Source organism: Paenalicyclobacillus ferrooxydans (assembly GCF_001399675.1).
In the GTDB taxonomy this organism is placed as follows: domain Bacteria; phylum Bacillota; class Bacilli; order Alicyclobacillales; family Alicyclobacillaceae; genus Alicyclobacillus_B; species Alicyclobacillus_B ferrooxydans.
Genome location: NZ_LJCO01000033.1, coordinates 1 through 57,671 on the forward strand (window position 1 = coordinate 1; position 57,671 = coordinate 57,671).

Consider the following 57,671-nt stretch of genomic DNA (forward strand, 5'->3'; position numbering starts at 1 on the left):
ACGACCGTTAAGACCTCCAGCGCCGATAATACTTGGAGCGCGAGTTCCTGGGAAGGTAGGACGTTGCCAGGCAAGTGAGTAACACAGAGGGCTCAGCAGAGATGCTGGGCTCTTTTTGTGTTGTGTCTTGATTGATTCGCGCGCGAAGGGAAGCGTGGTCCACTGATTCGGTCGGATAATGCGAAAAGAGAGTTGCAAGGATGACAACCCCGGATAGCAACAGCGCGGTCCATTGGGAGGAGAGGAACAGAGTTTACACTACGTTCGAGCATAAAGACAGGGACTCCAGTTGGAGTCCCATATCGATATCGTCATGCCTTTTGGGTGTTAAGCCCGTAGTTTGTGTTCAAATCCCTGCGAGATGGCAGTGATATCGAGAATCAGGCCGACGTTCCCGTCGCCGAGGATTGTAGCTCCAGAAATGCCTTCAGGGGCTCCGACGCGGTCTGAGAGTGACTTCTTGACAATATCTTGATTGCCGTACAACACGTCAACAACCATTGCAACGCGTTTCTCTCCGGTTCCGACAACTACGACAGGTAATTGTTTTCTTTGGTCTCTGTTTGCCGGCAGACCAAAGTATTCTCGCAGGTACACGACCGGCGTCGCAAGTCCACGCAGCAGAAGTGTCGGCTTTCCATGAACACTTTGAATCGATGACGGATGAATTCTGACAATCTCAAACACATTACTTACAGGGACGACAAAGGTACGATCCGCGATGCCTATCAACAGCCCGGGAATAATTGCTAATGTGAGCGGCAGTTTGATTCGGAAAATTGTCCCCTGGTTAATTTGCGTTTCAATTTCAATCGTCCCACTGAGCCGCTCGATGTGGCTCCTGACAATATCCATCCCTACGCCGCGTCCGGAAATATCACTGACTTTTTCAGCAGTTGAAAAACCAGGCCGAAAAATGAGGTGCAGGCATTCGTTATCTTTTAGCTTTTCTGCTTCTTCAGCAGTGATGACACCCTTTGCAATGGCGGCCTGGCGGATTTGTTCGGCATCCATTCCTGCACCGTCGTCCTGGATCGTGATGACAACTTTATTGTCCTCGTGACTAGCAGCAAGAGTTACATGGCCTTTCTTGGGCTTGCCGGCCTGAATCCGTCTTTCTTCAGACTCAATTCCGTGGTCAACGGCGTTCCGGATGAGGTGAATCAGCGGATCGGCTATCTCCTCGATGACGGTTCTGTCCATGCGCGTCTCTTTGCCTTCCAGCGACAGTTGAACGTCTTTTCCAAGTGTGTGCGCCAAATCCCTGACAATTCGCGGGAACCGCTCAAAGAGCGATTCTATTGGAAGCATTCTGGCCATCATAATGTTTTCCTGAAGAGCGCTCACAATGCGCGATACATGTGCAGAAATGTCCCCCAGTGTTGTCACAGCGTCATCTGTTGCATATTTTTTGGTTAAATGTCGACTTACTTGTTCCATACGCGCTTGGTCAATAACCAGTTCCCCAACCAAGTTCATCAAGGTTTCCAGCTGTTCTACATCCACACGTACTGAGTGGGATTTCCTTACTGTAGTTGTGGATGGTATTTGCTTGTCGTTCCGTTCAACCGATTCCTCTGGTGTTAGAGCCTGTGCAAGTTCTGAACACAGAACCTCAGCGTATTCTTCGGACGTCACTGCGCGTTGTATTTGTTCGGATTGCAGGTGCGTCGCCAGTACTGCATGGAAACCGTCTATGGAGGTATCTTCCATGTGCTCAATGTCTTCGAGCGAGGGAGAGACCTGAATGACTTCCCCAGTTTCTTTTAATGCATCCACGCTGAGGTATGCTCGTACACCACGCATGACGCTATGAGCGTTAAATCTAAAGTAGACATCATAGACCAGAAGTCCGCGCTGTTGATTTTCCTTCAACTTGATTTGAGATTCTGGAGTAAGGACAACCGTGGTCGACATGATCTCGGCATGTGACGGACTATGTTTGGCAGGCCCATGCAGAAAGGCTTGCAGTGCACGTAACAGGTCGTCGATAGGTATTACGGCGGTTTCACCGGATACGATACTTTCCTTGAAATGCTGAAGTCCATCGAAGCATTGGAATAAGAGCTGGATCATTTCCTCGGACACGAACAACCGGTGATTTCGTACCTCGTCAAGCACTTGTTCAATACCGTGGGTTAGGTTTTTCATATCCTCAAAACCCATGGCGGCACATGAACCCTTTAAAGTATGGGCTACACGAAACAGTGCTTGAATCGTCTCATCATCGTCACCATGCTGTTCGAGTTCAACGATTTGCTGTTCCATTCGGACTAACTGTTCATCCAACTCTTCCAGGAAGGCGCTCATGAAGTCCGCAGAATCCAATTTAGACCCTCCTTAGTTATCAATCAGTTTGGCTAGATCAAGGATGCTGACAAGCGTATCCCCTTTACGTCCAATACCTTGTAAATAGGCAATTCGGCCCTCTTCCGGAGGGGGTTGAATGTCTTCAAAAGAGAGGACCTGATGGACACTGTCAACGATCATCCCAATGACACCGTCACGGTCATTTACTACAACAATTCTGGTGTGATCCGTTGGGTCCTCATCGCTGACTCCGAGACGCTCTCGTAAGCTGGTGACGGGAATAATCTGACCACGAAGATTGATGACGCCACGGACACCTGACCTGGTGTTTGGAATATGTGTGATCTCCTGCATCCGAATGATTTCGTGCATGTCTAGAATTCTTATGGCATAACTATCGCCGTTTGCACGCACTTCGACGTACTGCTCTGTAGTCATCCGAGTTTCATCCCTTCACGCCGCTTGGCGACTAGTCGAGTTTGATCTGAGACACGTATCCGTGAAGTTCTTCCGCTAGCTGTGCTAATGACTGTGTTGCTGATGCGGTCTCCTCGCTGCTTGCAGCGGCTTGCTGTGCCGCGGCAGCGATACTTTCTACAGCACTCATCACTTCAGAGGCCTGCGCCGCTTGCTGTTCACTTGCCGCGGCAATTTCAGCGACTTTATCTGAGGACGAGGTAACCATCGAGGAAATTTCTTCAAATGCCTGTCCGCTCTGTTGTGTTGATGAGACACCCTCGTTGACGGCAAGTACACTAGCCTGTGTGTTCGCTTGCATCGTCTTAATGATTGTTGTGATCTGCTTGGTCGCCTCACCACTGCGCTCAGCAAGCTTCCGGACTTCGTCAGCTACGACAGCAAATCCCCGTCCTTGATCCCCAGCACGTGCGGCTTCGATGGCGGCATTCAGGGCTAAAAGGTTGGTTTGCTCTGCAATGTCGTCAATTACGCTGACAATCTCACCAACTCGATTGGAGTCTTCGGCTAATTTTGCAATTTGATTGCTAACCTTGTTCATGCCCGTTACAGCTGTATTGACAACTGTTTGCCCTTGTCGGGTAACATCCGTTGTTTTCGACGATAACGCAGAGGCCTCCTCTGCGTTCTTGGCTACGGTATGAATTGCACTCGACAGTTCCTTGAATAAATCGTTCACCGTTTCTGCAGACTCTGCTTGGGACGTGCTTCCTGATGCGACTTGTTCGGTTGCTGCCGATATCTCTTCGGAAGCCGCCGATACACTGTCGGCAGCAGATTTGACGCCACTCATAATCCTTTTCAGACCACCAATCATGTCATTGACAGCCTGTCCCAAAAGTCCAATTTCATCTCGACTCTTTACGTCTGCACGTTTACGCAGATCCCCGATTGCCACCTGTTGCATCAACGAAACTAATCGCATTAACGGGCGCGAAATCTGTACAGATTGATAGAATCCCAAGATTAACGCTACTATCACCGCGAAGACAGTCGCAAGAATCATAAACAGTGAAGTGTGCGCACTTGCTGTGGTTTGTGCTTCAGATTTTTGCTCCAGGCTTGTACGGATGGCCTGATTTGCCGACTTCAGTTCACTGTCGATGGTGGTGGCAATCTGAAACAAGTTCTGTTGTTGCGCATTTTGAAGTGCCAACGCTTGGTCCGAAATCAGCGTCACGGTTTCTGTACCTGCGTAAAATTTACTTTGTTCGTTGAGCACGGTCTGGAAGCTGGCTTTGATCTTTTGATCTGTGATCAGCGGGGAAGTACTGGCGACCAAATTTTTAATGTCCGTGTTATATTGCTGGATTTCTGTCATATCGTTCTGACCATCCACCAGCAAGTAATCGCGGAGCAGGCTCACTTCTTGGGATGCATCGTATTGAATCGTCTTGGAATTAGACAGAACCGTGTCTTCTTCTTGCAACATGGAGGAGTATTTATGATCAATACTCCTCGAGGATACGATGCTGTAGGTACTGGTTACTATCATGATGATGACAATCAAGATGTTCATGAACAATATTTTACCTTTTACGGTAAAGCGGATTCCAAAACCTTTCGACGAAGTCTCACTTGCCATATTACCCTACCCCCTGTCTTTGGTAAGCTTTAGTATGGAATATAGTGAAATACGAAAGTGTGGATAATGTCACGCACGTAAAATGTCACGCATTTAATAAGCGTGTGATTTCGTTCAAGATCTTTGTACTGTCGAACGGTTTTACGATAAATCCCTTCGCACCAGCCTTGACTGCATCCATCACCATATTCTGCTGTCCCATCGCTGAGCACATGAGAATTTTTGCATTGGGGTCCTTAGCCCTGATGGCTCGCACTGCTTGAATTCCGTCCATTACAGGCATCGTGATGTCCATGGTTACGATATCGGGAGCGTGCGTGCCGTACTGCTCAACTGCTTGCTCGCCGTTCTCTGCTTCTGCAACAATTTCGTGTCCTCCGGATGTGAGGATATTTTTAAGCATCATTCGCATAAACGCCGCATCATCTGTAACAAGAATTCGTGCCATGTCAGTTCACCTCAGTTGAATTGTCACTTGCTTAAGGATTCATAGATATCCCTATTTTCTCTCATCTGTCATCCAAACTACATTCATCTCGCCGCTGTTGCTCAATTCCAGTGGAAGGTGAACCCCTCTCTGAAAGCCGGCGATTTTCGTTTCTCCAACCAACACTGTCGGAGGGGAAATGTTCACTGTGATCCCAAGGTTTGATAGTGTTGATACGGCATTCCCGGCCACCATGTTGCCAATCTCTCCAACAAAGCTTTCCAGCATCTCGGCTTCCAGTGTCACGCCATACATCGCTTCGGCAACGTCAGAAAAGGTTGCTGCAGATGCGTCCAATACAAGACGGCCCTGCAGTTCGCCAATAACCGCTATGAGTACTCCCATGCTGGCTTGGACGTATGACCCATGAACAAGCAACGGTTTGTGATGCGGTCGCATTGATAATGGGATGACTGTAGCAACAGCACTGAGCGCACTGTCAAGGACATCGTTCTCAGAGATCGTTGTGCTCAAGTTGCTGTCCTCCTTAAATAGCTTCGTGTGCCCGTATGGGTGTGTAATCGCTTTTTGCGAGGTGTGACGCATACTAGGTGCTTAAGTATAATCTGTAAAATTGATGATGTGTCACCACCTTGTCCTATAAACATCAAATGTTTTCCAAGGCTATCATGCTCAACAATAGGAAAGTGACAATATTTATATCGAAGACATCACACACACTCAGGGAATATATGAAACGTATTTTTTGTGGTAAAATCTGGTATATAGACTGCTCTGGAAATCGAGGAGCCCTCGACGCATCTAAATAGAGCGCGAGGGCCTTTGGCGGATGATTTCTGGAATTTCACTTCAGTGTGTTGCCTTATTTTTGATGCTCAGTATCGCCGTGTAGGCTTTCGTTGCGGCTGTTGCTATGAACGGTTCCGTGATGCTCGTGCTCACGAAGTTGAATTGGAACTGTTGCCCACCGTACCGCCGGTCGAGTTTGAATTCCCGGTGCTGTTTCCTGTAGGATTCGTGCTTCCTGTACTGTTGCCGGTTGAGTTTTGTGTGCCTGATCCGCTTCCCGTCTGTGACCCGGTGGAACCACTCGAACCGCCACCGGATCCACTCGACCCACCACTCGAGCCGCTCGTTCCGTTTGACCCACTGGAGCCGCTGGAACCGGTCGAATTTGAGGATCCTGTTGTGTTCGTGGTTCCGGTTTGATTCTGAGTACCGGTTGTATTCTGGCTGCTGCCAGCGCCTAGGTTGTTCCCAGTGGACGAACCTGAACCACTCAGTCCGCCGGGGACTGTGAACGTGATGGTTTGCGGGCTTCCAAGGGGCGTTCCGTTTGAACTCAAGGCCTGCACAGAATATTGATATGTACCGCCAGGTGTCACGCTTTGATCAAGATACGCGGGCTTGCTGGTGGTTGCAATCTCTACGGCCGATCCCGATGAGGAACTCGAACCGACTCCGCCAGTCATCGCCCGGGTGACAGCATAACTTGATGCACCGGGAATCTTTGCTGACCATGTCAGATTGACTCCTTTTGCTTGTGCGTTCCAACTCGCGTGCAGACCTGAAACAGGGGTCTGCAATGCATAGGCCGCGTTGGCCGTGCCTAGGGACGCCGGGAAGGGGCCAGCTGAGAACTGTTCCGGTGAGCGTCCGGCTTCTGCAAGCCGCGTAATATCCCCAAAGATCCTGGCTGCGTTGGCGGACGGATCGAGCGGTGCCATGGTCAGGTGGTGTTGGGGAGAAGAATTGTCGTACCCGAGGTAGATGGACCCGACCATGTTGGGCGTATAACCGTCAAACCACGCATTTCTAACCCAGTTGTAATAACCTGTCAACCCAGAACTGTACTGTACCGTTCCTGTTTTACCAGCCACGGCCCAGCCGGGAACCTGCGCGGATGTCCCCGTGCCGTAAGCGACGACGTCTTGCATTAACCGCGTCAAGGTGGTGGCGGTGGAAGGAGACATAATGGTTTTCGTCGTTAATTTGGGTCGGTACACCGTCTGCCCATCTTGATTCGTGATTTGCGTAATGAGGTGTACCTGCACTTGAACACCCTGGTTGTCAAATGGCTCGTAGGCTTGCGCCATCTCGACTGCATTTACCCCGTACTGCATACCGCCGATGGCAACGCCAAGGTGTTCACGGTCCGTTGCGGTCAACTGAATACCGTCGTTCATCGCGAACGCGGTCCCCGTTTGCAGACCAATCTGCTGAAGTAACCAAACGGATGCAATGTTCTGTGACTCCTCGAGTGCATATTGCAGAGTGACCTTTTTCGGGCCGTTTGGACCTTCCCAGTTCGCCGGTGTGTATCCGCCGCCGAAGTTCTGCGGCTGGTTGTTCAAGATGGAAGTTGGTGTCCAGTTCCCGCTTTGGATGGCTGGTGCGTACTCCATAATCGGTTTGATGGAGGAGCCAGGCGAGCTGTTGCTGAAAATGCGGTCGATGCCGAGCCGTGTGTAGCCTTGTTTGCGCGATCCCGCTGCACCGAGAATCCCGCCCGTTTGCGGGTTCACAAACACGGCGGCACCTTCTACGACCGTTCCCTGCGTAGGTCCGGGGAAATCCCCGTTGTAGTTGGTGCTCCAAAATACAGTGTGAACCGCCTTCTGGACTTGCGGATCGATGGTGGTGTAGATCTTCAACCCGCCTTGCAACAGCTGTTGAGGCGTGATACCGGCTTTGGCTGCGTAATCAAACAAGACGTTCGTGAAGAGCGGATGTGTGTTCCAACCGTCTTGTGAGATGGAATGGTATTTTACGCCAAGCGGGGTCTTCTCGGCTGCAGCAGCCTGTGCCTGTGTGATGTACCCGTAGGTAGCCATATTTTGCAAGACTTGGTTGCGTCGTTGTAGGGCTGCGTGCGGGTGTAAAAGCGGATCGTATCCGGTTGGAGCTTGTGGCAGTCCTGCAATTAAGGCTGCCTCGGGGAGTGTCAGTGCGTTTGGATTCCGTTCAATGTCAACACCAAAATAGCGTAAGGCAGCCTCACGCACGCCGACTGCATTTTCACCTAAAAATACCTTATCCAGGTACATAGACAAGATCTGCTGCTTGGTAAAGTATCTGCTCAGTTGCACGCCCATGGCGATTTCCTGCAATTTGTAGGACAGGGTCTTATTATCGTTCAGATAGACAATCTTTGCGAGTTGTTCCTGAATGGTGCTCGCACCTTGGCTGGCTTGCCGATTTCTAAGGTCAACGTACAGGGCCCGAAAAATCGACCTGATATCGATGCTCGATCCGGTCCAATACGTGTGGTCCTCTGTGGCCACGACAGCGTTTATCAAGTCCGTCGGGATCTGACTGTACGTCATATTGGACGGTGGTGTACCAATCTTCATGTAGACATGCCTCGCTTGATCGTAGACCACGGTTTGTTCAGGCGGGCTCGTAAGCTTGGTGAGATCAATCGGCGTTCTTTTCAAGTACGTGACCAGGGCAAATGCACACGAAACCGTCACCAACGGTACGGTCACCGCACTAAAGATAGCTGCCTTCATCCAGAACTTCATATAAACCTCCCGAAACACACTCGGAGCTCCGAGCTGGTTTTCAAGTCCTTTGTTTCCTTTGTAACGATATGCCACACGTCTGAAACAATATATCATGCCTCTGTATACCATGAATTCACTCTCTGTATACGGTGAATCCTCTCTGCCATAGTATACGGGAAATGTGAAGAATCTTTGGAGGGACCTTGTGATTTGTTTGGTTGTTGTGGAGGGAAGATAATAATTCGGAGGTTCATACCAATGTCTAACTATCCAACTCATCGTCGTCAGCTGCTACTCGTTGGAATGCGGGCTGTCGAATGCAACGGGTTAACCGAGCAGTATTGGGCGCAGTACCTCTTTGGCGAACGCAATAAACGTATGCACAATCGGTGAATCATTGTCTTCGCGCCACGCAAGCGCGGTTTCAAACGCAGGCAGGGCATCTTCTAGAGGTTGATAGACCACGCCTTGAACCTTAAATTGGCTCAGAGACTCAGGGACAAGTGAGATGCCCATACCAATGGAGACGAAGCCTACGATAGATTCAAGATGGTCAACCTCGAGTTCAACCCTCGGAATAAATCCGCCTCTGCGGCAACAGGACATCATGGCATCGTAATAGCTCATGCCTGCGTTTCGCGGTGTCAGAATAAACGTTTCGTGGGCAAGCGACGCAACTTTAATCGGGGTCACACCATCTGCGAGGGGATGGTGTTCCGGAAGCGCAACCATGATCCGTTCCTTTCGAATTGGAAGAAACCGGAGTTCATCACTTTGGACGGGTGGGATAAGATGACCAATACTCACGGATCGATTCATCAGTGCGGGCACCTGATCGGAGGTTACGAGCCTGCGCAAAACGACTTCCACGTGGGGGTAAGCGGCGCTGAACTTACGGATGATAGCCTGAAGGTCATAAATGGTAGCGCCAGTAAATGCAATTACGAGTTCACCGGTTTCACCCCGCGCGGCGTGTTGTGCGCGGGTTAAAGCATGCTCGGCCATATTCAGGATCTGCTTTGCATACTCGTAAAACTCACGGCCAGCCTTTGTGAGCTCTACGTGTCGCTTGGTACGGTGAAACAGGCTCACTCCAACCTCTGTTTCCAGGTCCGCAATCTGCTTACTCAGTGGAGGCTGTGAAACGTTGAGTGACTTCGCAGCCTGTCCGAAGTGAAGTGTCTCAGCGACGGCGACGAAATACCGCAAGTGCCGCAGTTCCATGCATAGCCCCCCAACCGCTGATATCTTTTAGATATGAATCTGTACTGATTGTATATTAGACAAATATTAAAAATCTATATAAAATTTTCGCAAAAGTGTAGATTCAATTATCTTCCGAAAACCAACCGAATTTACCTTGCTTATTTTAATAGAAAAGTTACAATAGTTAAACAAATCAACTCGTAGCCAAGTCCTGAACAATCAACAAGGAATTCTTGAAAGATCCGAAAGGAATTCTGCCTCCTGAGTTTCTCAATCTATTTGTGTGGTGAACTCCATCTATTCCATGGTGAACTTCTTTATCTACTTGAGCAGTGAACTTTGAGAGGGGGAGAGAGGGAGCACTCGCAGCGGCCCAAACGACGATTTGTCGAATTTGGCAGGTAATTCAAACAACTATATTAGATAGGAAGGTGTTAAGGTGCCTCTCTTTATCATTCGGCGTGTACTGCAGGCGATTCCCGTCATCTTTGGTATCTCACTTTTGCTCTTCTTCATGATGCACGCCATTCCGGGCGGACCTTTGGCGATGTATGAACATCAGCCAGGTATGACGAAGGAGTTGTTGGCCCAGCTGAAAGCCAACTTTGGCCTCAACGAACCACTCTGGGTTCAATACTGGAAGTGGCTTGGTGGAGCAGTGACAGGGAACTTTGGTTACTCCTACACCTATGGGGTGCCGGCACTGCACATGGTTTTACAGCGTTTGCCTGCAACACTTGAGTTGATGGTGTCTTCGTATATCATCGCTGTCATCATCTCCTTCGTGATTGGTGTCGTCAGTGCGACGAAGCAATACTCCTTCACAGACTACACACTGACCATCTTCAGTTACTTCGGCATTGCAATGCCAACCTTTTGGGTCGGTCTCATGGTCTTGGTTATCTTCGCTGCAGACCTGCACTGGTTCCCGGCGGGCGGCATGTCATCCTCGGGCATCGGGTTTTCATTGACAGACCGTATCTGGCACGCTGTGCTTCCAGTCTCGATTCTCGCTATCTACCAAATTGCGCACGAGAGTCGGTACGTTCGGTCATCCATGGTTGACTCGCTCGGTGAAGATTACGTACGTACGGCTCGAGCCAAAGGCTTGAAGAATGGCAAGGTCGTATGGAAGCACGCGCTTCGAAATGCACTCTTGCCCGTTACAACGGTCATGATTATGGACGGTGCGTATTTGTTTGGCGGAGCACTGATTACGGAGTCGATCTTTTCTTGGCCCGGCATGGGCAGACTTTTTGCCCAGGCCATTTCGACCGATGACTATCCCGTGATTATGTGTGAAATCTCCTTGCTCTCCGTGATTATCATTTTGGCAAACATCTTGTCTGACGTTCTGTATGCCTACATGGATCCGCGAGTGCGCTACGACTGATGAAACCAACCAGAGAGAGGAGCGGATGATAGCATGGCACTCGCAACCGAACCAAAGGTCACGTCTCAAACCACTTCCACAGGGAGACCTAAGCAACCCGGTGTGTTTCGGAGGATCTTCCGGAAAAAAATCACGATTGTTGCTGTCGCGTTCTTAGTCATTGTTGCTCTGGCGGCCATTTTTGCACCGTTTATTGCTCCGTACAAACTCAATTCACCGGACTTGATGGCGATGCTCGCTCCACCAAGTGCTACCCACTTAATGGGGACGGATGACGTTGGGATTGACCTGTTTACGGAGGTTTTGTACGGCGGCCGTGTATCGTTGACTGTCGGCCTGTTGTCTGCGCTCGTTGCTGTGTTGATTGGCGGTACCATCGGATCGCTGGCAGGATTTTTCGGAGGTTGGGTTGACGAAATTCTGATGCGACTGACAGACGTCGGACTATCTGTCCCTTCGTTGTTTATTATTCTCGGTCTCACAGCGGTGCTTGGTCCGTCACCCGTTACCATTGTCGAGGTTATCAGTTTGACCTCCTGGATGTACCCGGCGCGACTGATTCGCAGCCGTATTCTCAATCTGCGGACCGCAGAGTACGTCATGGCCGCAAGAATGACAGGGTGCAGTTCAGCCCGAATCATCTTTGTGCACATTGTACCGAACGCCATTTCACCTTTGATAGTCAATGCGACACTGCTTGTAGGTCAGGCCATCGTGCTTGAATCCGTGATGAGCTTTCTCGGAGCAGGCATTCAACCTCCGCATATCTCTTGGGGATTCTTGCTCAACCAGGCCCAGTCCTATGTCACGAATGCGCCCTGGCTGGCCATCTTCCCTGGTCTCATGATTTTCTTGGTGGTTCTCTGCTTTAACGTCTTTGGTGACGCCATCCGCGACGCACTCGATGCCCGCAGTGCCTGATGTCTCGCAGGCGAGGGGATATCTTAGGAGGTTCCCGGCAGGACGCGGACAGATGGGATTGCAGCTAACTTGAAAGGGGGGATTCGGGGCATACCGGATCGACTTCAAAATATTAGATTGATTTACCAGACATTTCAAACAATAGGGGGCATTGTACAAGTGAGAAAACGCCAATTTGATGCAGTCTCACCGGACGAAAAAAATGGATCTCGTAACCGTCATGGATGGAAGTTTGTCGCTGGATTGTCGGCTGTGCTTGCGGTCGCAGTGGTTGGCTGTGGAACGACAACTGGTGGAGGGGCTTCGAACAGTGCCACCGGCAGCAATACGGCCTCCACATCGAACACGGCTGTTGCAACCTCTTCGAATGGCAATGGAACAATTGTCGACGGGCTGTTTGAAGAACCAGGCAACCTGAACCCGATTCTCGGTCCTGATATGACGTTCTCGGATATCGTAGACACGGCGCTCTACCGGAACCTTTTCATGGTCAATCCGCAGAACCAGTTGGTCCCGCAGATGGCCACACAGATTCCGACACAGGCAAACGGTGGCATCTCGGCAGATGGGTTGACCTATACGTTCCATCTCGATCCAAACGCTAAGTGGTCGAATGGCGATCCGTTCACTGCAAAAGACGTGGAGATCACATGGAAGCTCATCACCAGTCCCCAGGTCAATGCCGTATCGAAACTCGGCTGGGAAGATATCAAGACCTTTACGATTGTCAACAATAACGAGTTTAAGGTCACCCTGAGCAAGCAAGATCCGGCGTTCATCCAAAATGCATTTGCGAGTTCACTGCCAGGTATCCTGCCGTACAGCGTGTTTGGCAGCATGAACCCGAAGGACGTCAACACGGCAGCATTCAACCATGATCCAACCGTGACCGACGGCCCCTACAAGTTTGTCTCGTGGCAGCCAGGTGCGGCTATCAATGTGACTGCAAACCCGTATTGGAGCGGCCCTAAACCGAAGACGCAGAACATCCAGTTCAAGATCATTCCGGATCAGAATACGCTGTTGACCAACGTCAAGGCACAGGCCATCAACGTTTGGTACTTCGATCCGATTACTGACCTGTCGCAGATCCAGGCCATCCAAGGCGCGGACGTCCACTTGACCCCGATGCCGGCCTATGAGATGGCAGTCGTGAACATGCGCAACCCGGTACTTCAGGACGTGCGTGTGAGACAGGCGCTGGAAATGGCAATTGACCGCCAGGCGATTGTGCAACAAGTTTACCAAGGGAAGGCGACCTTGCTCGCAGCTGACCAATCGAAGATGTCTTGGTCAAGCAACCCGAACTTGCAGCCGTACCCGTACGACCTGGCGCAGGCCAAGAAGCTGATGGCACAAGCAGGTTACACGATGGGCTCTGACGGATACCTGCAAAAGAACGGGCAGGACCTGACGCTCACCTATGCAACAACAGCAGGCAACTCTGTCCGTGAGGCGACAGAGCGCCTGATTCAGTATTGGTTCAAACAACTCGGCGTAAAGCTCAAAATCCAAAACTACCCTGCGAACGAGTACTTCGGTACGGTGTTGCCATCCGGAAAGGGTTGGGATTTGGCTGAGTTTGAATTCCTCGACGGCACAAACCCTGTATCTGCGACTCAGGAGATGTTTACCTCAAGCGGGTCACAGAACTTTGGCAACTTCCACAACGCACAAGTGGATTCCCTGATTGCCAAGGTTGACCAGACGCAAAGTCTGTCTCAACGGGAGCAGATGATGCAGCAAGTTGAAAGCATCTTGCACACCCAGTTGCCAGCTCTCTGGTACTACGCCCCAGATGAAGTGGATACGACCGTCAACCTGAACGGCTATCAACCAAACCCGTGGAGCGTCGATACCTGGAACGTTTACGATTGGCAGCTGAAGTAATCTCTGATTGCAGTTGTTGTGTCTGAACGGCAGTTGTGGTGTCCGAAACAAAAAATGTATTGACGGGGTGAGAATCGTTACGGGGTCTCACCCCCCTTCTGTTCATTTTGCTAAACCTTTGTGTTTATTTCACCGAAGTTGAGAGGGGATTGTTACATGTCGATTGAGCTGAATGACATTCACGCACTTGTCGAGCAAGTCACCGATGAGGTTGTGGGATGGCGCCGCTATCTGCACCAGAATCCGGAGTTGTCATTTGAAGAGGACAATACGTCGCAGTTTGTCTATGACACCTTATCAAAGTTTGGGGGACTCGAGTTGTCACGCCCCACCCGCACCAGCGTCATGGCACGGCTGAAAGGCCATCAGCCAGGAGCAGTGCTGGCGATTCGAGCTGATATGGATGCGCTGCCGATTACAGAGGAGAACACGTTTGAGTTCGTCTCAAGCGTCCCTGGCAAGATGCACGCCTGCGGGCACGATGGACATACAGCGATGCTCCTGGGCACAGCGAAGATCCTGTCGCAAATGCCGGAAAAAATCCACGGTGAAGTGCGCTTTATCTTCCAGCATGCGGAGGAGTTGAATCCTGGCGGCGCACAGCAAATGGTCGACGCGGGTGTGATGGAAGGCGTCGATGAAGTGATTGGCATTCATCTCATTTCTCTCATCCCGGTCGGTAAGGTGGTGGTCAAGTCGGGTCCATTCATGGCGGCACCGGATACCTTCCACATCACCATCAAAGGCAAAGGCGGCCATGCTGCGTCGCCGCACGAGTGTGTCGATCCGCTCCTGATTGGCGCACAGCTTGTGGTCAACCTGCAACATATCGTCTCTCGCAATACCGATCCGCTCGACCCGTTGGTGGTCTCCGTCACGGAGTTTCACGCGGGTACGGCCACCAACATTATTCCGGACACGGTCAATCTCGCAGGGACGGTCCGCTCGTTCAATGCCGAGCTGCGAAAAGACGTGCCGGAGTGGATGGAGCGCATTGTCAAGGGAATTACGGAAGCTCACGGGGCCAAGTACGATTTCCGTTACGAGAACGGGTACCGCCCGGTTATCAACGACGAGTCTGTCACGGAGAAGGTCCGCAAGGCCCTGGTTGAATTGTTCGGCGAAGAGACGGTGGTAGAGGGGAAACCGGTCATGGGCGCTGAAGACTTCTCTGCGTATCAAAGTGTGGTGCCAGGCACTTTCTTTAACGTCGGTGCTGGAAACGTCGAGAAAGGCATTACTTATCCGCATCATCATCCGAAGTTCACCGTCGACGAGGATGCACTGCCTGTGGGCGTCGAATCGTTTGTTGGCATTGTACTGAAAACCATGGGGGAATGAACATCATGTCAACGCGCATGAATGATGGAAGTACGGGAGCTGGGATGACTGAACCAGGGACCATGGAGCAGCGTGTTTCCGACATCATCGAAGCGAAGCGCGACACCTTAATTGAGCTGAGCGACACCATCTGGGGAATCCCAGAGACGCGCTTTGAGGAGTTTCAGTCAGCGGAGCTTTTATGTCAGGCGCTTGAGCAGGAAGGCTTCGCAGTGGAACGCGGCGTTGCGGGTATTGAGACGGCGTTTATCGGAACGTTTGGAAGCGGTGCACCGGTTGTCGCCGTCCTCGGTGAGTTTGATGCTCTTTCAGGTCTTAGTCAAGAAGGTGGATCTGCGGTCAAAAGCCCGGTCCAAAAGGGCGGGAACGGCCACGGTTGCGGGCACAACCTGCTTGGCACCGCGTCACTCGCCGCGGTGATAGCCCTGAAACAGGTGATGGAGGAAGAAGGGATCCCAGGCACCGTGCGTTACTACGGATGTCCTGGGGAAGAAGGTGGATCCGGCAAGACCTACATGGTTCGAGCGGGATTGTTTGACGATGTGGATTTCAGTGTCACTTGGCATCCGATGGGCCACAACGGCATTATGGCGGCGAATTCGCTCGCAAACTACCAGGTCTATTACCGTTTTCGGGGCATTAGTTCTCATGCGGCAGCATCGCCGCACCTAGGGCGAAGCGCACTTGATGCGGTGGAGCTGATGAACGTCGGTGTGAATTACCTGCGCGAGCATGTAATCCCAGAAGCGAGAATGCACTACGCGGTCACCAATACGGGCGGTCGCTCTCCAAATGTGGTGCAGGCTGAGGCTGACGTGTTGTATTTGATTCGAGCCCCGAAAGTCTCGCAGGTCGAGGAAATTTATCAGCGAGTTTGTAATATTGCGCGCGGTGCGGCGCTCATGACGGACACGACTGTGGAGATTGTTTTTGACAAGGCCTGCTCAAACCTAGTTCAAAACAAGACGCTGGAGGATGTCATGCAGGAGAAGTTTGAACGGCTGGGGCTCCCGGACTATGACACTGATGAGTTGGCGTTTGCGGCAGCGCTTCGGGCCACGCTCAGCGACGCAGAGAAAAATAGCGTCAAAGACCCTGCGATTCGGAATAAGGACATCGCGGACCGCATCAGCCCACCAGAAGAGCTATCGGTTGCGGCGTCGGCTGGAAACGGATCGACCGACGTTGGGGATGTGAGTTTGGTGACCCCAACCGCACAGTGTAATACGGCGTGCTGGGTGGTCGGAACAACGGCGCATACCTGGCAGGTGGTCAGCATCGGACGTACATCCATTGCCCACAAGGGCATGCTTCACGCTGGTAAGGTCATGGCGGCGACGGCACTCGAGGTGATGCAGAGCCCGGTATTGATTGAGCAGGCAAAGGCAGAACTCAAACAGCGCCTTGGGGCAGAGAAGTACGTCAGCCCAATCCCCCCGGAGGTGCAACCCGCGGCGAGCCGGTGATGAGCGGTTCGCCGACCAGGCTCGCGACAGGCAGGCAATACTGAGAGGCGGCCCCAGGCCACAACAGGCAGGTCCAGGGTGCGACAGGCAGGCAACAGCGGGGGCCGCACGCGGCCGCGACGTGCAGGCCAATCCGGGCCGTGACAGGGCCGGCGGTCTGATCAAAGGAGAGATGAGGCCTTGAGTCACTCGAAACAACTCATGGATATCGAAGACCTGATGGAGTCGCGTCGAGAGATGTATCTCGAGCAGCTGTTTACCGTGCTGCGGCAGAAGAGCATCAGCGCGCAGAACGTAGGCATCCGAGAGATGGCGGCAATGCTGAAGGACCTGATGATGGACATCGGAATTGCGACAAGGCTGATTGAAACGAACGGCCATCCAGTGGTCTACGGCGAGATTCTAAGCAAGCCGGACGCGTTTCCCTTGCTCATATACGGCCATTACGACGTTCAACCGGCAGAGCTTGAGGATGGTTGGGACTCCCCGCCGTTTGAGCCGACGGTTCGCGACGGGCGGATATACTGCCGCGGCGCTGGCGACAACAAGGGCCAACTGATGGCCCAGTTAATGGCTGTGAAAACCTACCTTGATGTCTGCGGCGAGCTGCCGCTGAACCTCAAATTCATGTTTGAAGGTGAAGAGGAGAGCGGGAGCCCGCACCTGGCGGAGTTCGTAGAAGCCCATCGAGACCTTCTGGCGTGCGATCTCGTTTACACCTCCGACGGCCCCCTTCATGAAACGGGACTTCCGATGGTAGTCCTTGGTGTACGCGGGATGCTCTACGTGGAGTTGACCTGCCAGACAGCCAAGTGGGATAACCACTCGGGAAACAAAGGAAACATTGCCCCGAACCCGGCGATGCAGCTCGTTCAGCTGATTGCGAGTATGAAGGACGGCGAGGATGGACGAGTGCTCATCGACGGCTTCTACGACAACGTGAATGAGCCTACGGCTGTGGAGCTGGAGCACCTGAAGAGACTGCCATATGACCCTGCGCAGGCGGCACGACAAGCTGGCCTCGAAGTACTCGGCATGGATGCACAAACCTACTATAGACGCCTCTGCTACGAACCAACCCTGAACATCTGTGGATTTACGAGCGGTTATGGCGGGGCGGGATCGAAAACCATTATTCCGTCGAAGGCTGTGGCGAAAATCGATATGCGACTCGTCGCCGGTCAGGACCCGGATGATATTTACGAGAAGTTCTGCCGACATGTGAAGGCGCAGGCACCATGGGTGGAGATTCAACACCTCGGTGACATGAAACCTTCCCGCACATCGGCAGATAACCCGCTGATTCAGCAGGTGATTACGGCTGTTGAATCCGCGTACCGCAATTCGCCTGTTGTTGCTCCGGCACTCGGCGGCAGCCTGCCAGACTATGTGTGGACGCAGGTCCTTGGCGTGCCGTCCGCCCTGGTGCCTTATGCCAACTCAGACGAGGCGAACCATTCGCCGAATGAGAACATCGGGATCGAAAACTTTATCAGCGGCATTCGCTGCCTGTGCCATGTGATGGAGCGGCTGGGACGATAAAGGGGGATTACAAGTGTCTGTTCAGTTGACGGATATTGATGCGCTGGTCAGCGAAGTAACCGATGAGGTCATCGGTTGGCGACGGCATTTGCATCAACACCCGGAATTGTCCTTTGAAGAGGTCAATACCGCGGACTACGTGTTTGAACGCCTGAGCTCGTTTGGGGGTCTCGAAATCACCCGCCCGACGAGGACCAGTGTGATGGCGCGGCTCATCGGATCAAGTGAAGGTGCAACACTCGCGATTCGTGCGGATATGGATGCGCTCCCGATTGATGAAGAAACGGACTTCGAGTTTAAATCGGTCTCTCCTGGCGTCATGCACGCCTGCGGACACGACGCACACACGGCAATTCTGCTCGGTGCGGCAAAGGTGTTGGCGGGGCTTCGCGAACACGTGCGGGGGGAGATCCGGTTCTTCTTTCAGCACGCGGAGGAGCTGCATCCGGGTGGCGCCGTGGAGATGGTGAGGGCGGGGGTGATGGACGGGGTCGATCACGTGATCGGGCTCCATGTTCGCTCCCTCATGGAAAGCGGACGCCTATGCGTCAGTGCGGGTCCCATTAACGCAGCGTCGGATCGCTTCGATATTACCATTCGCGGCCGCGGGGGACATGCGGCGCATCCGCATACCGCCGTAGACAGCATCGCTGTTGCTGGTCAGGTTATCGCTGCGTTGCAGAGTATCGTTTCGCGCAATACGGACCCGCTCGATCCGCTCGTTCTCACCATCACGAAGATCCACGGTGGGACCGCGTACAACGTTATCCCGGAAACGGTGGAGCTCGGTGGTACCGTCCGCAGCTACAATCCGACCTTGCGCGATTCCGTACCAGGGCTCATGGAGCGGATCATCGGGGGGATCACGGAGGCACACGGCGCCACGTTTCAGCTGGATTACCGCCGCGGGTACAGTCCGCTCATCAACGATCAGGATTTGTCAGAGCGGGTTTCAGATGTCCTCAAGCAGGCGTTTGGGGAGGAACACGTACTTCCATCCACACCGGGGATGGGTGGGGAGGATTTCTCAGGCTACCTCACCGAGGCGCCAGGGACATTCTTTCATCTGGGAGCGGGAGATGCGAGTAAAAGACTACTCTACCCGCATCACCATCCGAAGTTCTGGCTGGATGAAAGTGCGTTTCAAGTCGGCGTCAAGGCGTTTGTCACGTTAGCACTGAACCTGTGACGACTCGCCGGGGAGGCCTGTGACGACTGGCCAGGCAGGCCCGTGACGGTGAAAACGGTATCTTAAAAGTCGTTGACATCAAGCCTTTGATATTAAACCGTTACAATGAAACCTATGGAAATTGAGAGGAGACTTGCCCATGTTAACAATGACTCCGCAAAGCATCTCTGAGCTGGTCGCGGGTGTAAAAGACGACGTGATTGGCTGGCGCCGCCACCTGCATCAAAACCCGGAGCTGTCTTTCCAAGAGGAGAATACCTCTCAGTACGTCTACAACATCCTTGAGTCCTTCGGTGGGCTCGAGCTGTCCCGCCCTACCAAGACCAGCGTGGTTGCCCGCTTGATTGGCAAGCAGCCAGGCAAGGTGCTCGCGATTCGGGCGGATATGGATGCACTGCCGATTCTTGAGGACACAAGCTTTGAGTTTAAGTCGAGCAACCCGGGTGTGATGCACGCCTGCGGCCACGACGGACATACGGCGATGCTGCTTGGAACGGCAAAGATCCTGACAGGGTTGAAGGAGCATCTCGTCGGCGAAGTGCGCTTTTTGTTTCAGCACGCGGAGGAGTTGTTCCCAGGAGGCGCAAGCCAGATGGTTGCGGCTGGTGTGATGGAAGGTGTGGGGCAGGTCATCGGGATCCACCTTAAATCCATGATGGAACCAGGCATCGTCTCGGTTCAGACCGGGCCCGTTAATGCGGCGCCGGATACGTTCCATGTGAGGATCATCGGCAGCGGCGGACACGCAGCATATCCACACACGACAGTCGACAGCGTGCTCATCGCCGCGCAGGCCATCACCAACCTGCAGCACATCGTCTCGCGGAACAAGGACCCGCTTGACCGGCTCGTATTGTCCGTGACGCGGATTATGGGCGGGACGGCAGACAACGTCATCCCTGGTTGCGTGGAATTCGGCGGCACAGTTCGCAGCTACAACCCGGCGCTCCGTGACAATGTGCCGGAGTGGATGGAGCGGATCATCAAAGGTGTGACCGCTGCGCACGGCGCGACGTATGAATTTGAGTACACTCGCGGGTACGATCCGGTCGTCAATGATGACGAAGTCACAAAGATTGTCGAGGAGACCTTGAAGGGTGTGTTTGGTGAGGAGCGCGTGGTGAACGGCCCGCCGACGATGGGCGGAGAGGACTTCTCCGCGTTCCAGAAGGCTGCACCAGGGACGTTCTTTCAGGTGGGCGCAGGCTACGGGCCGAAGGAGTCCTGGCATCCGCATCACCATCCGAAGTTCGCCATTAACGAAGATGCACTTCCAGTTGGTGTAGAAGCGTTTGTAAACCTCGCGTTCCGGTTGCTGCAAGATTAGAGCAAGTGGCGGTAGGTGGCACGCACCAGGAGGGGCAGCGGTGATGTCGATGAAGCCGCTCCTGGTGTCTGCTAATGGGCGGAGTGCCGCCAGTCGCGAGCGAGAGTAATAAGCGGCTGTCAGCCTGTTACCGGCTGTGGGGGGGCTGTTCGCACAGAGCTGCCATTACTTGTCGTACCCATGTGGGTTATTGGCCTGCCACCGCCATGTATCCATGCACATCTCCGCAAGGTCACGCTTGGCACTCCATCCTAAGAGTGTATGTGCTTTGCTGACGTCTGCATAACTGATGGGAATATCCCCCGGACGGCGGGGGCCGATCTGATACGGAATGTTCACCCCGGATGCCTTCTCAAAAGCGTGCAGCACCTCGAGCACGCTGTATCCCCTACCGGTTCCCAGGTTGACAGTCTCGATGCCTTTCGCGGTCTCTAGATACCTGAGCGCGTGTACGTGCCCTTCTGCCAAGTCCATTACGTGAATATAGTCGCGAATGCAGGTTCCATCTGGTGTCGGGTAGTCATCCCCGTTGACCGTCAGATAAGGCCGTCGCCCAACCGCGACCTGTGAGATAAACGGTAAAAGGTTGTTTGGGATACCGTTCGGATTTTCTCCAATTCGCCCACTCCGGTGAGCGCCAATCGGGTTAAAGTACCGAAGCGATGCAACACCCCAGTCCGGGTTGGCAGTAACCATATCCGAGATGATCATCTCGAGCATCATCTTTGTCCGCCCATAGGGGCTCGTGGGAAAGAGAGGCGTGTCCTCCTTGACGGGCATTGAATTCTGCATGCCGTACACCGTGGCTGAGGAACTGAACACCATCTGTTTCACGCCAAAGTTTTGCATGTTGGCGAGGAGATTCAACGTGCCAACAATATTGTTTTCATAATATCGAAGCGGATCCGATACTGACTCCCCGACTGCCTTCAGCCCAGCGAAGTGGATCACGGCATCTATCTTGTTACCTCGAAAAACCTCGTACAGCGCCGTGTCATTGAGCAGGTCGGTCCGGTGTACCGGAAATTCCTTCCCGGTAATCTGTTTCGCTCTTTCCAGGGACTTCGGAAAGCTGTTTGAAAAACTGTCAACTACGACGATATCGTATCCTGCGTCGAGCAGGGCAACACAAGTATGGCTACCAATGTAGCCAGCTCCACCTGTTACGAGAATGGTCATCGCTAACCCTCCTCTCTCAAAAATAGGTGATCAAAATTGAGAGCTCTCATTTGCATTGATTAAATTCGCATTGACTAAATTCGCATGCTTATAAATATGCATCTATTCAAAGAGTGTCCACTTCAAAGCGTATTCAGTAGAAGTGTTTTAAGACCTAACAGCCGCGTTAAGATCTCAGGGCTGCATTGAGACTTAAGAACTGCATTGTCCCCTCGGAGTCACCTAAGCCCTATCATAAAACAATTAACCCTGCAGAATAAAATGTATCAGGCATCACAAAAAACCTTGGGTGTTTTCAAGGTGTCAACCTAGAGAGAACTTTAACACGAGAAGTGTAACGAAAACCCCCGCACATTTCTGCGCGGGGGTGTACAAACTCGCTTGGGGTACGGCGTCATCATCGACACCGTCTTACATTGTTTGTTCTGTTTTGAAGAACAACAATCTTTAACCGTAAAGGTTCACATATTGACCTTTACCGGATTCTTGAGCCGGAGCGTTCTTGGTCGGTTCGATACCATGATCTCCGTCACCGTCGTGTGCCTTCGACCCCTTTTGTGGTTCGATACCGTGATCTCCATCGCCATCATGTACTCGCGACAAAGCCCCATGTTGCGCAGACGACCCATGTAATAGGCTAGAGAGGGCTAAACTTGCTTGCGAAGTTGCTCCAGATACATTCATTCAACTACCACCTTTCAATTTTTATAAAACTCGCGGACATTGTTCCAGACAAAAATTGTCCACCAGTTTTGAAAGACTACCAATATATCGCCAAATATACAAATGCCTCATCGCTGCGCAGCATAGACGAGAGAGGGATTCTCTTGGACTTTCAGTTGTCTGACTACAGAAGCAGATTCAGCCGACGGTCCCCCGGACGGCTGCCTCGTTTCCCGTGGAGTATGGGATTCATAGCATCTACGGGTGCATGTTAGCGATTGGTATAAAGTTATGCAAAAACACCATTCTCAGTAATTTTTAATAAGCTGAAGATTTGTTGGAGTACCGCGGAAAATTCGACATAAACTGTGCAGTGAGCCAACCATATGGCTTGGCTCACTGCACTTTTGTCTATGAAAATATTCGACAATGATACATAATTATCCTTAAGTATACATGACTCGGACAGGGAATGGGGTATTCATGAGAAGCCGCATCCGGTGGAGCAAAAGAACGTGGTTCTTTATTTGGCTATATGCCGTTAGTCTGCCGATATTGTCCATCGTGACAGATTATCTCTATCACGTCTGGACACATCATTTGAGTCGCAGTGATGTCTACTTTATCTCCGGAAGAAGCCTCATCCTCTACATCTTTACAGTTTGGCTTTTAACTCAGTTTGTCCGACGTCTCACGAAAACAGAGCACAACTATCAACTTGTCGTCACCGAATTAGAGACATTTATTGAACATCACCCGGATGCCATTTGCATGTTTGACTTGGAGGGGCGGTTTACGAACGTCAACACCCAATTCGAAGAACTTTACAAGACCCCGCGAAGAACTGTGCTTGGTGAACGATTACTTGACTTCCCAGTCATACCTCCTGAGTTTCTCTTCGAGTCACAACAAGTCATGAAGTCAGTCATTGAAGGTCAAAACGTAGTCAGGTACCGTACAACCAGACAAACGGCAGCAGGCGATCCGATTCCTGTTTCCATTTCGGCGTTTCCGATTCGTGACCCGCGAGGGACGCTGATTGGGTGGGCCGCATCAATACGTGATGTATCAGATGAGGTCGAAACTGAAAAGCGGTGGCTCCAGTCTGAAAAGCTTGCCGCAGTTGGTCAATTGGCTGCAGGCGTCGCACACGAGATTCGCAATCCGCTTACCGCTGTCAAAGGGTTTCTTGACATAATTCCTACAAGCAAGCCGGAAAAACAAAAGGAATACGCAGGGATCATGACCAGTGAACTCGATCGGATCGCCAATATTGTGACCGAGATGCTCGCTTTAGCAAAACCGCAAATTGATGATATGCGGTTGGTGGACGTCGGCGCGGTGCTCAGTCAGGTGACACGATTTCTCGACCCTGAGGCAAGAATGCGCAATATTGTATTTGAATCCGCCTTTGGCGAGCTGAATGTAAAAATCATGGGCCATGAAAATAGGCTGAAACAACTGCTGATAAACTTGGTCCGAAACGCAATGGATGCTATCGTGAGTGAGCGGCGACAGGTCACATTTGCTGCTGAGACCAGAGATTCATGGGTTGTGATTCGGATTCAGGATACGGGAATGGGCATGACAGACGATGCATTGCACCGCATCTGCGAGCCCTTTTTTACGACGAAGGAGCACGGCACCGGTCTAGGGTTACACTTGTGCCGGCAGATTGTCGAACAGCACGAGGGGCGTATGCAGTTTGCTAGTACCCTTGGTGAGGGCACGACGGTTCGGTTAGAATTTCCTGCTGTGAGTAGTCTCCGTGTTGTTCCGCGAAGTGAGGTGGGGGAACAACGAGACAAGATTGGCCAATACGTTGGATGATTCACATCACCATCCCAAGTTCGCCATTATGGAAGAAGCACTTCCGGTGGGCGTGGAGGTGTTCGCAAATCTCACATTTCGCCTGTTGCAGTAGACGCTAGACTTCGGCGAAAGTCAAGGTGAACCGACAAGAGCACGCTTAGAGGGCTTTTAACGCACAGTCGATGCGATTCGTTTCTGTGGAGGGGGCAACTTGTACCATAGTTTGTGATCGCAGTTTGGACATTGTACAAGCCCTGCAGGATCCAATCGATAGACCATACCTTGTTGGTGACACTCGGGACAAGGATACTGAAACCACTCGCCAGGTACAGGTTTCATATCACATTGCGGTAGAAGTGTGAACATGTCATCTTGTAAAAGTCCAGTCGCAGCACACACTGGGCAATGATAGTTTAGGCTGTGCGGAATCTGATATACTCCTACATTACCGCACTGATTGCATTTGGTCTTCATATACCATGTCTTAGCGTATTTCATGATCTGTGGTCGAGAATCCACTGCAATTCTTGCTGGAGGATGGTTTCTCGCTGTTGCTCAGAGAAGCAAACATACTCAATTGAAGGTGTTTTGAGTACTCCGAATTGAACAGGCTGAACAATCATGTGCAGATTTTTGTGCTCCAACTCATGTTTATCCACTTGAAAGTGATCCCTCATACAGCGCCTCCTCTACACACGTGGTCTTATCTAGTCAAGACGTGAATCACTACGGAGTTGACAGATTAGAGACGACCTTTAGTGCATAGGTAATTAGGAAGTATTCTACCAATGAATCGTCTTGAAGCAAGCGTTTGTAGAAAATCCCCATTTTTCGACAATAAATGTCTAAATGCCATAAAGATCGACAAATGTTGTATTGACGAGTTTATCAGTGCTACCTATACTAAAGTTTAAATATATAGATCATTTTCCTCATAAAACCATGTTTTATTTACGGTTTAGTGTTTCAGGAGGAACTGGGGTTACAAGGTGGTAACAGCACTTGGAGAGAGAATTCCCACGTATTTATATCCCGTCCGACCTGCCAGTTGACCAGAAGAAGGTACTGGTGTTCTTGCTTATCTATGAGGCGGGATACTATGAAACACAGTCCCATACACATGACCGGAGGCGAATCCAGTATCAGCTCCGTACATGTTTCCCTAATCTGATGTCGTCGCCCCAAGAAATGCTGGAGATGGACGACTTTATTCAGATACTTTCTTGCACTCCCGTAGAGGTTGCTGCTAAGGCATATCGACACTTTGTTGGGGTGGCCAGGTCTATTGGACTGTGGGACATCTTAAAACCGTACGAATGCCAAGTCCTGAAAGAAATTCAAGCTTACGCGCACAAGAAGACCATCACCGAGACGGATTGGCTTCAAGTGTTGTTTGACCTCAAAATTAATACCCAGGCGGAGCGAGAATATTATCAGAGCCTTATTGAAGAGAAGGGCTATCAAATTCAAGAGTCGATTCCAGACTTTGAATCTGTCGTAGAAGAGTATTCGGAAGAGGTCGGAATACTTGAACCAAGTGAAGTCACCAAGCTTTTTTACGAGTTGGCTGATGAGGCAATATCCCTTGAACGTAAGAGTCAGATAAAAAACACGCTGTTTATCGCGAATCAGCGATTAGTTCCTTTTGTCTTAGAAAAAATGCGAAGCTTTGCGAATTATACTCCGGCACGTGACCGCGAGGATGATCTTCAGGAAGGACTTTCGGCATTATGGCTTGCACTTGAAAAATTTGACGTAACCAAGGGTAACCAATTCTCAACGTATGCCGTTCAGTGTATCCGTGGGAATATCTTACGGTTTCGAAATAAAAATCGATTTTTGCAACATGTACCTGAAAACAAAAATCTAAACTATCAAAAGGCAATTAAGCTCAAAAATAAACAAGAAGCAGAACTCGGGCGTGAAATTACGCTTCAGGAATGGGCAAAGTTAATGGGGATGCCGGAGTATAAACTGATGAAAATCGTTGACATACATAAAGAGACAGTTTACTTTGGCTCACCCGTACATGCATCAAGTGAGGACCTTCTGCTTGAGGAAGTGCTTGCAGATCCTGCGGATGTAGAAGATGAAGTCATGCAGATTTCACTGTCTGAAGAATTGACAGACTTGCTAGGTAGACTCGATCAGCGTGAGGAAGACATTATAAGACTCAGATATGGTTTTTTCCGCACCAAAGATGAACTACTGCATGCGAAGATGAAACTCGGCCGAGATGTACATCCAAACGAGCCGGTCACCCTTGAGGAAATCGCTAAAGTTTATGGAATCACGCGAGAACGGGTTCGGCAAATCCTGGACAATGCTTGCCATACTCTACGCCATCCATCAATCAGTATGAACCTATTACACTATCGAGAAGAAATCGATGAACGCGCTTGAATCCTCAAGCGCGTCTTTTGTGTATCATCTCGAAAGCCACGTTAGACATGGGAAGAAAACGCGTGCATATTGTCGTATCAATGCTACGTGTTTGTCCATTCGATGGTACCCTCTCAGTGGATTCATAAGCGCTATTTGACAATCTGCGATAGATCTATTGTCCATAGTTTGTAACACGGGCTATGTCTGAGAAGGGAGCCGTATGGATGGCGGTGCGGTTTCAGGGTACCGAAGAAATTCTTGACCTTGCAGTAATTTTAACGAGACCTTTCCGAAGTCTTAAGTCTCAGCAGCAACCGCTGTTAGTTGACACGGAACGCGATTATGTAAGCTATACAGATGCAGGTCTCGTGATTCCGCGGCCGACATCATTGCATCAGGCCGTTTATGATCTTCTATTTGTGTCGCTATTACAAACTTATAGCCTAGGAACGACAGATAGTCCCACGTTTCTCATTGAACTGCTTCAGAAGCTCGCGGATCTTATCGTCGAGCGGTATAAAGACCAACAAGTAGAAACGATACGGCTTACCATTGATGAACGAGATCAACTGGAAATGCCCTACGGGTATGTCGGAGTAGAAGACACGCATCTTCGGGTAGTCTTTTTACCTGCGTTTATTGAAATTCATACAAGCTCAGTTACGTTGATACGAGCACTTTCAGATGCTGATGGAGCACTCATACAGAAACCGTTTATCGATATGCTGTCTCTGCACTACCGTTCGGCAACTGGACATTTCGCAGCACGGGTAAAGAAAAAATTGCTTTGCTACAAATCTATTTTAAACGGTGAGTATGTTGTTCACCGTCATAAATAAATAAAGTCAAACAACACTGTAAGTGAACACAGGGTCTATAATGACGAGCTTCAATGTCGAGGAAGCATTTCTTCCATCCTCCATGCTTTTGAATCTGAGGACTGACACGAGCAGCAATGTGAACTCGGCTGCGAGGCTGTTGTTGCATACTCCGCGTTCTGTGAGATAGGACATTAGACACGGCTCTGCTTCGGTACGCCTTCTTGAGAGTTGTGTAATCACTGGCGAGTAGCGGTTGAATATGAGACTGAGGTGATGATGCTTGGGAGTGCAAGACTTCCAAAGCGATATTGATTTTGTGGAGTTTGCAAGGCAGTTGAAGCAAAAGACAGGTGTCGATCTCCTGTCTTACAAGCAAGGTCAGGTTCTTCGCAGGCTTACGAGCCTGCGTGAGAGAAAGGGATTCCATTCATTCGCCGCCTTCTACCGAGCCATGGAGCGAGACAAAGAACTCTATGATGCCTTTATTGATCAGTTAACCATTAACGTAACTGAGTTCTATCGTAATCCTGGACGCTGGGAGGTCTTACGAAGACAAATTTTGCCTGAAATTCTTCGATCTGGACTTTCGAGAATTAAGTGTTGGAGCGCGGCTTGTTCTACAGGAGACGAACCATACAGCATTGTGCTTACGGTTTCAGATTTCCTCCCCCTACAAAATATCGAAGTCCATGCAACGGATATCGATTCTGCCGTGATTGACAAGGCGAAGATTGGCAAGTACGCAGCCTCAGCAGTTCGAGAGGTGCCGCAGGACAAACTGTCCAAGTACTTTTCCATGGATAATGACGGCTATCGGATTGCCGAGGCCATTAAAGGCCGCGTGAGATTTCGTCAGCATGACTTGCTTACTGACCCATACGAGAGTGGATATGATTTGATTGTATGTCGAAATGTTGTCATTTACTTCACCGACGAAGCCAAAACACGTATTTATCATAAGTTTTCCAAATCATTGAAGCCAGGCGGATATCTGTTTGTTGGTGGTGTAGAACAGATCTCTAACCCTGCCGACTACGGTTTGGAGTCGACGGCGATGTTTTTCTATAAGAAGCTATAAAGGGTGGTTCACATGACGATTCGAGTTCTTGTCGTCGATGATTCAGCATTCATGCGCGTTATGCTCACTAAGATGCTTCAGGAAGATGCCAGCATTCAGGTCATAGGAACAGCGCGGAACGGTAAAGATGCAGTCGCGCGTACACATCAGTTAAGCCCCGACGTAATCACTATGGATATAGAAATGCCAGAGCTAAACGGCATCTCTGCCTTGAAGCAAATTATGGCGGAACACCCCACTCCAGTAATCATGTTAAGCACCCTCACGACAAAAGAGGCAGATGCCACGATGGATGCTCTCCAGAACGGTGCTTTTGATTTTTTAGCGAAGCCAGGAAACCAGAGGGAGATTACCGAACTGGGGCCGCAACTGATTACACGGGTAAAACTGGCTGCTAAAGCCGGGGTTCACAGGTTGGGCACCGCCCAAGTTGTAACGCCCTCTGCAGTGCACAGAACTTATTCGAACAATACAAGAGTGCCAAACACTCGGGTATCCCAAATTGTGGCCATTGGCACCTCCACAGGCGGCCCGCGCGCTCTGGAGACAGTCCTTCGGGAACTGCCAAACTCTATCTCCTTTCCGATTGTCATTGTCCAACACATGCCGCCCAAGTTTACGAAATCTCTTGCCGACCGTCTAAACACCGTTTGTGCGATACGGGTCGTCGAAGCGAAGCACGGTCAACGAGTCGATAACGGAACTGCCTATATCGCACCCGGTGGATTTCATATGACTGTGGTGGAAAAGGAAGGACAGTATCAAATTGCTTTGAACGAAGGCGAAAAGTGCAATGAGCATCGCCCGTCGGTGGACGTACTCTTCGAGTCGTTGGCTCTGCTCAAAAGAGTCACGCGTCACCTCGTTATTATGACCGGTATGGGGAGTGACGGTGCGAAGGGGATGTCACAAGCCAAACAAAGCGGCGCCTCGACGATTGTAGAATCTGAAGAAACGTGTGTTGTGTTTGGTATGCCAAAATCAGCGATTTCTATGAACTGCGTCGATTATGTTGTGCCTGTTCATCAAATTGCTTCGAAGATTATGCAGGTCGCAGATCCTCAGAGGTGACGTAATACCAAATATAGTGAAGTACAAATAGGAGGCACTCAGCTTTGTTAAACGTGACTGACCCTTATCTCCTTGTTGACGAGGCATATGCCAAGGTGCGGCAAAGTGTGTCCGGCCAGTCTGATGCCTGGCTGTTCGAACAAACCATGCTGACGGCTCCATCCCGCAGGGCATTTCTTAGCGCACTTCCAATCCAAGACGGATGGGATATATTGGACTTAGGGACCGGATTTGGCGGATCTGCGTTTGATATTGCGTGTCAGCGTCATTGCCATGTTCGTGGGGTTGATTACGACTCTGAAAAGCTTCAGGTTTCGCGCACAATATGGTCTATTCTAAACGAAAACGACTTCTTCAACGGCAGAGGGACCATTTCATTTGAAGAAGGTAATGCGTATGATCTTCCCTACCCCGATCATTCATTTCAGTTTGTGTTATCACGTTTCTTGTTTCAACACTTAACACGTCCAGAAGATGCACTTTTGCAATTGAATCGAGTTGTATCTCGGGACGGGTATATCTGTCTGATAGATGTCGATGACCAATTATCTTTGACATATCCGGCATCTAAAGCATATTTGGAGCTCATGGAGGCTTACCGTCAACTTCAATTACGACGTGGAGGAGACCGCTTAGTTGGTCGTAAACTAGCCCACTACGCGAGTGCCGCCGGGTTCCAGGTCGTTGGAACTATGATTCAAACATCTGCCGGATATTCTGTGTCTGAACCCAATTCTTTGCCCACTAGTATGTTGATGACACATTTTCATCGTGAACGAGAGTCTCTTGTCAGAGAAGGGCTTATTTCTGAGATCGAGTTTGACACATATATGTTGGAACTCGAGCAGTCTAACGTTGGACCGCATTTTCGCACAAACAGTGAGGTCGTAGTCATTGCAAAGAAAGTTTAGTCTTCGCCGACTGTTCTGCTCTTGAAGCGGGCTTGCGACAAAAAAACGGATTTGGATTTTTCGATTGACGTGATTTCATACACCAACGTCTTCCTAGCAGACGTTGGTTTTTTGTTTTCACCACGAAATGTTTAGCGGATTTGCGATGTGTCTATTGCAAGGAAAGATGTTGTATAACGAATTTGCACTGTGATGGATGATTGGACGGATAGACAACTGAAAACGGCTTTTGAATGAACAGGATTTTTGGGGAGATGGAGTACGAGTTGTTGGCCGAATTCGAGAACCTCTTGGTAGAAATGGAACAGGCGCTGATCGTAAACGATGTTGAGAGAATTTCGCAAATCACGGATCGACAACAACTGTGTCTTCTCCAGATTGTTCGAAAGTCTAAGACTGATGTTTCGTTTCGTGCACAGGCCAAGACGTGCGTTCCACGTTGGATGGAGCAACTAGAAATAAACAATAAGCTATTGCAACAAGCCATGTCCATTAACAGTACAGTACTTCAGGTACTGTATGGCCATGAAGCTTCATGCTGACGGGAGGCGATACTTCCAATGAGTTCAACGTTCTCTACGATTAACATTGCGGATTCTGCCCTCAATGCTTCGGTTATAGGGATGAATATCGCATCAAACAATATCGCGAACGCTCAAACGCCTGGTTATGCGCGTGAGACGGTTCAACAAACAAATGCTTCCTCAATTCAGTCCTTTACTGACCACTATACCTACATGGGGCAAGGCGTAGATGCAAAGGGCGCACAGCGGCAAACGAATCAGTATATCAACGCACAGCTACGTGATAATAGCTCTCAAAATAGTTATTGGAGCCAAGTGAACACCGCGCTGACGAACCTTCAAGGGGTATTCAATGAACCTTCTGGGACGTCTGTGCGCAGTGCAATGGACACATTTTTTTCGAACTGGAATCAGTTATCTCAGAACCCGACCGATTCTGGTGTCCGAGCCACAGTTATGGAATCAGCTCAGAATATGATCGATGCTTTTAATGCGATGAACAATAACTTGACCCAAAGTTCTACGATGTACCAAAATGAAGTTTCTCAAGGAGTTAGCACGACAAACACCATCGCAAAAAATATATCTGAACTGAATACTCAAATACAGAACGCACAAAAGATAGGTGCCAACGCATCTTCCTTAGAAGACCAGCGGGATGCATTATTGAATCAATTGTCTAACTTGATGCCGATCAATGTCACGTACTCACAGGATTCTTCGAATCCGAATGTTACAGACATGAGCGTGACGTATGACACAAAAAATCCCACAACGGGTGCAGTAACCACAAACACGTTGATCGATAATGGGACAACACCTCATCCTCTTACTGTGGGGGATGTCGCCAACTTTAAGAACAATCAGTACGGTTCTTTGGCGGGTTACAACTACATGCAAGGGTACGCAACACACGTCGCCTCCGAAATGCAAGGTTTGTTGGCGAAGGTTGCGAATGACGTAAACGGCTATCAAAAAAGTGGATACGGTGCAGACGGTTCAACCACCGGTGTTCCTTTGTTTGACATTAACAGTACAACCAATGCAGTCACAATTGACTCAAAAGCTAGTGCCGCTAATCTTGCTGCGGCACAAACCGCAGGCTCTCCAACGGACGGCAGTAATGCGCTCGCGATTTCCCAACTGATGCAAACAGGGAATTATGACAGCACATATGCCGGATACGTGGGTCAAGTTGCTGACGATGTCCAGAGTGCGAATAACCAACAACAGACTTACAGTAACTTGACTACGCAACTGCAAAATACACAAACCGCGATTAGCGGAGTCGATATCAATCAAGAAATGAGCAATATGATTCAGTACCAACAAACCTATGAGGCCTCTTCCAAATTAATCTCTGTATATGCGAACATGCTGAATACCCTGATTCAAAACGCCTAAGGAAGGTGTTGTCGCTTGTGCGTGTAACGACATTTGGTATGACTGCGAATTACCTCAATGACCTGACGAACATTATGCAAAAGCTGCAGAACACAGAACAGGAAGCGAGTACTGGAAACCGAATCAATCAGCCGTCTGATGATCCAGTGGGTTATTCGGCAGACGTTGCTACGCAGAGCATGATCAAAAACACTCAGCAGTGGATTAATAACGCGAAATTTGCTACATCGTCCATGCAAGTGGCGAGCGATGCGATTGGTTCGCTCCAATCTATGCTTGGAAAAATCCGTACGCAGTTGGTCACTGCGACAAACGGTACGAACACCCCACAAGACTTACAGCAGATGGCAACTGTTGTGAAGCAGTACATTGGCTCAGTTCAATCCATTGCCAACACGAGTAATGGTGAACAGTATATTTTTGCAGGCACCAATGGCAACTCAGCCCCTCTATCTGGTGACGTTACATCTGGATTTCTATGGGGCGGAAACAACAAATCGCAAAATACGAATATCGGAAATGGCACAAAACTTCAAGTCAATACGGATGTGTCTGCTGTTTTTAATGGAAATTCTTCAGCAAGTCAAAATTTGATGAAGAATTTGACAAATATATATCAGGATTTGAGCGCGGGTAATCAATCTAATTTGCAAACCGACTTAGGCAACCTGGATTCGAATATTTCCAATGTTACTGCAGTCCAGTCCGATCTCGGTGGGCGCATGGACCGCGCACAGGCAGCCAACTCTCAACTATCAAGCATGTTGTTGACACTCCAAAATCAACAGAGTCAGTTGCAAGATGCTAACATGGCAGACGTCATTACGTCGTTGACCAGAGAGCAAACTGTGTACACGGCGGCGCTAAATGTTGGTGCAAAAATGATTCTCCCGACCTTGGCAAGCGTACTTCCCTAATAAATCGGCTACCTTCTATCGGTTCTCACAGGCTTCATGCTTGTTAGAATAAAATCACTTCTCAAACAAGGAGGAAACTACAAATGTTTTCAGTCCAAACTAACAATGCAGCAAATACGGTTCTCTTTAACATGGGGAACAGCTTTGCAGCAATGAACAAGTCTTCCACAGAATTGTCATCCGGCTACAAAATCAACTCCGCCGCCAATGACGCAGCAGGGCTTGCCATCTCAAACGGCATGGGCAACCAGATTACGGGCCTGAATCAGGCTTCGCAGAATGCTCAGGATGGCCTGTCCATGCTACAGACAATGGAAGGAGGTACAGACACCATTAATTCAATGCTGGGTCGCATGCGCCAATTGGCACTTCAGGCGGCTAATGACACCCAAACTGCGAGTAATCGCTCTGACATCGTTGACGAGTTAAAACAGCTTCAGCAGGAAATCACACGCACTGCGAACACCACTCAGTTCAACACTCAAACCCTGTTAACAGGTCTTGCAAGTACAGGTATCTCGTTTCAAGTGGGAGCGAACAAAAACCAAACAATATCACTGAAAACCACTGGCACTAACCTGCGTGCCTCCGGACTTGGTATAACTGGCACACTCGTATCTTCCTTGGCAACGAGTGGCTCGAAGGGCGTCTCAGCGTCAAACCAACTTCTCTCTGCAATTGATAAGGCTTTGTCCCAGGTCTCAGGTTTTCTTTCAAACGTGGGTTCTGTTGAAGACCGTCTGAACTACGCCATTCAGAACCTTGGAACAGAAAGCAACAACCTAACCACTGCTCAAAGCCGCATTCTTGATACAAACATGGCCTCGACCATGACGCAGTACAGTCAACAACAGGTTCTCGTGCAGGCTGGTATGAGCATGCTGTCGCACGCAAACCAGAACTCCAGCATGATTCTGAACCTGCTTCAGTAGTATTTTTACAGGTTGGGCGAAACGGGGCATTCCTTTTTGGGGTGCCCCCTTTGCATATGAAAGAAGGGAGATAGACTCATGTCGGTTTCTGGTTCATCGTCGCTCAACTTGGGCGGGATGCAGGTTCTCAGTTCGATGATGGGGGGTATCGATTACTCCTCCATCATCTCCCAACTGTATCAAGCAGAAAAAGCGCCTGGAGATGCACTTAATACAACGATTCAGCAAGACCAGTTGTATATCAATGACTGGTCGAATATTGCAAGTATGGCGAATTCACTGCAAAATGATCTCGCGGGGCTCGCGAGCCTTTCGACCTACAATTCGTTTTCCACAATTGCAACAGGGTCGTTAGCAAGTGCAACGGCACAAAGTGGTGCTAGCCCTGGCACGTATAATATTACATTGCAAAAGGCTGGCACCGATGCCTCAATGACCAGTTCGGCAACAGGAATCAACGGGGCTATTGGACAAGCGGCAACTTCGAGCACTTTGCTCAGTCAATCCGTCTTTTCCCAACCGATTTCTGGTGGAACTATAAGTTTTACGTACGGTGGTACAACCGAGAGCTATAAAGTTAACACTGCGGATTCGTTGGGAACGACACTCCAAAACTTAACAAATCTCACTGGAGGACAAGTTGCATTCGCTTTGAACTCCTCGAATCAAATTACAGTGTCCGTTGCGAGCACGGCGGCTGGAGGTGTTGTTCTCGGATCTCCTGGTGACACGAGTAACTTCTTTCAGGCCGTTGGCTTAAATGGTAACTCGGCATCGGTCGGAGGTTCCACAACCAGCCATCTGGTTGGAGTGGCGCAGTTGCAGCAACCACTGCAGTCCTCCAACTTGGCAGGGGGGGTGACATCTACACCATCTGGTGGGATCAGTACTCTTGTTGTCAATGGAGTGAACATTAACTACAATACCGCGTCCGATTCTCTTGAATCCTTGATGCAAAACATCAATAGTTCGACAGCCGGAGTCACAGCAAGTTACGACCCGATTCAGGATAAAATCACGTTGACATCTAATTCTGCACAGCCAATCACCGTGGCAGATGGAACGAATAGCACCATTGCCAAAGCACTTGGTCTTGCGGGGACCTCATCTGCAGGCACAAATTGGGTCTATAAAGTTGGCGGCAACTCCGGTCTCAGTAGTCCGACGCCGACAATTTCAAACGCCATTCCTGGGGTGAATTTTACGTTTGCGAATAGTGCTGTGGCCAATACAACAGGTACCTTAACAGTGAAGCAAAATACGGATTCGCTTACAAAAGCAATTAGCCAATTTGTTGGTGATTTCAACAATTTGTACACTGAAATCGAGAAATACACCGGAAAAGGCGGCGATTTGCAGTCTGATTCGCAGCTGAATCTATTCGGTACGCAAATCATGAACGATGTTTTAAGTGTTGTCCCTGCCGCTCAACAAGCAGGCTATGCACAAACGACTGCTATGGGACTGGGGCTTTCCACTGGCCCGATTGGTTCCGCACCGGGAACAACGAATTCGCTGCATCTGAACACGAATACGTTAATTCAACAGTTCACAGCGAACCCGGCAGAAGTACGAACTATCTTTTCTAGTATTGCAACAACCTTGAACAACCATCTGACCGAGTACACAGGAACCATTAACAATCTCAATCCACTCAGTACTTATTCCTCGATGGGTGAGGGTGTCGTTCAGGCGCAACAGGACATGTATAACAATGACATCAAGAGTCTTGAACAAGAACAGTCTAACATTTATACACAGGCACAAGACTACGAGCAAAACTTGGCAAAGCAATTCTCAGCCCTGCAGAGTTACCAACAGCAGATGACCATGACACAACAAGAGCTGTCCGCAATAGGAGGGTAACCCATAAGAGAAATGAATGGTGGTACATGATGAATTTCTTAGAACGCAATCTGGAATCCTTAGGAAACAATAATGCTCAGATGATTGCAGAGTTGATAGCAAATTGTGAGTTTCCTACCAATCGTAAATGTGAACGGTCTTCAACAGGGGTTATGTATTATCGACATGAACATGACAGGCGCTGGATGCATCTGACCAGCGCCTACGCTCCTGAAGAGGAAGCAGCACGACAGTGCGAGCGACTTTTGCACGATACCACGTCGTCTCTTTGCTTCGTGCTTGGGGAGGCCGGCTTTTATCACGTTGAGGAGATTTTGAAGCGCGTTTCCTCAAAGACGTTTGTTGTGCTTGTATCAAGCAAACCGGAGCATTTAAAGTTGGTTTTGCAGTCTCGGGATTTGAGTGGAGTTTTGTCAGATTATCGGTTGATTTTCGCAGTTGATTCGGATGAAAAGGTAGTGCACGGATTTCTGAATGAGATTGTCACACGCCATCCCAAGAAGATGCCAACCTTTACTGTCTTTGAACATCCGGTAGAGGGGACTTTACAATCTCAATTTTGCAAGGGCGTCAAGGAGCATCTCGCGTGGTTGTTTCGTACACTCATTTCGAACTTTCATACTGCTGCCTTGTATGAGGAATATTGGGCAGAAAATTTTATGCTTAATATCCCCTATTTCATAAATTCGAAGGTTATCACCGACCTAGAAGATAGCTGGATGAAAAAGCCTGTGATTATTGTCGGAGCTGGCCCATCACTTGAGAAAAATATCCATTTGTTGCATAGGGCGAAGGGTAGAGCACTGATTGTATGCTGTGATACAGCATACAGAATAATGAAACGACATGACATTGTTCCGGATTTGATTGTGACTGTAGATGGAACCCCTGCCAACGCGGAACATATGGCGGGGATCGATTATTCGGATGCCCCTTTGCTAGCTGATTACTATTCTCACTATGACATTATAGCTAATCATAAAAACAATAAAATTTTTATCGAAACAATTGATTTTCACCAAAACTGGTGGGACAAAGTTAGCCCATTTCGAAAACAGAAGGCTTCAATCGTATCAGGTGGTTCTGTAGCGACACTCGCGTTCAGTTTTGCTCGTCGTATCGGAGCCAATCCCATTATTCTCATCGGGGTTGACTTGTCTTATCCCGGTGGCATGTACTACGCCAAAGGAGCCATACACGACGATCGAACTGTAGAAGATGTAAAGAAAACTAGACAATTGATTGAGGTCACTGACCTCAATGGTAGTACCACATATACAACTAGTGACTATTACTACTATCTTCAATGGTTTGAGCGTCAGGCTAAAGAGTCGACCGATGGTCGACTGTATATCAATGCAACAGAAGGCGGGGCACTAAAAGAGGGATTTCAGATCTCTACTCTTCGTGAAGTCATTGACCGTTATTGTGACAACGATGCCAACACACAAGCTTGGATGGAGTTGCTCGCGTCTAAACCTGTTGATCCCGCCCTGATTGCTCAGACTACGCAAAATATTAAACGCTCGTACTTCGAAACCAAGGGGTTGGTCAATCTAAGTGCGATTTTGATAAAACGACTAGAGCAATTCGTTTTGACTATTGCGGACGGAAAATACGCTGATATTCCCGAGATGGTGTCGTTTATTCAGAAAGGGTACGCGAAGACCATGCGCTTACAGTATGCCCTCACATTCATCAACGGACAGGCCCACAAAACGGCTTGGAAGGATCATTTGGTTGAGACTGTGATGGAGGACGGGAGAGACTCACTGACCGAAAGAGAACGTGCCATCGCATCTGCCCACCGAACCCTTGATTTGTTTCGTGATTTTTATAGAGTGGCGCAAGACACGGTACAACTGCATCGCCGCGGGCTGGCCGTGTTGAAACAGACCTATCAAACAGGGGAGGCTAGTATGGATGAATGCTAGTCAAGAATATCTGGAAATGCAAATCGAAAGCGCATCACAGGGGCAAAAGTTAATCATGTTGCATGACGGCTTAATCCGCTTTGCCAAGATTGCAATGAAGGCTATTGACGATAAGCGATATGATGTAGCGTCTGAAAACCTGAAATATGCACAGAACATTGCTTTACACTTGCGGAGTTCTCTCGTACATGACCATACACCGGACCTCACTGGCAACTTGGACACGCTATATTCCTACTGGTACATCCTTCTCACGCGGGCCAACATAGACAAGTCAATTGAACCCCTTCATGAGTTGATTCCGTTGGTGAAGCAGATGCGTGATACATGGGACACACTCGAAAAGCAATTGATTCAAGAGGGGAATGGTTGACCTTGTCGCTTGTCATAGATGGCGTGCTTCAACCCATTGATAATACGCTGACGTCTTTGCGGGACCGTATTCTGGAACTGCAGACCGAACAACGGTATGTGAAGACTGTCATGGTCAATGGTGAGAGCACAGTTCTTACGGATATTTTTAACAGACATTTTGCAGAGGAATCACAGGTGGAAATTTTTACTTACAACTCCTTGGACGAATTAATTGAAGATACGATGGAGTCATCAAACCAATATATACCACGTCTCATTGGAGCCATTGAATCGAGTGTCCGGGCATTTGCAGACTTCCGCAATGTCGAGGGTGTCGAATGGCTTCAGAAATCTGCAGGGATCCTTGATTGGCATCTTGGTGTTCTTCGAAACTTTGACGCGATGGCACCTGAGAAGGACATCTTGGTTTGTGAAATGTACAATCGCACCCAGGAAACATATGATGCCGTTAAACAAGCCGTTGAATCTGTGGATTTTGTGGCACTGCATGATCTTCTGAAGCATGAACTTCTTCCGCTTCTCTTGTCCTGGCATCAATCAGTACAAGTGTTCCAGCACCAGATGGAGTTAGAACACATGAAACAAAAATTGAATTTACATTAAGGATGGATTTGCGTGCTGAAAGGTCGAAACGTTCTTGTTACGGGGGGTACAGGATCAATCGGCAGTGAAATTGTTCGCCAAGTGCTGAAACAAGAGCCGAACGTAGTGCGCGTTTACAGTAGGGATGAATCTAAGCAGTTTGACCTTCAACATGAATTAGCCTCATACGGCTTGACAGTCCGATACCTTGTCGGCGACGTTAGGGATTTTGAACGACTACGTTTTGCAATGGATGGAATAGACGTTGTATTCCATGCGAGTGCATTAAAACATGTGCCAAGCTGTGAATTCAATCCGTTCGAAGCTGTAAAAACAAACATTATCGGCACACAGAATGTTATTCAAGCTTCATTAGACTGCGGTGTGGAACGCGTGATAGGCGTCTCCACAGACAAGGCAGTTAGTCCATCCAACACGATGGGTGCCACGAAATTACTTGCGGAGAAACTCCTCAGTTCTGCGAATCTTTACAAAGGGAATCGGAGAACCGTCTTTTCCTGTGTTCGATTTGGGAACGTGATGGGGTCTCGGGGGTCTGTACTGCCGCTGTTTGTCGATCATGTTCTTCAGCACAAGGACCTTCCTGTAACTGATTTGGAAATGAAACGATTTATGATGTCGATCACTGACGCAGTTAAGCTTGTGTTACAGGCCGGGGAGATTGCGGAAGGGGGAGAGACATTCATTTTACAAATGCCGGTTATCCGTGTGGTAGACCTGGCAATGCAGACAATTGCGATCCTGTCTGAGGAGTTTGGTTTGCCTGGAGTCTCAACATCGGTTGTTGGAATCCGACGCGGTGAGAAGCTGAATGAAGTCCTGATCGGCGATGAAGAACTGTCACGCGCCTATCGGTTGAATGACATGTACGTGATTAAGCCAGAATGGAAAGCAGATTCATATGGATGGGAAAATTTTGCACATCGTCCAGAATCATCGTGGTCCAGACTCTACGATACTGCTTCTGCTCCCGTGGCGACGCCCGAGGAAGTCGCAGCATTGATTGCACCCGTGGTGGAACGAATTCTTGCGGAAAAAGGCGTTTTCGTACCGGGTGTTAAAGACCGGGTGTATGTCTCATGAGAGGGCTAGCTGTGATACCTGCACGCGGGGGCTCCAAAGGTGTTCCACGAAAGAACATTCGCTTCCTGGCTGGTCGACCACTGATCGAATATTCGATTTCTATAGCCCTGGCTTGCCCGTACATTGACCGCGTCATTGTGAGTACAGATGACGACGACATCGCTAATATTGCAAGAGCAGCAGGAGCGGAGGTGCCTTGGCTTCGTCCCGCGGCACTTGCACAGGATGATACGTCTACCATGCAAGTTTTGCAGGATTTATCCTATCGTTTGTTTACAGAAGAAGGCTACGAGCCGAATTTTATATTACTTCTTCAACCTACTTCCCCATTTCGGACACTAGACGACGTAAATCACGCAATTGAGTTGTATCAAACTACCCAGTGTGACGAGGTTGTTTCTGTTGTGAAGTCGAAATATCATCCAAATTGGTGCTTTCATGCTGCAGATGATCGACTTGTACCATACGAAGAAGCAGTGATTTCGCGACGCCAAGACCTTACCCCGGTCTATGCGCTCAACGGCGCTGTATATGTTTATTCATCGGAATGCATTGTGAACGGCGTGACAAAGAAACCCAAGTATTTTATCGAAATGCCTGAAGAACGTTCGATTGACATTGACACTGAATTTGACTTTCAACTTGCGGAACTGGTGATGGCGCATGGGATTGTAGAGGGTGTGGTCCTATGAAAAAGGTGGCTGTTGTTACGGGAACGCGTTCAGAATACGGTATTCTAAAGCCCGTGTTATCAGCCATATCGGATCATCCAGACTTGACGCTTCACCTCTGGGTTACTGGGATGCACCTTCTGAAACGGTTTGGATACACAATAGATGAAATTGGTCGGGACGGTTGGGACGTAGAAGCAGTGGTACCCATGTACAACGATGAGGATAAATCTCATGCGCCTGCATTGGCACGTGCGATAACCGGTTTTGATGAAACTATTGCCAAGTACCGTCCTGACTGGATTGTCGTGCTTGGTGACAGGTTAGAGCCATTTGCTGTCGCACAGGCTGCTGCATTGTCAAGGATTGCAGTGGCACACATTCACGGTGGAGATAGAACAAATGGTGCGAACATCGATGAACAAATTCGGCACGCTCTGACGAGATTCTCTAATCTGCATTTTGCCGCTTCCAAGCAGAGTGCAGACAGGCTGTTAAAGATGGGTGAGGAACCTTGGCGGGTGGAATGCGTTGGTGCTCCCGCATTGGATACCATTCTGAATGAGAAACTATACTCGAGAGCGGCATTATCAGGCATCCTGTCGTTTGACGTCACCGTACCCTATATTTTGTGCGCGCAACATAGCGTAACTTCGCAAAGTGACGATGCCTATCGACAAATGCAATTAACTTTGGAAACCGTTGCGGAGTTTAATTTACCAACAATAGTCGTGTATCCGAATAACGACAGCGGATCAGAAGGGATTATCCAGGCGATAGTCCCATATCAGGACCACCCTCTATTCAGCGTCCAGACATCACTTCCACAAAGAGTATATTTAAGTCTCCTTAAGCATGCCAGCGTTCTCGTTGGCAACTCGTCCAGCGGACTACTCGAAGCGCCGTCTTTTGGTCTCCCGATGGTACACATAGGTATGAGGAATAAGGGGCGTGAACATGCGGACAACATCCAATTCGTAGACCATCGGAAAGGGGAAATCAGCAGAGCAATCTCAATCGCGCTGTATAACGCGGAGTATCGCCAGTACGTCAGAGGTCTAGAGAGTCCATACGGAGATGGGCAAGCCGGTGTACGGATTGCAAAGCGACTGGCAGAAACGCGAATTAACGAGGTGTTATTACAGAAACAACTCTCCTTTTAGAAGGTGATATAGGTGACTCGATGTTTTGTCATTGCTGAAATTGGAGTCAATCACAATGGTTCATTGGAAACCGCCAAGAAACTTGTGGGTCTTGCGAAAGCAGCGGGGGCAGACGCGGTCAAGTTTCAAACGTTCCAAACTGCCGAGTTGGTGACGAGGAAGGCGAAACAAGCATCCTACCAAATGGATAACGATCCTCATTTGAGTCAGTTCGATATGCTCGAGCGGCTCGAACTAACCAACGAAGAAACGGTCGAACTAAAAAATTATGCAGAGGCTAGAGAGATAGAGTTCTTGTCGTCCCCGTTTGACATCGCGAGCGTACACTTTCTAAAGTCTATCGGGGTTAAGACCATTAAAATCGGATCAGGTGAAATTACAAATCGCTTTTTACTTCAAACGGTTGCTGATACGGGGTTACCGGTGATTTTGTCAACAGGGATGAGCTCACTTGGCGAAGTTGAACAGGCACTATCCATTCTCATCGAAAACGACGTGACATTATTGCACTGTACAACATCCTATCCCACACCGTTTGAAAGCGTGAACCTGCGAAGCATGTTGACGCTGAGACATGCCTTCGATTGTCCTGTAGGGTATTCGGATCACACGGAGGGGATCGAGATTGCAGTGGCGGCAGTAGCCTTAGGAGCCACAGTCATTGAGAAACATCTAACTTATGACCGTTCTGCAATCGGCCCAGATCATAAAGCATCTTTGGAACCACCGGAGTTTAAAGCGATGGTCGAGGCCGTACGGAACGTAGAAATGGCGTTAGGTACTTCACGCAAGCAATGCTCTCCTGCAGAGATAGGTAATCGTGATGTTGCCCGCAAGAGTCTGGTCTTTACCCGTTCAATGACAGCTGGGGATATCATTACCGCTACAGACCTTACCGCGAAGCGCCCGGGTTACGGTATCTCGTCTATGCAATCCGCTGATGTGATAGGTTTCTCTCTCATTCAGTCGGTGCCAAAAGACACAGTTGTTACATGGGAGCTATTGAAAGGAGCCAAGACAGATGCCGAGTGATTTGAAAGGGTTATCGAATTGTGTTCAATGTGGGAAGATCTACTTGCGGATCACGTCCGCATTCTGTCCGGATTGCTTGAAGCAAGACCGAGAGAATCTTGAAAATGTAAGAGACTACCTGCGCTTTAATCGCGGTGCATCTATGGAAGAAACTGTTTCAGATACCGGTGTTGACCCGGGAAGGATTGTGGCATGGATTCAAGCAGGGCACTTGATGCTGAGCCCTCAGTCGGCCATTAAATATCCGTGTGAAAATAAGTGCGGTAGTCTTATACAGTCCGGAAAATATTGCCGAGAATGTCTTCATGATCTATCCAGATCGTTGGAAGTGCAAGTTCCTGAGCCTCGCAACCGAGGACACGGTTTCCTGTCGAAGGATAAATTTTGAGACGGTGGAGCGAATCCATGAGAACAGTCATTATTGGGGGTGGTGGTCATGCGAAAGTTGTTATCGATTCATTTCGACGCGCCTACCCCGAATGTGAGTTGGTTGGTGTGGTTGACGATTGTCCCCAGCTGTCTGGAGGTAAAGTACTTGGCGTCCCTGTCATTGGACATCTAGCGATGCTGGGACATATAAGGGACTCTGTTGATTTCGCTTTTATTGCTATTGGTGACAATCAAATTCGCGAAAGTATTGCCCTGAAGATCCGACATTTACAGTTCGATTTCCCTGTACTTGTACATCCGAGTGCAGTGGTCAGCAGTTCGGTGGAGATAGGTGCAGGAACGTTCGTAGCAGCTGGTACTGTCTTGCAACCGGACATCCGAGTGGGTGCACATAGTATTCTGAATACCGGAGCGACCATTGATCATGATTGCCATATCGGTGATTTTGTCCACATTTGCCCGGGTGTCCATCTCGCGGGTGCAGTATCCGTTGGCCATAGTGCACATGTTGGTATTGGCTCATCGGTGATTCAAACCGTTAGCATAGGAAACAGTGCCTACATTGGTGCGGGTTCAACCGTCGTTCACGACATCGGTCCTGGAGTGCTGGCATATGGAACACCATGCCGTGTAATTCGACATTGTGAATGACAGCTTTTAAGAAGGAATGTTCACCTTACCTTCTTTTAAGCGATACATCAGTCAAGTATTTTGTCCCAAATCGATATAGTTTGGAGAGATTCTATCCTTAACGAAACCAAGAGGTGTAGACAGTGCAGATTCCATTATCATCTCCAGATATCAACCAGTGCGATAAAGAGGCTGTTATGAGTGTATTAAACACTTCGGTTCTTAGCATCGGTCGTCAGCTCAAAGAGTTTGAGTCCTTAATTGCCGATTCGGTGGGCGTCAAACACGGCATAGGTGTGAATAGTGGTACCAGCGGATTGCATGTTATTATTCGAGCACTTGGAATCAGTGATGGGGACGAGGTCATTACAACACCGTTTTCTTTTGTCTCTTCTGCGAATTGTATTTTATTTGAAAGAGCGAAACCTGTATTTGTGGATATTGACCCTATTACGCTAAACATTGACCCGGCACAGATTGAGGAAAAAATTACACCGAAGACAAAAGCCATTCTCGGTGTCCATGTGTTTGGACATCCCTATGACATTGACACTATTCACGACATTGCAAGGCGGCACGGATTGTACGTGATTGAGGATGCCTGTGAAGCAATTGGGGCGAAATATCATGGACGCACGGTAGGTGCTGAGTCTGATGCAGCTGTTTTTGCCTTTTACCCGAATAAGCAAATAACCACGGGGGAGGGCGGCATGATTGTGACGAATCATGAAGAGCTTGCACGATTGGCTCGCAGTCTGCGCAATCAGGGTCGTAGTGACACGAACGAGTGGCTGAGTCACGAGCGTCTTGGTTACAACTATCGACTGAGTGAGATGAACGCCGCTCTCGGTGTATCTCAGTTTTCTCGTTTGAACAAGATTCTCTCTAAGCGAGCAGAGGTTGCTAACAAGTACACAAAACTATTTCATGGGGCCGACCAAATCATAACCCCACAACAGGCAGAAGATATTGAAAAGAGCTGGTTCGTATATGTCATTCAGTTGGCTGATGGTCTCGATCGTAATTTAGTGATGGAGGCATTGCAAGCCGATGGAATCGGTTGTCGCGGCTATTTTTCACCCATCCATCTTCAGCCGTTTTACAGAGAGCAATTTGGCTTCCAGGAAGGAGATTTCCCCATAACAGAATCCGTATCTGCACGAACTATTGCATTACCGTTCTTCACATCTATGTCGGATGATCAAGTCGAGTATGTGGTAGATCGAGTATGCAGTATCACGGAAAATATGTAGTCTGCTGTATTGGCCGCCAGTAGGCCTTGGGGGAATTCGTATGAGAGTAATGAAAGGTGTCTCCGTTATCTTGGCCAGCGTGATTTTAGCCGCCCTCTTACTCATGGTTGCATTGCACTTGATAGGGGTGGATCCGCTGTATAAATATGAGGCTTCTTTGGGATTGGTCAAATCAAAGGCATCCATTGTCTCGCAAACGTCAACACGGCAATCACAGATCGTAGATTTAGAGAAGAAGAATACTGCGTTAGCGAACCAGACAGCGGGTTACCAAACCACAATCAGTAACTTACAAACGAAACTGCAAGCCGCTGAGTCACAGGTGGGTCAGCTTCAAAAGCAAATTAAGAAGCTACAAACAACTCAAGCCACGCAGTCCGCTGAATGGAAGAAGGAAGCCAGTCTGCTGACCCAGTTACAACCAGACCAAGCTGTGACTGTCCTAAATGCCATCAACTCCATTCCAACTGAAGCTGAAATCTTAGCTCAAATGTCCACGTCGGATGCCGCACCAATTTTGGCGGCCTTTGCCTCCCAAGACGCGAAGACAGCTAGCCAACTTTTCACGTTGTCGACCAGCTATGCTGCAGCGGGACAATGAATCCACGAAGAACGTTTAAATTGCAAGGCATTACACTATAGTCATTGTGCTACTCAGGTTTTTCGGTATAACTCGATTGTCATGAGGTTAGTAAATTAATAAATCCGAATGAACGGAGTGGAAACTTGGGTCCACTAAACGGATTTGTACACACGGAGTCTACCAGTTCGCATCAAACGAAAGCGTCGGGAGACAAGCATGGCAAATCGAAGAAGAGCAACGGTGAGGAAGGTGTCGGTGCTTCCTTTGTGTCAATATTTCAATCCATTGTAGTGCCGAATCGGGGTCACACCAACGCTCACGTGCCCGTCGCGTCTGACGCAGGAGCGATAAAAGGGAACCGCAAGTTGAGTAGTGGACGGTCAAATCGCCCTGATTTATCGAGTGGTGCGTTAACGCAATATGCTCCGCTTCAAATAAATTCACTTACTACTTCAGGATTGAACGGCCGTGAACCAAGCACTGGTCCTTCGGAAGCTATGCCTTTGGAATCTTCACGGCGGCAGAGTCCGCAAGGAGAGAACCTGAAGCCCTCCCACCGTGGGAAGCAAGCCGGGAAAATCGGGACTCGCAATACGTTACAGTTGAGTATAAATCGTCATCAACTGCTTCTCTCGAAACACTTAGCGGTCTCTCCAGAGGCCGGGGTTCGAGCTGGCTCGATCTCTGGGGGAACGTCGAAAGGTTCTAAAGCAAACACCGATGAGTATGTTCAACAAATTCAGCAGGCACTGGTGAAGGCCACTCAGAACCCGCGTGGAAAATCCCACGTAAGTTCAGAAGCGTCGGGGCGTGTAAGTCGCGGTGCTCAGCAACAAAAAGCTGGCTCTAAGACACTCGCATCTTTGAGTGTGGCAGACGTGACAAGCTTAGCCGGGGAGAGCAAAGTCAAACCTTCAGAAATGACAGTGCATAATTTGTCATCGGCAACCTCGAAATCCTCAGGAGGTAGTCCTGTATCAAAAGGTCATAGTCAAGTGGATCCACAATTACCAGGACTCGCAGGATTGAACGTCAGCACGCTCGCTACTCCAAGTCCATCGAGTGATGCGACGTCAGCACAAACGCTGTCGTTGGCAGATCCAAGCGCCCATTCCGTCTTCCAGGATATCGTTAGCGGGCAGGTTCAGTCTGGTCAGCAGTCAGTGACCGTAAATATTCATCCCGAAGGGATGGGGAACATCAACATTATTGTCAACCAAACTACCGCTCACCAGATTTCTGTCCAAGTTCAAGCGAGTAGTGCGCAGACCGTGCAGTGGTTCAATCAGCAAAAGGATGGACTTACCAGCGCGTTGCAGAACACGGGTTTTCAACTGTCCGGATTTCAAATCTCTTATGGACAAGGGAACGCAGATCAGCACGGCCGTGGATTCATTCCCTACCGAGGTATCCAAACCGCGAAAAGCGCTGGCTCGATAGCTTCTATTGATGTTGTACAACCGGAAGAGGTAGGCATATCTGATTCGCAAACTCGGAGGTGGTTTGGGTGACAACACCGATTCCTGCACAGATGTCGTCTGTTTCAACAGCTTTGCCATCCGGGGTTCCTGCGAACCCAAATGGTCAACTCACTGAAAACTCGTTCTTACAGATGATGGTGACACAGATGCAATACCAGGATCCCCTTTCCTCGTCTTCTACCAGTGGAACTCAAATGCTGTCTCAACTATCACAGTACGCACAGATTGAAGCGCTTACGAATCTCGAACAAATTGCGCAGTCCATCCAATCTGCTCTTGGGATGAGTATGGGAGCTCAAATTCTAGGCAAGACAGCCACTGTAACAGATTCCTCGGGGAACGCTGTCACTGGAACGGTGACTTCAGTTAAAAACAGCAACGGCACGTCACAAATTGAGATCAATAACAACTACTATCCGACCTCGAGTGTGACACAAATCGGTTAATGCTCATGTTTCGACTCCAACCATTCATTTTTCGCGTGGTTGGGGTTTTTTTATTGACAACAGATATAAAGATTCGTCAATTTACGACACGTATGTATAATGCGTGTATGTTAGGAGGGCATATGATGACATCTGATAATCTCGCGTTGGGTCTTCTTCAAAATGCTCTAACGGCGTCCAGCTTACGTCAGGCGGCCTATTCCAATAACATCGCAAATGCAGATACACCTGGATATAAAGCCCAGAGCGTCGAATTTGAGTCCCTATTTCAAAATGCGATGACAACCGCTCCTGCTGCACAGCTTGGGCAAAAGTCTATGCCCATCTCGCTGAACAATTCGACCGCACTTTTGAATATCAAACCAGAAGTGGTTTCGGATCCAAATACGACAGTAAACAATAATGGGAACAACGTTGATATTGCATCTCAAATGGCTGGAATGGCGGAAAACCAACTCCGTTACAATGCATTGTCTCAGGACATGTCAATCCGATTTACCCGTATCGAAAATGTGCTTACTGGAGTGTGATAAGCGTGATTGACCCTATGGCCATTAGTGCTTCGGGATTGACCTTTAATCAGCTTCGAATGGACGTCATTGCAAATAATGTAGCGAACGCTAATACGACCAGAACACCTGAAGGCGGGCCCTACCGCCGTGAAGTAGTCGTGGCGCAACCTCTTCAACAATCCTCTTTTGGTAATTTGCTGGGTCAGTACATGGGGAGTGCTGGCAATCAAATTGGTAGTGGTGTTCAAGCAGTGCAAATTGCCCAGGATCCGAGTCCATTCCCCAAAGTGTACGATCCCTCCAGTCCTGACGCGGTGAATGGGTATGTGCAGATGCCGAATGTCAACATTCAAACAGAAATGACTGACATGGTTGATGCCATCAACGCCTACCGTGCCAACTCGACTGCTTTTGATGCTTCAAAACAACTGGATATTGCAGCCATCACACTCGGGAAGTAGGTAACTTAAAATGATCAGTGGCATTCAATTTACTCCATCCACAATGAACAGTGCGGTTTCTGCGAATTCCCGTGGGAATCAGTCGGTGTCAGGTGGCCAAGACTTCGGAAGTCTGCTCCAAGGTGCGTTGAATAATGTCGGAAATACCTTGAGTCAGGCGAACACAGATGCGGTGATGTACGCGACGGGAGGTCCCGTCAGCATTCAGCAGTTGATGGTTGCCGAACAACAGGCCAACATCGCAGCGGACACGATAACACAAGTTGACAAGCGTATTGTTAGCGACTATCAAACGATAATGAACATGTCGGTCTAAGGGTGAACGGAATTGGATTCGTCTCTACTGAAGTACATTGCTCCAATCACGCAGTGGTGGAACAAGTTCAACCCGCGGCAGAAACGTAACTTGGTTATATCGCTTGTCAGTGCGCTTATTTGTGTCGTTGTGATTGTATGGTTCACCACGCGCCCGAACTACGTTACTGTGATGAGTGGATTGGACGACAATTCACTTGGACAAGTACAGCAACAGCTGAATACGTTGAAAATCCCAAATAAGATTAATGGAACGTCGATATTGGTTCCAAAGGCGGACGCAGACCAGGCCCGTATTCAGCTCTCTATGGCGGGGTTACCCAAAACCGGAGCAATCGATTACAGCTCAGTAAAGTCGTCGTACGCTATGACGCAAGCCCAGTTCAATCTGCAGGTATTAAATGTGCTACAACAACAACTTGCACAGACCATAGATCAAATGAACGGTGTGGTAGCGTCACAAGTCAACATCGTGATCCCTCAGCAAAGCAATATGTTCGTGAATAACAATCAACCTTCAAAGGCATCAGTGTTTCTGCAGGTTGGTACAGGTGCCCAGGTATCGCCGTCTGAGGTCGCAGGAATTCAGTCACTGGTTGCTCATTCTGTTAGTGGTTTGTCTGCAGGAAACGTATCCGTGGTCGATCAGAACGGGACCACGCTGTCCTCTCAGGGCGCTACTTCTTCTACGGGGGCAGTGCTGACAAACTCTGAACTGTCACTCCGGCAACAGATTGAATCCCAACTTCAACAACAGCTTCAGGGCGGTTTGTCACAAATCGTGGGGCCGGGGAATGTTGTTGTAACCGTAAATGCAGATGTTAGTTTCAATCGGGTCGTCAGTCAATCTCATAGTGTAACTCCCGCACAAGGACAGAGTACAGGGCTTCCAACGAGCCAGCAAATCACAAAGAGTTCTAGTTCCAGTACAGGCGGAGCACCTAGCGGAGCGGCGACGACCTCAAGCTCGAATCCAGGTAGTGCAGTGTACTTAGGCTCCGCGGGTAGCGCTTCAAACTCGACATCCACACAGAGTTCAAGCACTACCAACTACGATAATAACTATGTAAATACGCAGACGACGAACGATCCGATACAAATCAATGGTTACTCTGTTGGTGTTCTCGTCGACAGCACCAACAAGGCAATTACTCCACAGGTTCTTAGTCAAATTAAGTCTTACGTACAAAATACAGTTGGCTCTATGCCTGGCCAGAAAAACAGCGTTACGGTTTCGACAGTTCCATTTCAGCATACAGGGACAACACTGCTTTCTCCTGCCAAAAACAGTATTCTGCCATTCGCCATTGCCGGTGCGGCGCTACTATTGTTCGGTGGAGGCGCCACATGGTTGATTGTGTCGAGGCGAAAGAGACAGCGAGGAATGGCCCCTGAGCCAGAACCTGTCCTGTACACGGAAGACCTTGCCCAACCCAATGAAGCAGATCACATGAAACGCAGAGTTGCTAAATTAGCCAACGATAAGCCGGAGGAGTTTGCAAAAATGCTTCGGACCTGGCTCAACGAGGACTAGTGAGGGGGCGAAGTCATGGCGTTGCAGAGGCGGGAGCGCCCCTTGACTGGTAGGGAGAAAGCAGCAATTATGATGATTTCTCTTGGACAAGACACGGCTGCGAAAGTCTACCAAATTCTGAGTGAGGAAGAGATGGAGTCCCTGACATACCAAATCGCGAATCTCAAACGGATTGATAATGATCAGCGCGAACAAGTATTTCAGGAGTTTCACGATCTGGCTACGGCGAATGAGTATATTATGATTGGCGGAATCCAGTATGCTCGGGATGTCTTGGAAAAGGCTGTAGGGCAGGAGCGGGCCGACCGAGTCTTCTCGAAACTGCAGGGTTCACTACAAGTGAAGCCGTTTGCATTTGCAAAGAACATTGAATCGAGTCAAATTCTTGCCTTCCTGCAAGGGGAACATCCACAAACCATTGCACTCGTGCTGTCCTATTTAGATCCAAACCAATCAGCCACGATTATACAGTCCCTCCCGCATGACATACAGGTTGACATCGCACGGCGAATCGCGCTGACCAAGGTTACGTCGCCGGAGGCGGTGTATGAAATTGAGCAAGCGCTAGAAGCCAAATTGTCGACGGCTGACCCGAGGGATGACATGAAAATTGGCGGGATCGATGCAATTGTACAGATCATTAACGGCGTTGATCGAGCCACGGAGAAGACGATTCTCGATTCATTAATTACAACGGATCCAGAGTTAGCTGACGAAATTAAGAAGAAGCTGTTTGTCTTTGAGGATATAGCCATGCTTGATTCCCGTGCGTTGCAGAGGGTGATTCGGGACGTCGAAACGAAGGACATGCAACTCGCGTTGAAAGGTTCGAGTGAGGAAGTCAAGACACTCATCTTTGCAAACATGTCAAAGCGCATGGCAGATACCATTCAGGAAGAGATGGAGTTCATGGGGGCTGTTCGCTTGCAAGACGTGGAAGACGCGCAGCAAAGTATTGTTGCTGTCATTCGGCGCTTGGAAGATGAAGGTGAGATTGTGATTGCTCGGGGTGGTGAGAACTATGTCCGGTAACGTGATAGTTAAGAGGGCTGTCTTGCAGAATCAAGACACGGTTCTCATTCAAGCTCCGCGAGGCACTCATTCAATGTCGGTATCGTCCGCTGAAATGGTTGCTGGCTACGATTACAACTATCAGAAGCTCCTTGACGAAGCAAGGATTCAGGCTGACAAGATTCTAGCTGAAGCTGAGGACGAGCGGAAGAAACTGTTTGCTGCATCGAAAGCAAGTGGTTTTGAAGAGGGGTATTCACATGGGGAGCTTCAGGCCCAACAAGATGCAAAGGCTACCTGCGATACGTTGATTCAAAGTGCAGAAAGTATTGTGTTTACTGCCAACACAGAGAGACAGAGACTCCTTTCGAGTACACTTCCGATTCTTACCGACGTTGTGATGACCTCTGTAAAAACCATTATCCAGCGTGAAATGCTCATTGAGCGTGTCGATGTGAGCCGTACAATAGAAGACTTGTTGAAATATGTCATCGAAGGCACGCGGATTGAGGTCAGGGTAAATCCAGATGATTATGACAGTGTTTTGCGGCTAAGGCCAAAAATTCAAGGGGAGAAATTCGGTGAATGGGACGTGATGGTCATTGCAGATCCAAATCTCGACGTAGGTGGTTGTACGATTCGGTCAGATTCAGGGTACGTAGATTCCTCCATGGACGCGAAGCTGACGAAGTTACGCGAAGTTGTTGAACGGCATCTCGGGAGAATAATCGATGACCACGCTTGAGGACTTTCAGCAAGACCTGTTATCTACCCAATGGTTCCAACTGTACGGAAGGGTTACCAAGGTCATCGGCATGCGCTTAGAATCCGCCGGTCCACACGCGAATGTCGGTGACATGTGTGAGATCCGCGCTGAGAATAGACTATTGTGCTATGCGGAAGTCGTCGGGTTCCGCGATGCAAGTCTGGTTCTTATGCCGCTTGGTGAGATTTCTTCGATCTTTCCAGGTGCTGATGTGCTGAATCTCAATCGGCCACTCATTGCAAACTGTTCACGATCGCTTCTTGGACGAGTCCTGGACGGACTTGGAAATCCGATTGACAAACAAGGGCCAGTTTCAGATGGGATGCCTAGAGCGATTCAGTCTTCTCCCCCGAATCCTCTTGATAGAATTCCGATTGCAACGCAAATGCAGACTGGTGTTCGGGTCATCGACGGTTTCCTTCCGGTTGGATATGGGCAAAGGATGGGGATCTTTGCCGGGAGTGGAGTCGGTAAGAGCACTCTGCTTTCCATGATTGCGCGCAATACATCAGCTGATGTAAACGTAATTGCTTTGATTGGTGAACGAGGCAGAGAGGTCCGCGAATTTATCGAGAGAGACCTCGGTTCTGAAGGTATGAAGAAAAGTGTCATTGTGGTTGCTACATCAGATCAACCACCGTTGATTCGACTAAAATCTGCATTTGTCGCGACAACGATTGCGGAGTACTTTCGAGATCAGGGACTTCAAGTCAATTTGATGATGGATTCTATCACTCGATTTTGTATGGCACAACGTGAAATTGGTTTGGCTGCAGGGGAACCACCGACTACGAAGGGGTACACGCCCTCTGTTTTTGCAATGCTTCCAAAACTGCTGGAGCGATCAGGGTCCGGTGCCGAAGGGACGATTACCGCATTTTACACGGTACTTGTTGACGGTGATGACATGAATGAACCAATAGCAGATGCTGTTCGAGGGATTCTTGATGGGCATATCGTCCTGTCTCGACAATTAGCCAATGCTGGGCGTTTTCCTGCCATTGATGTTTTGAGTAGTCTAAGTCGCCTAACAGGTGTTTTGGCATCGGAATCACATCGGAAGGCCAATATCCGAGTTCGGAAGTGGATGCAGAGATATCGCGAAATTGAAGATCTCATTCGAATTGGAGCGTTCCAGCGCGGACTAGATGCAGAATCCGATATTGCTATCGAAAAAAAATCACTTATCGAATCTTTCCTCGAACAGGATGCAGATGAACTCACAAGTGTTTCAGAGGCCATACGTCAATTGATCTCCATTGCAGAAGGGGAGGAATAGGTATGTCGTCAGAAGTCACAGAGAAGCTCAGTTTTGCAACCCGCTTTCTGCAAATCAAAAAGAGTATTCAGAGCTTCGAAGAGCAGAAACTGGCAAAAAGGCAATCAGAACAACAAAATGCTCTACATCAACTTGAGCTGATCTGCCATGAGCAGGACTCCATAAAGCAGAGCTTACATCAGGTATTAAACTCTCCGGAAAGTTACTTATATTACCATGAGCTTGATGTGTTATCTGTCAAACATGTCCTGCAACAGGTGACCGTACAGGCGAGTACCAACGCGCTTGAACAACAGCAGAGCAGGGTGCAAACCGCTTATCAGGACACAGAGCGTTGGAAGATTGTTTTGGACCAGTATAACGAGTTAAACAAAAAACAGATGCAGTCTCTAGACCAAGCTATGCTTGATGAAGCCAGCAATGCTCGCTATCTACGCCAGATCGAAGACTAGGAGAGCTCAGATGATCAAGTTGACAAAGCTAAATGCAGAAGTTGTTTGGGTGAATCCTTTGATCATCGAGAATGTGATTCAACCAAAAGATACAATTCTCAGTTTGACGAATGGACACAAATATATGGTTCAGGAAAGCCCAGAAGAGATTATCGAGAAATGCGTTCAGTATCTAACTCGAATAGGCCTGACAGGGACTCAACAGACGAAATCAGAACGAACGTAATGAGTTGGGATATGACGACATCCGTCAAGTTTCCTGACACCGTTTTTATAAAATTTCGCTATACATGCAATATACGTACACTGACTGTATGTGAGGTGTGAAATCTGGTGATCCGAAAAGACATGTATTTTACGGATAGACAGGTCAAGCAACTAAGTGAGGAAGCGAAGGCCGGAGGGCTGTCGTTTTCCGAGCACGTTCGACGTATTTTAGACCATCATCTTGATCTAGGAAAGAAGGAGAGCATGCATGTCGAAAGTGCTATCACAAGAGGAAATTGATCACCTCTTGGCATCTGTCCACGATGGCACAATACCATCTGTTGTCTCTCCAGATGTTTCCGAACAGCGTTTTACAACATACGACTTTCGAAGAGCTCTCCATTTTTCAAAGGACCACTTCCGAGTCATAAGAAGGGTATTTGAACAGTTTGCTCGCCAGTTCTCCAACCGGTTAGGTGCGCGGTTGCGTACGGTCACCAGTATGCAGGTCGAATCGGTTGACGAGTTACCTTACGAAGAATTCATGGCGTCAATTCCTAGACTGACGGTACTTCAGGTCATGGAACTGCATCCCCTGCAGGGTCGTGCGGCACTCGAGATGAACATGCAACTTGCATTTGCCATGCTTGATTTTTTTATGGGAGGGTCTGGTCAGCATCGATATGTAGAACGTGAACTGACTGACATTGAAAACAAATTGCTGGGCAATGTTCTAAGTGAGATGAAACCTGCTTTCTCTGAAGCCTGGGCGATGTTTTTAAACGTGCGTCCTGTATTCAACTCAATTGAATGCAATCCGCACTTTGTTCAAATTGCAACTCCGAATGAGTCAGTTCTTGTCGTGACAATGCAAATGAAAGTCGGGGACACGACCGGCCTCGTCAATATGTGCATTCCTTATATCATTCTTGAAGATATCGTACCAAAACTCACAGCGCGGTCCTACTACACAACGAGTAAGACAGAAAACAGTGAACTTATAGCGCATGAAGGATTGCTGGCCCGGCATGTTAGAAACTCGAGTCTAAAACTCAGTGTTCTTCTGGGTACAACGCCTTTGCCAATGAAAGAAGTCCTTGATCTTGAACAAGGTGATGTAATCACTCTGGATCAGTCAATTCATGCACCCTTAACGTTGTTTTCTGATGGGGTACCCATCTTTCTTGGGAATATCGGATTATCTAAATCTCACTTTGCCCTGAAGATCTCAGAAGCATGGAAGGATGTAACGGAAAATGAGTGACGGTGAAAAACTAACCCAAGCGGAAATTGACATGCTTCTTCGCGGAGACACGCACTCGCTCACTGCGGAACAAATAGATGCGGTTGGCGAAATTGGTAATATTAGCCTGGGTTCTGCATCGACGCCCATGTCGCAGCTCCTGCAACAACCCGTGACGATTACTACGCCAAAAGTTTCTGTTCGACTGATTGAGGAAATGGAGTTCGACTTTAGAGGTCCGTTTCTGGTGATTTCAATCGAGTACACAGAGGGCTTGAAGGGAAACAATGTCTTGGTTGTGCAAGGTGATGATGCCAAGAAAATTGCGAATCTCATGCTTGGCGGAGACGGGACAGATTTGTCTGGGGAACTAGACGAGCTTCACCTCAGCGCGGTTGGAGAAATTATGAATCAGATGATGGGTAGTGCTGCCACGTCGATGTCAGCCATATTTGAAACGAGCGTTAACATTTCTCCACCTGTTGTCCAAGTGCAGCAAACAGCAGAGCATGGTATTGGGCTATCCGGTTGGTTTATCGTCGTCGAATTTCAGTTAGCTGTCGGAAATTTGATTGATTCTACCTTGCTCCAGTTTATTCCTTTCGATTTTGGTGTAGACATGATAAATCGGCTTTTGCAACCGTTGAAAGCCGCAGAATCATCCATGAGTAAGCCAGTCGAGATGGCGACTGCCAAACAGCCAGTTCCTCAGCAAACAGCAGAGCGGCCCTTGCCGAAGGATGGAATGGAGGTTAGTGAGCGCCCGGTTCGAATTCCCGCATTCGAGTCATTTGACGATCATGTTTCTACAAAAGTCTCTCCTCGCAATCTCGACATACTGCTCGATGTTGAACTGAATGTCCATGTCGAATTAGGCAATATCCGGAAGAGAATTCGAGAGATATTGGAATTGACGACAGGGTCTATCGTCGAGTTGGACAAGTTAGCCGGCGAGCCTGTTGACGTCTATATTAATAATCAACATATTGGGTTCGGTGAGGTTGTGGTTATAGATGAGAAATTCGGGGTTAGAATTACAGAAATTGTATCGCCAGAAGAGCGTATCAAGAGGTTTCGTTAAGTTGCCTAATAGTTTTGGCAAAACTCTGATTGGTTTTTCATTAGTGGCGGGCGTGCTCAGTAAGATCCAAGTTGTTTTTGCCAAGGGTTCAGGTACCCCGTCCCTTCCATCGGATAGCTCGAATGGGCCGTTAGTGGGCATGTTCATTTCTATGCTGATAGTCATTGCTCTCGGGTGGCTGGCTCTTCGTTTATTGCTCAAACGTTTTAATATTAAGACGAGAGGTGACGTTGATCTCATCGCGGTTCGTCAAGTAGCCCCGAATCGGTACGTCGGTGTTGTGGATGTTTACGGAAGGAAGTACGTTGTCGGAATCGGTGATACAGTCACGTGTCTAGATCGACTCGGAGAGATAGATGTCCCGACACATCCTACTGCGTCCCAAGGCGTGCCGGTTCACACAGGTTCTTCGATTAAAAAAACGCTGGAAAGATTACGGCGGGATTATGGTAGACCGAGAAGGGAGGACAACCCGTGACGGAAAACTTTATTGTCTCACTTGGTCAGCAGTGTATGTTATACGTTATCAAAATGGTGGCGCCCATACTGCTTATGAGTTTAGTCATGGGTATTGGAGTTAGTATCTTCCAAGCATCTACCCAAATTAATGAACAGACAATGACGTTTATTCCTAAAATCATTGCCATTATCATCACACTCTTGGTGTTCGGCCCTTGGATGCTCACGACTTCTGTGGATTTCACAAAGAGTATTTTAGAGAACTTAATGACATACGTGAGTTAAGATGGCTGTTTATGCGTTGAATCACGTACAAGTCCTTTTGTTGGTGCTATTACGAGTCATGATGTTTATCATCACATCTCCGCTGTTCTCAATGCGCCTGTATCCAAACTGGACAAAAGTCGGGTTTGCGGGTGTGGTCGCGCTGTTGGTGATTCCGTCTATGAGTGTCACTACCGTCCCGTCCGCACTATTGGACACAGGGGAATACATCTTGGTTGCAGTGCGAGAGATGGCCACTGGACTGCTGCTTGGCTGGGT

55 protein-coding genes (1 of these 55 running past the window's edge) are annotated in these 57,671 nt (G+C 49.0%); 45 read left to right on the plus strand and 10 right to left on the minus strand.

Annotated elements, in window-relative coordinates; all coding sequences use genetic code 11:
* Positions 1-327 precede the first annotated feature (327 nt).
* The 7 genes from AN477_RS06815 to AN477_RS06845 form a co-directional block, all read right to left on the minus strand.
* A complete protein-coding gene (locus AN477_RS06815; protein WP_054968426.1) occupies positions 328-2,328 on the minus strand; it encodes a chemotaxis protein CheA in 2,001 nt (666 codons plus the stop codon).
* 12 nt (positions 2,329-2,340) lie between these two features.
* Complete coding sequence (locus AN477_RS06820) at positions 2,341-2,748, minus strand: chemotaxis protein CheW (protein ID WP_054968427.1); 408 nt, start codon at positions 2,746-2,748, stop codon at positions 2,341-2,343.
* A 31-nt stretch (positions 2,749-2,779) separates the two neighbouring features.
* On the minus strand, positions 2,780-4,372 hold the full coding sequence (locus AN477_RS06825) for a methyl-accepting chemotaxis protein (RefSeq protein ID WP_054968428.1): 1,593 nt from the start codon (positions 4,370-4,372) through the stop codon (positions 2,780-2,782).
* A gap of 85 nt (positions 4,373-4,457) precedes the next feature.
* Positions 4,458-4,820 carry a response regulator gene (locus AN477_RS06830; protein WP_054968429.1) on the minus strand — a complete coding sequence of 121 codons (363 nt, stop codon included), beginning with the start codon at positions 4,818-4,820 and terminating at the stop codon, positions 4,458-4,460.
* 51 nt (positions 4,821-4,871) lie between these two features.
* Positions 4,872-5,333: a chemotaxis protein CheX gene (locus tag AN477_RS06835; RefSeq protein WP_054968430.1), complete on the minus strand. Its 462-nt coding sequence runs from the start codon at positions 5,331-5,333 to the stop codon at positions 4,872-4,874.
* Between the two features lie 425 nt (positions 5,334-5,758).
* Positions 5,759-8,344 carry a transglycosylase domain-containing protein gene (locus tag AN477_RS06840; RefSeq protein ID WP_083486057.1) on the minus strand — a complete coding sequence of 862 codons (2,586 nt, stop codon included), beginning with the start codon at positions 8,342-8,344 and terminating at the stop codon, positions 5,759-5,761.
* Between the two features lie 309 nt (positions 8,345-8,653).
* Positions 8,654-9,550 (minus strand): LysR substrate-binding domain-containing protein, encoded by an 897-nt coding sequence (locus AN477_RS06845; RefSeq protein WP_054968431.1) that lies wholly within the window; start codon positions 9,548-9,550, stop codon positions 8,654-8,656.
* Positions 9,551-9,971: 421 nt separating this feature from the next.
* On the opposite strand from AN477_RS06845, the gene AN477_RS06850 reads away from it, so the two are divergent.
* The 8 genes from AN477_RS06850 (at position 9,972) to AN477_RS06885 (ending at position 20,601) form a co-directional block, all read left to right on the plus strand.
* The gene (locus AN477_RS06850) at positions 9,972-10,925 is read left to right on the plus strand and encodes an ABC transporter permease (RefSeq protein ID WP_054968432.1); all 954 of its coding nucleotides are present in this window, start codon (positions 9,972-9,974) and stop codon (positions 10,923-10,925) included.
* Between the two features lie 33 nt (positions 10,926-10,958).
* Positions 10,959-11,846 (plus strand): ABC transporter permease, encoded by an 888-nt coding sequence (locus tag AN477_RS06855; protein ID WP_054968433.1) that lies wholly within the window; start codon positions 10,959-10,961, stop codon positions 11,844-11,846.
* 159 nt (positions 11,847-12,005) lie between these two features.
* The gene (locus AN477_RS06860; RefSeq protein ID WP_054968434.1) at positions 12,006-13,736 is read left to right on the plus strand and encodes a peptide ABC transporter substrate-binding protein; all 1,731 of its coding nucleotides are present in this window, start codon (positions 12,006-12,008) and stop codon (positions 13,734-13,736) included.
* 162 nt (positions 13,737-13,898) lie between these two features.
* Positions 13,899-15,077, plus strand: a complete 1,179-nt coding sequence (locus tag AN477_RS06865; RefSeq protein ID WP_157061861.1) for a M20 family metallopeptidase — start codon at positions 13,899-13,901, stop codon at positions 15,075-15,077.
* 62 nt (positions 15,078-15,139) lie between these two features.
* Positions 15,140-16,543 carry a M20 family metallopeptidase gene (locus tag AN477_RS06870; RefSeq protein WP_054968569.1) on the plus strand — a complete coding sequence of 468 codons (1,404 nt, stop codon included), beginning with the start codon at positions 15,140-15,142 and terminating at the stop codon, positions 16,541-16,543.
* A gap of 180 nt (positions 16,544-16,723) precedes the next feature.
* Positions 16,724-18,085: a M20/M25/M40 family metallo-hydrolase gene (locus AN477_RS06875; RefSeq protein WP_245631746.1), complete on the plus strand. Its 1,362-nt coding sequence runs from the start codon at positions 16,724-16,726 to the stop codon at positions 18,083-18,085.
* 13 nt (positions 18,086-18,098) lie between these two features.
* Positions 18,099-19,274, plus strand: a complete 1,176-nt coding sequence (locus AN477_RS06880; RefSeq protein ID WP_157061850.1) for an amidohydrolase — start codon at positions 18,099-18,101, stop codon at positions 19,272-19,274.
* 148 nt (positions 19,275-19,422) lie between these two features.
* Positions 19,423-20,601: a M20 metallopeptidase family protein gene (locus AN477_RS06885; RefSeq protein ID WP_054968572.1), complete on the plus strand. Its 1,179-nt coding sequence runs from the start codon at positions 19,423-19,425 to the stop codon at positions 20,599-20,601.
* Positions 20,602-20,766: 165 nt separating this feature from the next.
* On the opposite strand, the gene galE is transcribed toward AN477_RS06885, so the two are convergent.
* Both galE and AN477_RS06895 read right to left on the minus strand, forming a co-directional pair.
* Positions 20,767-21,780 carry a UDP-glucose 4-epimerase GalE gene (gene galE, locus AN477_RS06890; protein WP_054968436.1) on the minus strand — a complete coding sequence of 338 codons (1,014 nt, stop codon included), beginning with the start codon at positions 21,778-21,780 and terminating at the stop codon, positions 20,767-20,769.
* Between the two features lie 447 nt (positions 21,781-22,227).
* Positions 22,228-22,464 carry a hypothetical protein gene (locus AN477_RS06895; RefSeq protein ID WP_054968437.1) on the minus strand — a complete coding sequence of 79 codons (237 nt, stop codon included), beginning with the start codon at positions 22,462-22,464 and terminating at the stop codon, positions 22,228-22,230.
* Between the two features lie 462 nt (positions 22,465-22,926).
* On the opposite strand from AN477_RS06895, the gene AN477_RS06900 reads away from it, so the two are divergent.
* Complete coding sequence (locus tag AN477_RS06900; protein ID WP_054968438.1) at positions 22,927-24,273, plus strand: ATP-binding protein; 1,347 nt, start codon at positions 22,927-22,929, stop codon at positions 24,271-24,273.
* 476 nt (positions 24,274-24,749) lie between these two features.
* On the opposite strand, the gene AN477_RS06905 is transcribed toward AN477_RS06900, so the two are convergent.
* Positions 24,750-24,932, minus strand: coding sequence for a hypothetical protein (locus tag AN477_RS06905; RefSeq protein ID WP_054968439.1), 183 nt, complete (start codon positions 24,930-24,932; stop codon positions 24,750-24,752).
* Positions 24,933-25,452: 520 nt separating this feature from the next.
* On the opposite strand from AN477_RS06905, the gene AN477_RS06910 reads away from it, so the two are divergent.
* From AN477_RS06910 to AN477_RS07090, 36 genes are all read left to right on the plus strand, one after another.
* Positions 25,453-26,658, plus strand: coding sequence for a sigma-70 family RNA polymerase sigma factor (locus AN477_RS06910; protein WP_169787856.1), 1,206 nt, complete (start codon positions 25,453-25,455; stop codon positions 26,656-26,658).
* A 206-nt stretch (positions 26,659-26,864) separates the two neighbouring features.
* Complete coding sequence (locus AN477_RS06915) at positions 26,865-27,479, plus strand: hypothetical protein (protein ID WP_054968441.1); 615 nt, start codon at positions 26,865-26,867, stop codon at positions 27,477-27,479.
* Between the two features lie 268 nt (positions 27,480-27,747).
* A complete protein-coding gene (locus AN477_RS06920) occupies positions 27,748-28,539 on the plus strand; it encodes a CheR family methyltransferase (protein ID WP_211265973.1) in 792 nt (263 codons plus the stop codon).
* 12 nt (positions 28,540-28,551) lie between these two features.
* Entirely contained in the window at positions 28,552-29,610 is a 1,059-nt protein-coding gene (locus tag AN477_RS06925) for a protein-glutamate methylesterase/protein-glutamine glutaminase (RefSeq protein ID WP_054968442.1), read from the plus strand.
* Between the two features lie 53 nt (positions 29,611-29,663).
* Positions 29,664-30,521 carry a class I SAM-dependent methyltransferase gene (locus AN477_RS06930; RefSeq protein WP_245631755.1) on the plus strand — a complete coding sequence of 286 codons (858 nt, stop codon included), beginning with the start codon at positions 29,664-29,666 and terminating at the stop codon, positions 30,519-30,521.
* 254 nt (positions 30,522-30,775) lie between these two features.
* The gene (locus AN477_RS06935; RefSeq protein ID WP_054968444.1) at positions 30,776-31,063 is read left to right on the plus strand and encodes a hypothetical protein; all 288 of its coding nucleotides are present in this window, start codon (positions 30,776-30,778) and stop codon (positions 31,061-31,063) included.
* An 18-nt stretch (positions 31,064-31,081) separates the two neighbouring features.
* Positions 31,082-32,449 carry a flagellar hook-associated protein FlgK gene (gene flgK / locus AN477_RS06940; RefSeq protein WP_054968445.1) on the plus strand — a complete coding sequence of 456 codons (1,368 nt, stop codon included), beginning with the start codon at positions 31,082-31,084 and terminating at the stop codon, positions 32,447-32,449.
* Positions 32,450-32,466: 17 nt separating this feature from the next.
* Entirely contained in the window at positions 32,467-33,366 is a 900-nt protein-coding gene (locus tag AN477_RS06945) for a flagellin N-terminal helical domain-containing protein (RefSeq protein ID WP_054968446.1), read from the plus strand.
* Between the two features lie 83 nt (positions 33,367-33,449).
* Positions 33,450-34,298 carry a flagellin N-terminal helical domain-containing protein gene (locus tag AN477_RS06950; protein ID WP_054968447.1) on the plus strand — a complete coding sequence of 283 codons (849 nt, stop codon included), beginning with the start codon at positions 33,450-33,452 and terminating at the stop codon, positions 34,296-34,298.
* Between the two features lie 78 nt (positions 34,299-34,376).
* Positions 34,377-36,164 (plus strand): flagellar filament capping protein FliD, encoded by a 1,788-nt coding sequence (gene fliD / locus AN477_RS06955; RefSeq protein ID WP_054968448.1) that lies wholly within the window; start codon positions 34,377-34,379, stop codon positions 36,162-36,164.
* Between the two features lie 29 nt (positions 36,165-36,193).
* Entirely contained in the window at positions 36,194-38,098 is a 1,905-nt protein-coding gene (locus AN477_RS06960; RefSeq protein WP_169787857.1) for a motility associated factor glycosyltransferase family protein, read from the plus strand.
* Positions 38,088-38,471: a flagellar export chaperone FliS gene (gene fliS, locus AN477_RS06965; protein ID WP_054968450.1), complete on the plus strand. Its 384-nt coding sequence runs from the start codon at positions 38,088-38,090 to the stop codon at positions 38,469-38,471. The genes AN477_RS06960 and fliS overlap by 11 nt, the downstream gene beginning before the upstream one ends.
* Complete coding sequence (locus tag AN477_RS06970; protein ID WP_054968451.1) at positions 38,468-39,076, plus strand: hypothetical protein; 609 nt, start codon at positions 38,468-38,470, stop codon at positions 39,074-39,076. Before fliS ends, AN477_RS06970 begins: the two co-directional genes overlap by 4 nt.
* A 12-nt stretch (positions 39,077-39,088) precedes the next feature.
* On the plus strand, positions 39,089-40,159 hold the full coding sequence (locus AN477_RS06975; RefSeq protein WP_054968452.1) for a UDP-N-acetylglucosamine 4,6-dehydratase family protein: 1,071 nt from the start codon (positions 39,089-39,091) through the stop codon (positions 40,157-40,159).
* Positions 40,156-40,851: an acylneuraminate cytidylyltransferase family protein gene (locus AN477_RS06980; protein ID WP_083486042.1), complete on the plus strand. Its 696-nt coding sequence runs from the start codon at positions 40,156-40,158 to the stop codon at positions 40,849-40,851. Before AN477_RS06975 ends, AN477_RS06980 begins: the two co-directional genes overlap by 4 nt.
* Positions 40,848-41,993, plus strand: coding sequence for a UDP-N-acetylglucosamine 2-epimerase (gene neuC, locus AN477_RS06985; RefSeq protein WP_054968454.1), 1,146 nt, complete (start codon positions 40,848-40,850; stop codon positions 41,991-41,993). The genes AN477_RS06980 and neuC overlap by 4 nt, the downstream gene beginning before the upstream one ends.
* A gap of 12 nt (positions 41,994-42,005) precedes the next feature.
* Positions 42,006-43,025 (plus strand): N-acetylneuraminate synthase, encoded by a 1,020-nt coding sequence (gene neuB, locus AN477_RS06990; RefSeq protein ID WP_054968455.1) that lies wholly within the window; start codon positions 42,006-42,008, stop codon positions 43,023-43,025.
* Between the two features lie 405 nt (positions 43,026-43,430).
* Positions 43,431-44,066 carry an acetyltransferase gene (locus AN477_RS07000; protein ID WP_054968457.1) on the plus strand — a complete coding sequence of 212 codons (636 nt, stop codon included), beginning with the start codon at positions 43,431-43,433 and terminating at the stop codon, positions 44,064-44,066.
* A 122-nt stretch (positions 44,067-44,188) separates the two neighbouring features.
* Positions 44,189-45,298, plus strand: coding sequence for a DegT/DnrJ/EryC1/StrS family aminotransferase (locus AN477_RS07005; RefSeq protein WP_054968458.1), 1,110 nt, complete (start codon positions 44,189-44,191; stop codon positions 45,296-45,298).
* A gap of 40 nt (positions 45,299-45,338) precedes the next feature.
* Positions 45,339-45,899: a hypothetical protein gene (locus tag AN477_RS07010; RefSeq protein WP_054968459.1), complete on the plus strand. Its 561-nt coding sequence runs from the start codon at positions 45,339-45,341 to the stop codon at positions 45,897-45,899.
* A gap of 125 nt (positions 45,900-46,024) precedes the next feature.
* Entirely contained in the window at positions 46,025-47,392 is a 1,368-nt protein-coding gene (locus AN477_RS07015; protein ID WP_054968460.1) for a flagellar hook-length control protein FliK, read from the plus strand.
* Positions 47,389-47,808 carry a flagellar hook capping FlgD N-terminal domain-containing protein gene (locus tag AN477_RS07020; RefSeq protein ID WP_054968461.1) on the plus strand — a complete coding sequence of 140 codons (420 nt, stop codon included), beginning with the start codon at positions 47,389-47,391 and terminating at the stop codon, positions 47,806-47,808. Before AN477_RS07015 ends, AN477_RS07020 begins: the two co-directional genes overlap by 4 nt.
* A gap of 125 nt (positions 47,809-47,933) precedes the next feature.
* The gene (gene flgB, locus AN477_RS07025) at positions 47,934-48,338 is read left to right on the plus strand and encodes a flagellar basal body rod protein FlgB (protein WP_054968462.1); all 405 of its coding nucleotides are present in this window, start codon (positions 47,934-47,936) and stop codon (positions 48,336-48,338) included.
* A gap of 5 nt (positions 48,339-48,343) precedes the next feature.
* A complete protein-coding gene (flgC, locus tag AN477_RS07030) occupies positions 48,344-48,781 on the plus strand; it encodes a flagellar basal body rod protein FlgC (RefSeq protein WP_245631747.1) in 438 nt (145 codons plus the stop codon).
* Between the two features lie 10 nt (positions 48,782-48,791).
* Entirely contained in the window at positions 48,792-49,097 is a 306-nt protein-coding gene (gene fliE / locus AN477_RS07035) for a flagellar hook-basal body complex protein FliE (protein ID WP_054968463.1), read from the plus strand.
* Positions 49,098-49,109: 12 nt separating this feature from the next.
* Positions 49,110-50,630 carry a flagellar basal-body MS-ring/collar protein FliF gene (fliF, locus tag AN477_RS07040; protein ID WP_054968464.1) on the plus strand — a complete coding sequence of 507 codons (1,521 nt, stop codon included), beginning with the start codon at positions 49,110-49,112 and terminating at the stop codon, positions 50,628-50,630.
* Between the two features lie 15 nt (positions 50,631-50,645).
* A complete protein-coding gene (gene fliG / locus AN477_RS07045) occupies positions 50,646-51,662 on the plus strand; it encodes a flagellar motor switch protein FliG (protein WP_054968465.1) in 1,017 nt (338 codons plus the stop codon).
* A 22-nt stretch (positions 51,663-51,684) separates the two neighbouring features.
* On the plus strand, positions 51,685-52,386 hold the full coding sequence (locus tag AN477_RS07050) for a FliH/SctL family protein (RefSeq protein WP_169787858.1): 702 nt from the start codon (positions 51,685-51,687) through the stop codon (positions 52,384-52,386).
* Positions 52,373-53,686: a FliI/YscN family ATPase gene (locus AN477_RS07055; RefSeq protein WP_054968467.1), complete on the plus strand. Its 1,314-nt coding sequence runs from the start codon at positions 52,373-52,375 to the stop codon at positions 53,684-53,686. Before AN477_RS07050 ends, AN477_RS07055 begins: the two co-directional genes overlap by 14 nt.
* 2 nt (positions 53,687-53,688) lie before the next feature.
* Complete coding sequence (locus AN477_RS07060; protein ID WP_054968468.1) at positions 53,689-54,138, plus strand: flagellar FliJ family protein; 450 nt, start codon at positions 53,689-53,691, stop codon at positions 54,136-54,138.
* A 10-nt stretch (positions 54,139-54,148) separates the two neighbouring features.
* On the plus strand, positions 54,149-54,364 hold the full coding sequence (locus AN477_RS07065) for a flagellar FlbD family protein (RefSeq protein ID WP_054968469.1): 216 nt from the start codon (positions 54,149-54,151) through the stop codon (positions 54,362-54,364).
* A 249-nt stretch (positions 54,365-54,613) separates the two neighbouring features.
* Complete coding sequence (fliM, locus tag AN477_RS07070) at positions 54,614-55,609, plus strand: flagellar motor switch protein FliM (RefSeq protein WP_054968470.1); 996 nt, start codon at positions 54,614-54,616, stop codon at positions 55,607-55,609.
* Positions 55,602-56,669 (plus strand): flagellar motor switch phosphatase FliY, encoded by a 1,068-nt coding sequence (fliY, locus tag AN477_RS07075; protein ID WP_054968471.1) that lies wholly within the window; start codon positions 55,602-55,604, stop codon positions 56,667-56,669. Before fliM ends, fliY begins: the two co-directional genes overlap by 8 nt.
* Position 56,670: 1 nt before the next feature.
* The gene (locus AN477_RS07080; protein ID WP_054968472.1) at positions 56,671-57,147 is read left to right on the plus strand and encodes a flagellar biosynthetic protein FliO; all 477 of its coding nucleotides are present in this window, start codon (positions 56,671-56,673) and stop codon (positions 57,145-57,147) included.
* Positions 57,144-57,413, plus strand: coding sequence for a flagellar biosynthesis protein FliQ (gene fliQ / locus AN477_RS07085; protein ID WP_054968473.1), 270 nt, complete (start codon positions 57,144-57,146; stop codon positions 57,411-57,413). The genes AN477_RS07080 and fliQ overlap by 4 nt, the downstream gene beginning before the upstream one ends.
* Position 57,414: 1 nt before the next feature.
* Positions 57,415-57,671 carry the 5' portion of a flagellar biosynthetic protein FliR gene (locus tag AN477_RS07090; protein WP_054968474.1) on the plus strand. The gene runs 523 nt beyond the window's last position, so only the first 257 of its 780 coding nucleotides appear in the window; its start codon is at positions 57,415-57,417; its stop codon lies off the right edge, out of view.

Bases quoted from the DNA above. Each gene is read 5' to 3' on its own strand.
- fliD (WP_054968448.1), top strand. From the start codon at position 34,377: ATGTCGGTTTCTGGTTCATCGTCGCTCAACTTGGGCGGGATGCAGGTT.
- AN477_RS06905 (WP_054968439.1), bottom strand. From the start codon at position 24,932: ATGAGGGATCACTTTCAAGTGGATAAACATGAGTTGGAGCACAAAAAT.
- AN477_RS07010 (WP_054968459.1), top strand. From the start codon at position 45,339: ATGAGAGTAATGAAAGGTGTCTCCGTTATCTTGGCCAGCGTGATTTTA.
- AN477_RS06950 (WP_054968447.1), top strand. From the start codon at position 33,450: ATGTTTTCAGTCCAAACTAACAATGCAGCAAATACGGTTCTCTTTAAC.
- fliY (WP_054968471.1), top strand. From the start codon at position 55,602: ATGAGTGACGGTGAAAAACTAACCCAAGCGGAAATTGACATGCTTCTT.
- AN477_RS06855 (WP_054968433.1), top strand. From the start codon at position 10,959: ATGGCACTCGCAACCGAACCAAAGGTCACGTCTCAAACCACTTCCACA.
- AN477_RS06900 (WP_054968438.1), top strand. From the start codon at position 22,927: ATGAGAAGCCGCATCCGGTGGAGCAAAAGAACGTGGTTCTTTATTTGG.
- AN477_RS06935 (WP_054968444.1), top strand. From the start codon at position 30,776: ATGGAGTACGAGTTGTTGGCCGAATTCGAGAACCTCTTGGTAGAAATG.
- fliE (WP_054968463.1), top strand. From the start codon at position 48,792: ATGATCAGTGGCATTCAATTTACTCCATCCACAATGAACAGTGCGGTT.
- AN477_RS07065 (WP_054968469.1), top strand. From the start codon at position 54,149: ATGATCAAGTTGACAAAGCTAAATGCAGAAGTTGTTTGGGTGAATCCT.
- fliG (WP_054968465.1), top strand. From the start codon at position 50,646: ATGGCGTTGCAGAGGCGGGAGCGCCCCTTGACTGGTAGGGAGAAAGCA.
- AN477_RS07055 (WP_054968467.1), top strand. From the start codon at position 52,373: ATGACCACGCTTGAGGACTTTCAGCAAGACCTGTTATCTACCCAATGG.
- AN477_RS06830 (WP_054968429.1), bottom strand. From the start codon at position 4,820: ATGGCACGAATTCTTGTTACAGATGATGCGGCGTTTATGCGAATGATG.
- AN477_RS06820 (WP_054968427.1), bottom strand. From the start codon at position 2,748: ATGACTACAGAGCAGTACGTCGAAGTGCGTGCAAACGGCGATAGTTAT.
- AN477_RS06960 (WP_169787857.1), top strand. From the start codon at position 36,194: ATGAATTTCTTAGAACGCAATCTGGAATCCTTAGGAAACAATAATGCT.
- AN477_RS07060 (WP_054968468.1), top strand. From the start codon at position 53,689: ATGTCGTCAGAAGTCACAGAGAAGCTCAGTTTTGCAACCCGCTTTCTG.
- fliM (WP_054968470.1), top strand. From the start codon at position 54,614: ATGTCGAAAGTGCTATCACAAGAGGAAATTGATCACCTCTTGGCATCT.
- flgB (WP_054968462.1), top strand. From the start codon at position 47,934: ATGACATCTGATAATCTCGCGTTGGGTCTTCTTCAAAATGCTCTAACG.
- galE (WP_054968436.1), bottom strand. From the start codon at position 21,780: ATGACCATTCTCGTAACAGGTGGAGCTGGCTACATTGGTAGCCATACT.
- AN477_RS06870 (WP_054968569.1), top strand. From the start codon at position 15,140: ATGGAGCAGCGTGTTTCCGACATCATCGAAGCGAAGCGCGACACCTTA.
- AN477_RS06885 (WP_054968572.1), top strand. From the start codon at position 19,423: ATGACTCCGCAAAGCATCTCTGAGCTGGTCGCGGGTGTAAAAGACGAC.
- flgK (WP_054968445.1), top strand. From the start codon at position 31,082: ATGAGTTCAACGTTCTCTACGATTAACATTGCGGATTCTGCCCTCAAT.
- fliS (WP_054968450.1), top strand. From the start codon at position 38,088: ATGAATGCTAGTCAAGAATATCTGGAAATGCAAATCGAAAGCGCATCA.
- AN477_RS06845 (WP_054968431.1), bottom strand. From the start codon at position 9,550: ATGGAACTGCGGCACTTGCGGTATTTCGTCGCCGTCGCTGAGACACTT.
- neuC (WP_054968454.1), top strand. From the start codon at position 40,848: ATGAAAAAGGTGGCTGTTGTTACGGGAACGCGTTCAGAATACGGTATT.
- AN477_RS06980 (WP_083486042.1), top strand. From the start codon at position 40,156: ATGAGAGGGCTAGCTGTGATACCTGCACGCGGGGGCTCCAAAGGTGTT.
- AN477_RS06910 (WP_169787856.1), top strand. From the start codon at position 25,453: ATGGACGACTTTATTCAGATACTTTCTTGCACTCCCGTAGAGGTTGCT.
- AN477_RS06825 (WP_054968428.1), bottom strand. From the start codon at position 4,372: ATGGCAAGTGAGACTTCGTCGAAAGGTTTTGGAATCCGCTTTACCGTA.
- AN477_RS07000 (WP_054968457.1), top strand. From the start codon at position 43,431: ATGAGAACAGTCATTATTGGGGGTGGTGGTCATGCGAAAGTTGTTATC.
- AN477_RS06840 (WP_083486057.1), bottom strand. From the start codon at position 8,344: ATGAAGTTCTGGATGAAGGCAGCTATCTTTAGTGCGGTGACCGTACCG.
- AN477_RS06925 (WP_054968442.1), top strand. From the start codon at position 28,552: ATGACGATTCGAGTTCTTGTCGTCGATGATTCAGCATTCATGCGCGTT.
- AN477_RS06915 (WP_054968441.1), top strand. From the start codon at position 26,865: ATGGCGGTGCGGTTTCAGGGTACCGAAGAAATTCTTGACCTTGCAGTA.
- AN477_RS06895 (WP_054968437.1), bottom strand. From the start codon at position 22,464: ATGAATGTATCTGGAGCAACTTCGCAAGCAAGTTTAGCCCTCTCTAGC.